Raw genomic sequence first — 55,964 nt, forward strand, 5'->3', positions numbered from 1 at the left:
CTCCCCGCCCCACAAAATCTTGCACATCCCCTGATGCTTGCATACCATCGAATCTCAATTCGATCACACCGCCCTGTATGAGTAACATCAAGACGAGCGCCCGAACAGTTGCCGCAGTCTTGCTCGTCCTGATGATGGGTCCGTTCTGCGCCAATATTGCCCGCGCCCAATCCTCCGCCAGCCCCGACCCCGCCCATCACGTCATCGAGATCAAGCTGGCCGATCTCAACGATGACAACCCCCTCATCGATTACCGCAAGGCTGTCCTCGAACTGGCGATGCGGGCGACCGGCAAGCGCTTCTCCATCAAGGGTTGCCAGGTGGCCGATGTGGCCACCTCCGACCAGCGTTACGTCCAGCTGATCCAGGCCGGCCAGTACTGCAACCTGATGACCACCTCTGCCGGCAGTTCCATGACCCGCGGGCTGGAAGGCATTCCCTTTCCGATCTACCTCGGCGGCGGTGGCTACCGTGTGCTGATGGCCAATGCCGCCAGCCTGCAGCGCGCCCGGGATATCCGTACTCTCGACGACCTGCGCAGGTTCCGCATCGGCTCCGGTATCGGCTGGACCGACACCCACATCATGCAGGCCAATGGCCTGGACGTTGTGCAGGGTAACTATCTCAATCTCTTCGAGATGCTCAAGGCCAGGCGCTTCGACTTCTATAACCGCTCGGTCTTCGAAGCAAGCGGCGAGCTGGAGACCTACGACCGCGACCACCAGCTGGCCATCGTGCCGGACCTGGTGCTGTACTACCCGGTGGACCTGTTCTTCTACACCACGCCGGGGCGCGACGATATCCGCGATGCCCTGCTCGACGGCCTGCGCAAGATCCATCGCAGCGGGGAGTTGGCTGAGCTGATCCGGCAGCATCGCTCCACGCGCCAGGCGCGGCAGTTACTGAAGTCGACGCATCCACGCGTCATCGTCCTCAACAATGATCGCCTCACGCCCCTGGAGCGCAAGGCCATCGAGACCTATCGCCTGGACTGGTTCAAATAAGCGGGCTTCGCCCTCGTCACGTTCTCTGCAAGACCATGAATACGAAACTCAATAGCCTCGGCGTCTATATCGCCATTGCCATGCTGGTGGCGCTGTGCCTGCCGGTGGTGCTGGCGCTGACCGTGCTCAACGGCGTGCGCGAAAAGCAGATCGGTATCGAGATGCAGGCACTGGTCAACGAAAAGGCGCAGACCATGCAGCACAGCCTGGTGCTGCCGGTGTGGAGCCTGGACAAGTCCGACATCAACGCCGTGCTGCAAGGGGCCATGCTCGATCCGCAGGTGGTGTCGGCCGAGATCACCGATCCCGATGAAAAGATCATCGCCCGCGTGGAAGACGGCCAGCGGCGCCTGGGCAACATCATCTCGCGCAGCGTACCGCTGGTGATGCAGCAGAACCATCAAAACGTGAGCCTGGGCAGCCTGCAGCTGATCGTGTCGGACTACCAGCTGCAACGCAAGCTGGCCGCTGACAAGAGCTTCCACACCCTGGTGCTGCTGGCGCAGGCGGTGGCTTCGCTGATCATCATCGGGCTGCTGGTCTATCGTCGCATCCTCCGGCCCATCGGCATGTTGACCGCAGCGACCGAGCGCATCGAGCGCGGCAGCTTCGATGAACGCATCGCCATCCCGCAGCAGGATGAAATCGGTCAGCTGGCGCGCCATATGGAATCGATGCAAAGCAGCCTGAAGGCGCTCTTCGATGAACAGGCGGCCATTCTCGGCAACATCCCGGCGGGGGTGCTGTTCGTGCGCGACGGCAGCATCGTCTTCGTCAACGAGGCCGCGCAGGCGTTGCTCGGCAGTGCGGACAGGAATCTCGTCGGCCAGCCCGCCGAAGAGGTCTTCGTCGAACCGGCCCAGCAGGCGGCCTACGTGGCGCAGGCGGTGGCCCGTTCCAGCGGGGCGGCCGGCGAGATCGTGCTGTTGCGCCGGGGTGATGGCGGCAGCTTCCCGGCCGAATTGCATACCTCGCTGATCGATCCGGCGCGGCCGGCGGACCAGATCTGGGTCGTCATCGATGTCAGTGCACGGCTGGATGCAGAGAACCGTATCGACCGCCTGGCCTTCTATGACCCGGTCACCCAGCTGCCCAACAAGACGCTCTTCATGGACCGCCTGCGACGCGGTCTGGCGCGGCGTCGCAGCAACGGTACGGCCGGGGCGGTCTTTGTGATGGAGATCAGTCGTGCCGATCTCTCCTATGGCGGCGCCAGTTCGGAGGAGATCGAGCAGCTGCTGGTCGAATGCGCGCGCCGCTTCTCCGGGTGTGTCACGCCCGAGCAGACCGTGGCACGCCTGGAGGGCGCGAAGTTCGCGCTGGGCAGCGAGATCCGGACCCAGGACCTGGACGAATGCCTCCGCTTCTGCGAGGCGCTGGCCCATCGCATCATCGCCACCTTCACCGATCCCCATGCCCTCGCCGCTGCGCGCTTCCCTTGCGCGGTCAACCTGGGTATCAATATCGTCCATGACGATCACCACGGCGCGGCCGAACTGCTGATGCAGGCCGAGCTGGCGATGGTGCAATCGCGCCTGGCCGGCCGCAATACCTTCCGCTTCTTCGACCCCGCGATGCAGGCGCTGGCCAACCAGCGCAGCCTGCTGGAAGCCGAACTGCGCCAGGCGGTCGCGCAGCGCCAGTTCATCGTGTATTACCAGCCGCAGGTGACCTATGAGGGTGAAGTGGTGGGCGCCGAGGCCTTGCTGCGCTGGAAGCATCCGGAAAAGGGCATCGTCGCGCCGGGTGGCTTCATCTCGGTGGCCGAAGACATGGGCCTGATGGAGCAGATCGGTCAGCAGGCATTGCACGCCATCTGTGGCGATCTGCAGGCCTGGCAGCGCCAGGGGCTGGCGCATGAGCTGGTGGTGGCGGTGAACGTGTCGGCGCAGGAATTCAAGGTGGACAATTTCGTGGGTCGCTTCCGCGAGATCATCGGCAAGTATCGCCTCCATAGCCATGCGCTGAAGGTGGAGTTGACCGAAAGCATGATGGTGGACCACGTCGAAGACGTGATCGCCAAGATGCAGATGCTGAGGTCCAGCGATATCTCGATCTCGCTGGATGATTTCGGGACCGGTTACTCGTCGTTGGCGTACCTCGGGCGCTTCCCCATCGACCAGATCAAGATCGACCAGAGCTTCGTACGTGAAATGGAGAAGGATGCGGCCATGGCCAGCATCGTGCGCAGCATCATCATGCTGGGCCAGAGCCTGAACCTGTCCATCATCGCCGAAGGGGTGGAGACGCAGCAGCAGCGCGACCTGCTGCATGCGCAAGGCTGTTCGCTGTACCAGGGCTACTGGTACGGCAAGCCCATGCCGGGCGAGCAATTCGTCGAACTGCTGACGACGCCGGATCGTTTCCGCTGATCCGCCTGGCAGGGCTGCCGCTGGACATCAGCGCCGGGCAGTCCGATAGCCAGGCAACCACTTCATCCAGCGCGGGCGGCGCGTCGTTGCGCCCGGGCGCTCAGCTTCGCCCTCCTCGTCCCTCCTATGCGCCATCCGATACAGCAGCGGCAGCACCAGCAGCGTCAATGCGGTGGAGGACAGGATGCCGCCGATCACCACCGTGGCCAGCGGACGCTGTACCTCGGCGCCGGTGCCGGTGGCCAGTGCCATCGGCACGAAGCCCAGTGACGCCACCAGGGCCGTCATCAGCACCGGGCGCAGGCGTGTCATGGCACCCTCGTGGATCGCCGCATCCAGGCTACGACCTTCCTCGCGCAGGCTGCGGATGAAGGAGATCATCACCAGCCCGTTGAGCACCGCCACGCCCGACAGCGCGATGAAGCCCACCGCTGCCGAGATCGACATCGGAATGCCGCGCGCGGCCAGCGCCAGGATGCCGCCGGTCAGCGCGAAGGGAATGCCGGTGAAGACCAGCAAGCCATCCTTGACGTTGTTGAACATCGCAAACAGCAGCACGAACACCATCAGCAACGCCACCGGGATGACGATCTGCAGACGTTGCGTGGCCGATTGCAGGTTCTCGAACTGGCCGCCCCAGGTGGTCCAGTAACCGGTGGGGATGCGCACCTCTGCCTGCAGCGCCTGTTCCGCATCGGCCACGAAGGAGCCCAGATCGCGGCCCCGCACGTTGGCGCTGACCACGATGCGGCGCTTGCCGTCTTCGCGGCTGACCTGGTTGGGGCCGGGGGCGATGTTGAGCGTCGCCACCTCGGCCAGCGGGACATAGCTGATGCGGTTGGCGCCCTCCTGCAGCGGCAGCGCGATGGGCAGGCGGCGCAGGGCGTCCAGATCGGCGCGGGCGGCCTCGGGCAGGCGCACCACGATGGCGAAGCGGCGGTCGCCCTGGAACAGCGTACCGGCCTGGCTGCCGCCGATGGCGGTGGCAATCGTGTCCTGCAGGTCGGACACGTTCAGGCCATAGCGCGCCAGTTTCTGGCGGTCGATGTCCACGCTCAGCATCGGCAGGCCGGTGGTCTGCTCCACCTTCACTTCGGTGGCGCCGCGGGTCCTCTGCAGCACGGCGGCGACCTTGGCGGCGGTGTCGTTGAGCACGCCCATGTCGTCGCCGAAGATCTTGACCGCGACATCGCTGCGCACGCCCGAGATCAGTTCGTTGAAGCGCAGCTGGATGGGCTGCGAGAACTCGTAGCTGTTGCCGGGGATGCGGGCCACGGCTTGCTGGATCGCCTCGCGCAGTTGTTCATGCGTCTTGCGTGGCTGCGGCCATTGCGACTCGGGCTTCAACATGATGTAGCCGTCGGAGATATTGGGCGGCATCGGGTCCGAAGCCACCTCGGCGGTGCCGGTACGGGCGAAGACGCGTTCGATCTCGGGGAATTGCCGCATCAGCGTCTTCTCGATCTGCTGCTGCATCTCCAGCGATTGCGACAGGCTGGTGCCGGGGATGCGCAAGGCCTGGATCGCCATGTCGCCCTCGTTCAGGCTGGGGACGAATTCAGTGCCCAGGCGCGTGGCCAACACCGCGCACACCACGATCAGCGCACCGGCAAAACTGAGCACCACCGGCTTGTTGTCCATGACGCGTACCAGCAGCGGCGCATAGAGCCGCTTGGCCCATTGCATCAGGATGTTCTCCTTCTCCGAGACGCGTTCGCCGATGAACAGGGCAATGGCCGCCGGGATGAAGGTCACCGACAGGATCATCGCGCCCAGCAGTGCCGCTACCACGGTGAAGGCCATGGGCGTGAACATCTTGCCTTCCACCCCGGTCAGCGCAAACATGGGCAGGTACACGATCATGATGATCAGTTGGCCGAACAGCAGCGGCCGGCGCGCCTCGCGGGCGGCGGCGAAGACCTCATGGAAGCGCTCGCTGCGCGTGAGCGGGCGGCCGTGGTGCTGCTGCGCATGGGCCAGGCGGCGTACGCAGTTTTCCACGATCACCACCGCGCCATCGATGATGATGCCGAAGTCCAGCGCGCCCAGGCTCAGCAGGTTGGCGCTGACCTTGTTGGAGACCATGCCGGTGAAGGTGAACAGCATGGCCAGTGGAATCACCATGGCCGTGATGATGGCGGCGCGGATGTTGCCGAGGAAGACGAACAGCACCGCAATCACCAGCAGCGCGCCTTCGATCAGGTTTTTCTTGACCGTGGCGATGGCCTTGTCCACCAGCACGGTGCGGTCATAGACGGTGATGGCCTCGACCCCGGCCGGCAGGTTGCGGTTGATTTCGCGCAGTTTCTTGTCCACCGCCTGCGAGACCGTGCGGCTGTTCTCGCCTATCAGCATGAAGACCGTGCCCAGGACCACTTCGCGCCCGTTCTCGGTGGCCGCACCGGTGCGCAATTCACGTCCCATGCCGACCTCGGCCACATCACGGATGCGAATGGGCACGCCGCGCACATTGGCCAGGATGATATTGCCGATGTCTTCCAGCGAGGCCACCTGGCCCGGTGCACGGATCAGGTATTGCTCGCCGCGCCGTTCGATGTAGCCGGCGCCGACATTGCTGTTGTTCTTTTCCAGGGCCTTGATGATGCTGTCCATGGTCATGCCATAGGAGGCCAGGCGTTCGGCCGAGGGGGCGACGTGGTATTCGCGGGCGTAGCCGCCGATGGTGTTGATCTCGGTCACCCCCGGCACCAGCCGCAGCTGCGGCTTGATGACCCAGTCCTGGATCTCGCGCAGGTCGGCTGCGCCATAGGGCGTGCCATCGGGTTTGCGGGCGTCCTCGCGGGCTTCCACGGTCCACAGGTAGATTTCACCGAGGCCGGTGGAGATCGGCCCCATGGCCGGATCGATGCCAGCGGGTAGCTGGCTCCTGGCCTGCTGGATGCGCTCGTTGACCAGTTGCCGCGCAAAGTAGATGTCGGTGCCGTCCTTGAAGATGACCGTTACCTGCGACAATCCGTAGCGCGACAGCGAGCGCACCTGTTCCAGTTGCGGCAGGCCCGACATGGCGGTTTCGATGGGGTAGCTGATGCGCTGCTCGGTTTCCAGTGGTGAGTAGCCGGGGGCGGCGGTGTTGATCTGCACCTGCACGTTGGTAATGTCGGGCACGGCGTCGATGGGCAGCTTCTGGTAGTTGTAGACCCCATAGGCCGCCATGCCCAGCACCGCCAGCAGGACCAGCCATCGATGCTCGATGGCGAAGCGAATGATGCGTTCAAACATGATCGTCGTCTTTCAGAATGGTGGGAGTGGCGTGGCGCGATGGTCGCGATCCACGTCAGTGGCTATGCTCGGCCGCGCCCTTGCCCAGCTCGGCCTTGATGGCGAAGCTGCCGCTGGCGGCGTACTGCTGCCCGGCTTGCAGGCCGGAGAGGATTTCCACCGACTTGCCGTCGCTGCGCCCGGTGCGCACTTCCTGCGCCTTGAAGCCATCGTCCACCCGCACGAAGACCACGCTCTTGTTGTCCACCGTCTGTATCGCTTCCGCATCCACGGCCAGTGCTACCTCGCTGGCCTCGGTCATCACATCGACGGTGACGAACAGGCCCGGACGCCAGCTCTCTTGCGGATTGGGCAAGACCACATGGGCCTTGGCGGTGCGGGTCTGCTCGCCGATCAGGGCGCCGACATAGGAAATGCGACCGGTAGCGTTGGCCTCGAAGGCGGTGGCGCGCACCACGGCGGCGCTGCCGACGCGGACCTGCTGCAAGTCCTTGGGCGAGACGATGATCTCGGCCCATACGCTGGAGAGGTCGGCGATGATGAAGGCGTTGGCATCCTCGCGTACGGCCTCGCCCAGGCCCAGGTGCTTCTCGACCACGGTGCCGTCGAAGGGGGCGCGGATCTCGTGCCGGTTGAGGGCGCCGCTACCGGTTCCGGTGACGCCGATGGCGCGCAGCTTCTGGCGTGCATTGCGCACGGCGACCTCGGCTTCCTGCAGCGACAGTTGCGCCTGCTGGTAGTCCTGTTCGGCCGAGATCTTCTGTTCCCACAGCTGTTTCTCGCGTTGCCAGGTGCTGCGTGCCAGACTCAGGCGCTGTTCGGCGTTGAGCAGTTCGGAACGCTGCTCGGAGACGGCGCTGCTGCTGATGACGGCCAGTAGCTGGCCCTTGCGCACCTTCTGGCCCAGCGTGGCGGAGACCGATTCGACCACGCCGGCGACCTGCGGCACCACATGCGCGGTGCGGTCTTCGTTGAAGCGAATCTCGCCCGGCAGTTGCAGCCCGCTTTCGATGTGCGCTGCGCCGACCTGCTTCAGGGCGATGCCGGCGGCAGTGATCTGTTCCTGGCTGAGGGCGACCTTTCCTTCTTCCTCGCCATGTCCTTCCTTGTCCTCGTCGTGGTCTTGATGGGCTCCGTGGTCGTCATGGGCTGGCTTGCCGTCGGACCCGGGTTTTTCCTGATGGTCATCCTCCTTGTGAGCGCCCTCTTCCTGATGCGTAGAGGCGGCTTCGGCGCCGCCCTGGCCCTTCATCAGGGTCCATCCGCACAGCAGCGCGGCGATGGCGATGATCGCGGCGATGGCGAGTTTCTGTTTGCTGGTCATGGTGGTTCTCATTGCAGGTTGAGGGTGGCGTCGCCGGCCAGGCGATCGAGTTCGGCGGCGGCCTGGAAGGCGGTCGACAGCGCCTTCCAGTACTGCGCCCTGGCCTGGAAGTAGGTGCGCTGGGCATCAAGCACATCGAGGAAGCCGAACTTGCCCAGCGTGAAGCCGGTGCGGGCGGCCAGATAGGCGCTCTGTGCGCCGGGGACGATGTCCTGGCGCAATGCCAGTGCTTCGGCCCGTGCATTGCGCAGGCGCTCGTAGGATTGCGCGGCGTCGTTCTGCATCTGCAGTTCGACCAGGGCCAGTTCGTCACGGGCCTTGTCGGTGCGCTTGATGGCTTCCAGTTCATTGCCGCGATTGCTGTCCAATACCGGGATGGGTAGCGAGAAGCCGACCACCCACATGTTGCGTGCGGCCTCTTCGTCGCGCTTGTTGCCCAGCGAGAGCGTCAGGTCGGGAACGCGCTTGCTGCTTTCGATGCGTGCCAGCGCGGCGCGCCGTTCCACCTCCAGCCGCGCCAGCTGCACCGCCGGCCCGTTGCCCACGCGTGCGGTCAGGTCGGCGATGGCCGGCAGCGGTGGCAGGGTATCGAGCGCGGTATCGGCCAGCACGAAGTCGGCCTGCCGGGCGTTCCACAGGCTGGCCAGCTGGCCGCGGGCGAGGGTGGCGTCACTCTCTGCCTGCTGGCGTTCCAGTTGGGCCGTGGAGAGTGCCAGTTGTGCCTTGGTCTGTTCTACCGGCGAGACCTTGCCGGCCTGTACGCGGCGTGCCGTCATGTCGGCAGCGGTCTGCGCCAGCTGCACCAGTTCGGCCGCCAGACGCTGGCGTTCACCGGCCAGCAAGGCGTCGTGATAGGCGCTGGTGACGCGGCTGCGCATCTGCTGGCGCAGGCTGGCGTATTCCAGCCTGGCCATGTCCAGCTGGCGCTGTGCAGCTTCGATGCGGGCGCTGCGCTTGCCACCCAGTTCAATGGGTTGGTTGATCTGGTAGGTGGTGGTGCGGCTGGCCTTGCGAGTGTCTTCCATGAGCGCAGAAAACTCCGGATTGGGGCGCGCGCCGGCTTGCATCAGGCTGCCTTCGACCGCTTCGATTTCCAGGCGGGCGGCCGACAAGGCCTTGTTGTGGGAGGCCGCCAGGTCCAGTGCGGCGGTCAGGGTCAGGACGGGCGCCGCGTCGGTGGATGGTGCCGAAAACGGGGCAGCAACTGGCGGCGTGGCTTGGGCCACGGCCAGGGCCGGCGCGAGCAGGGCAAGCGCCAGCATGGGGATATGCCGGTACATCGAATTCTCCAGTGGTGAAAAGGGGAATCCGGCGAGTGCAGAAAGAAGGGAAGCGTGCTCGCCGGGCTAGGCGGCGAGCGGCCAGTTGGGCTTGTCCGGCCCGTCGGCGATGTGGGAGTTGGGATGGGGCGCGATGGTGCTGAAAACGTCAAGCGTGCTGCCGGTCTGTTCAGCCATCGGCGCGCCCTGCCACTGCATCGATTTCATGCAGGACAGCTGGCAGACCGCGCAGGCCGCATCGGCGTCGCCCCCCTGCCCCGCGTTGCCGCGGCCGTCGGGGGAGGCTTCGTCGCCTGCTGGTGCAGCGGCATGTTCATGGTGACCGGGGTGGCCGGTGGGCGCGGCAGCGTGGTTTTCCTTTTCCGGCTGGCAATAGCTGGCCACTGCAGCCCACGAGAGCTGCAACGGCAACAACAAGGCCAGGAAAAGAATCAATGCACGCATGAAGGAGACGTGGGTTTGGCTACCGGCCCGGGACAGGCAGGTAGCCACGATGTGTCGCTGTCACCGTAGCCATAGTCACGGCTACAGCTACAGTTGCCGTTACCGCTGCGGTAACGACCGGCGCCGATTATGCCCCGTTGTAGAGGGACGAGTCAAAGGCCTGGTTCTGGGTGCTGCTGTCCTGCATGGAGGGCTTGGCGCCGGCGGTCTGCATCGGCTGGCCGAGTTCGGCCGCCTTCAGTTCGGCAACCACGTCGGCGCGGGTCTTGGTGCCCTGGTATTGCACCACCGGATAGTTGTTGCGGGCCGACAGGTTGGCCTGGTCGCGGGCTGCTTCGGTGGGGACGGTGGACTGGGCGAAGGCCGACAGGGAGAAAGCGCTGACCAGGGTACCGATGACGAGATGCGAGATTTTCATGATGAAGCTCCTTTGAAATGTGGTTCCACAAGGCCCTGTTCGATGCCCGCCCGGATGGGTGGCGTGCACCGGCCAGGGCCGACGCGATGACCAGTGGTGTGTCTGGCGTATCGTTGGAATGGATTCTAAGGAGCCGGTCCGCTCAGAAAGATTGCCCAGTCATTACAGATTTGTAATGAATGCCCGACGGGCCTGGTTCACAATATCGGCTTATCCGTCAGGAATCCGATCATGCATATCTTGTTGGTGGAAGACGAGCCCAAATCCGGCGACTATCTGCAGCGCGGGCTGACCGAGTCCGGCTTTGTCGTGGACTGGGTGCAGACCGGCGTGGATGGCCTGCACCATGCGCGCACGCTGGACTACAAGCTGATCATCCTGGATGTGATGCTGCCCGGCATGAACGGCTGGGACATCCTGCGCGAACTGCGGCGCAGCCACGATACACCGGTCCTGTTCCTGACCGCGCGCGACGAGGTGGAAGACCGCGTCAAGGGGCTGGAACTGGGCGCCGACGATTATCTGGTCAAGCCCTTTGCCTTCACCGAACTGCTGGCGCGGGTGCGCACCCTGCTGCGCCGTGGCCCCAGCCGCGAGGCCGATGTCATTGATTACGACGATGTCGTGGTCGATGTGGTCAGGCGCAAGGTGACGCGGGCCGGCCAGCGCATCGACCTCACCGCCAAGGAATTTGCGCTGCTGCACATGCTGATCCGGCGGCCGGGCGAAGTGCTGTCGCGCCCGCAGATCGCCTCCCAGGTGTGGGACATGAATTTCGACAGCGATACCAATGTGGTCGACGTTGCCGTGCGCCGCCTGCGTGCCAAGCTCGATGACGGTTTCGACAAGAAGCTGCTGCATACCGTCTGGGGCATGGGCTACGTCTTCGAGGCGCGCCAGTGAGCCAGCGCGCACCGGCCTCGATGAGCCTGCGGCTGGTGGTGCTGTTCGGGCTGCTGGCCTTGCTCATTTTCACGGCGGTGGGCAGCTATCTCTCGCATTCGCTGCATGTGCAGCTGGAGCGGCGCGACGATGAGGAACTGGCCGGCAAGTGCCGCTCCATCAATCATCTGGTCGAACATGCGGCGTCGCTGGACGACATCCTGGCGCGCCGTCATCTGGTACTCGATACCCTCTCCGGTCACGATCAACTGCTGGTGCGCATCGCCCGCGCCGACGGCAGTACGCTCATGGAAAGCCACGCCCCGTCCAGCGGCACGCCGGGTCTGGACCTCTCGCGCATCGACCTGCGCACCTGGGACAGTATCCAGTCGCTGCACATCGGCGATCTGCGCGCCCGCTATATCGCCAGCAAGCCCGTCACCCTCTCGGGGGAACAGGCGGTGGTGCTGGTGGTGCGCACCGCTTCGGACCGCATGCAGTTGCTGGCCGACTATCGCTCCGACGTATGGTGGGCGGCCAGCATCGGGACGGTCCTGGCGACCTTGCTTGGATTTTTCCTGGTGCGCAGCGGCTTGCGGCCCTTGCGCATGATGGCCCTGCAGACGCGCGCCATTTCCGCCAATCGTCTTGATACCCGGCTCGATCTGCAGGCCGCGCCGCGTGAACTGCACGAGATCGTGCAATCCTTCAATGAGATGCTGGACCGGCTGCATCGCAGCTTCCAGCAACTGAGCCAGTTTTCGGCCGATCTGGCGCACGACCTGCGTACGCCATTGAACAACCTGATGGTGCAGACCCAGGTGGCGTTGGGCAAGCCGCGCGGAATCGATGAATACCAGGCCCTGCTCAGTTCCAATATTGAGGAGTACGAGCGTCTGTCGCGGATGATGGAGAGCATGCTGTTTCTGGCCCGTGCCGAGAACGCCCATGTGGTGCTGCAGATTCAGGACCTCGATGTGGCCCAGGAATTGAATCGCATCGCCGAGTATTTCGAGGGCATCGCCGAAGACGCCCAGGTGGGCATCGCGGTCATCGGTCGCGGGCGCATCCAGGCCGACGTGATGTTGCTGCGGCGCGCCGTCGGCAATCTGGTGGCCAATGCCATCCGCTTTACGCCGGCGCAGGGCAGCATCACGATCGAAGCCAGCACCGTCGATGGTGCCACCGTCATTGCGGTGTCCAACCCCGGCCCGGGCATCCAGGCCGACCTGCTGGAGCGCATCTTTGATCGCTTCTATCGGGCCGATCCCTCACGCAGCAGCGCCAGCGGCTCCAGCGGACTGGGACTGGCGATCGTGCGGTCGATCATGGTGTTGCATGGTGGCCAGGCGGGTGCGAGCAGCATGCCGGGCCGTCAGACGGTGTTCACCCTGCGCTTTCCCATGGCGCAGGCAGGTTCGTCAGGTAAGGCCTGAAGGCCAGGGGCATCGGCCGGACCGGGGTCTCAGCGGGAATCCTCGCTGGGCAGTGCCAGCAGGGTATGCCGCATGAGATCGGGCAATTCCATCTCCAGGGCGATGGCGAGGGCTTCCATGTTGTCCACGGAGATATTGCGATCTCCGCGTTCAACCTCGCTCAGGTAGGTGCGACTGATGTCAGCCCGGAATGCCAGTTCTTCTTGTGACATCTCTTTAAGCCGGCGAACTCTGCGAACGTTTTGTCCGAAGATGATGCGGGCGCTTGGTGGAGTCTCTGTATTTTTCATGTGCGCAAGGATCGGGCGGCTAGGGGTGACGGTCGATTAGCTACAATTACAAACGCACAAACTATCCGTGACAAATACTTATACCTGCGAATCTCTCGCGGAATAATCGAAAAATAACGAGATTGTTATCGTAGTTTGGTTGAGTATTTCTTCGAAAAAGCTCTAGTTTTTCTTCGAAATATTCAGAACTTTCGCTGTTGATTGTTGCTCTTTGTCTCATCCTGCGAGCAAAAGGACCTTCATCACACGCACTGCATCGACATGGACAAACCACAAGCCTTGCGTCGCGCCAAACGATTGGCCCTGATCTGCCTGCTGGCGGCGGTGGCGCTGTTCGTCGGCGCGTCGCTGGCGCCGCCTTCGCCGTGGAGCGGCCTGCTGCGGGCCATGGCCGAAGCGGCGATGGTGGGCGCGCTGGCCGACTGGTTCGCGGTGAGCGCCTTGTTCCGCCACCTGCCCCTACCCTGGCTGTCGCGGCACACCGCTATCATCCCGCGCAACAAGGATCGCATCGCCGACAACCTGGCGGTGTTCGTCGAAGAGAAATTCCTGAGTCCGCAATCGCTCGCTGCGCTGGTACGCCGGCACGACCCGGCGCAGCGCCTGTCGGCCTGGATGGCCGCGCCCGGGAATGCAGCCCGCCTGGGCAGCTACATGGCGCAGGCGGTCGGTGCCGTGCTCACGCTCACCGACGACCGTCGCATCCAGGCCTTTGTGCGCGACGCCTTGCATGCGGCATTGGGCAAGCCGGACCTGTCGCGCTCGCTGGCCACCATCCTCGATACCCTCACCCTGGACGGCCGCCACCAGCAGTTGCTGGACCGCGCCATCGTGGCGCTGGCCGAACTGCTCAATCGCGAGGAGACCCGCGCCTTCATCGCCGAACGCATGGTGGAATGGTTGCAGCGCGAATATCCCAAGATCGAAAAGCTGCTGCCGTCCAGCTGGATCGGCGAGAAATCCGCCACCACCCTGGCCGATATTCTGGACAAACTGCTGAGCGGCATCGCCGAGGATCCGCAACACTCGCTGCGCCAGGCCTTCGACCGCCAATTGGCAGGCTTCATTGAGCGTCTGAAGCAGGACCCCGCCCTGCGCGAGCGTGCCGAGCAGATCAAGCGCGAGGTCCTGCAAGGCGAGGCCGTGAACGCCTATGTCGGCAGTCTCTGGGAGAGCTTGCGCACCTGGCTACGGCAAGACCTGGAACGACCCGATTCGGCCCTGCACGCGCAGGCTGCTGCCGCCACGCAGTGGATAGGTCGCGCCCTGCAGGAGGACGCGGCTTTGCGCGCCTCTCTCAACGATCACCTGGAGCAGGCCATGGCCAGCCTCAGCCCGGAGGTAGCGCAACTGCTCACGCGCCACATCAGCGACACCATCAAGCAATGGGACAGCGCCGAGCTGTCGCGCCAGATCGAACTGAACATCGGGCGCGACCTGCAGTACATCCGCATCAACGGCACGCTGGTCGGGGGCTTGATCGGCGCCCTGCTGTTCGGCCTGTCATGGCTGATGCAATGGGCCGCACACGGGCCATGACACCATGACGCCGTGGCGGAATGGACCGGACTACTGATCCATCTCCTTGAGGGTCTTGCGCATGATCTTGCCGGTGGCCGTGGTGGGCAGCGCATCGACGAAGGCGATCACGCGCGGATATTCATGGGCTGCCAATTGTGCCCGCACATGCTGCTGCAGTTCGGCCACCAGTGCCTGGCCCGGTGCGTGGCCCTCCTTGAGCACCACGAAGGCTTTCACCACCTCGGTCCGCAATGCATCCTTGATGCCCACCACCGCCGCGATGCGCACCGCCGGGTGACGCATGATGCACTCCTCGATCGGCGCCGGCCCGATGCGATAACCGGCGCTGGTGATGACATCGTCATTGCGGCCCAGGTAGCGGATATAGCCCTGCTCATCCATGTTGCCCAGATCCCCCGTGAGGAGAAAGTCGCCGGCGAATTTCTCCTGTGTGGCCTCCTCGTTGCGCCAGTAGCGCAGGAACATCACCGGGTCCGGCGCGCGGATAGCGATGTTGCCGACGGCACCACGCGCCACGATCCGACCATCCTCGTCGACGATCTGCACGTCGTGCCCCGGCACGGCACGGCCCATGCTGCCCGAAGCACTGGGATAGAGCTTCGACGAGGAGGAGACCACCAGATTGCATTCGGTCTGGCCATAGAATTCGTTGATGGTAACGCCCAGTGCTTCGCGTCCCCAGGCGATCAGGTCATCGCCCAGTGTCTCGCCGCCGCTGGCCACGCTGCGCAGCGAGAAAGGCCATTGCTCCCGGGGCGAGGGTGTCCCGCGCAGCATCTTCAGGGCGGTCGGCGGGAAGAACACATTGCGGATGTCATGCCGCGCCAGCAGGCCGAACACGGCCTCGGCGTCGAACTTCTCCAGGCGCCGCGCCACCACCGCCACGCCGTGGTACAGCGACGGCAGCAGCACGTCCAGCAGCCCCCCGATCCAGGCCCAGTCGGCTGGCGTCCAGAAGCGGTCGCCTGGCTGCGGGAAACTGTCGTGCGAGACCTCCACGCCCGGCAGATGCCCCAGCAGCACGCGATGTGCATGCAGCGCTCCCTTGGCCTTGCCGGTGGTGCCGGAGGTATAGATGATCATGGCCGGATCGTCGGCCCGTGTTGCCACCGCCTGCGGCAGCGGTGCCGCCGCGCGCAGGCGATCCCAGAAGTCGGTGGTCTGCGGCAGCACGATATCGGACTGCTCCACACAGAACACCACCTTCAACGCCGGCAGTTCGCCGGCCAGGTGGACCTTGTCCATGCCGCTGCTGTCGGTCACCAGCGCTGCCGCTTCGCTGTTCTGCAACCGATAGGCGATGGCCTCCGGCCCGAACAGGTAGAACAGCGGCACCGTGATCGCCCCCAGCTTGTAGGCGGCGATATGGGTGATCACCGTCTCGATGCGTTGCGACAGGTAGATACCGATGCGGTCCCCGCGCCCGATGCCGGCCTCCGCCAGCACCTGGGCAAACTGGTCGCTCAGGGTCTTGAGCTTGTCGTAGCTCCAGGTGGTGACGCTGCCGTCGGCCTCCTCGCTGATGATGGCGGGACGGCCACTGCCATCGGCCCAGCGGTCGCAGGTGGCGATGCCTATGTTGAAGAATTCGGGGATCTGCCATTGGTACGGCGCCGCTTCGTCGTGGCGGTAGTGCGTGCCATTGATCACGGTGCGTGGCGGGATGGTGGGATTCACTTCTGGTCTCCTTCGGGTGTCGGGGCCGTGCGGTCCCGGTTGGTCCGGCGGGCGCTGCCTACGCGGGCGCGCCTCTGATTCGTGGGTCAGGCCGGTATGAGCCTGTCTTTCACCGCCTTGGCCTTGTCGCAGCACGCGGGACTGCGTGCAGGCCATCCATTGCTGCATGCAGGTGCGGCAATGAGAGTTATCGAATTCTAACGAAAATACCCGTCAACAGTCTTCCTCGCCGCGAAGCTTGCGTATGCCGCCGCTAGCATAACCGCCTCAATCGCAGTGCGTTCTACCCCATTCCAACTATAGCTCTGCCGTCCTGCATGCCCCCGGCACCCAGGCGGATTCGCATCGAGGACCCTGGCATGGTTTTCCGCTCTCTGAAGGAGTCGCTTACGGGCTACTCCGACATCGCACGCAGTATCCATTTGCGGCTGATGCAGCCGCCACCCGCCGAACCCGGACCGGCTTCCGCGCCGCCCCTGGACGAGCTCCTGCTGGTGACCCACGTCTCAGGCCATGAGGCCGTCTGCGGTGCATTCGAATACCGTCTGCACTGCATCTCCGCCCAGGCCGATCTGCCGCTCAAGGACTTTATCGCGCTGCCCGCCGAGATCCGCTTCGTGACCGATCGTGGCCAATTGCGCCGGGTGTCCGGCCTGATTGCCGAGGCCAGTGCCGGGGAAGTCGAGGACGGCCTCGCCAGCTATCGGCTGATCCTGCGCGATGCCCTGGCGCTGATGGGCCAGCGCAGCAATACGCGGGTCTTCCTGCATGCCAATGAGCTCGATGTCACGCAGGTGTTGCTCTCCGAGTGGCGCAGGATCAATCCCGTGCTCACGTCCTGCTTCGACGTCGACTGGAGCCTGCTGGCCGGAGGCTATCCCTTGCGCGAATTCACCATGCAGCACAACGAGTCCGATGGCGACTTCCTGCGCCGGCTCTGGAAGCGGCGCGGCATAGGCTGGTTCATCCGCCCGGGCGAGCCGGCACCGGAGGACCGCACAGGCCGGCCGACCCACACCCTGGTGTTATTCAACGATGCCTTCCATTTGCCGGCCAACGCCGCCGGTACGGTGCGCTATCACCGCGATCATGCGCCCGGCGAACAGGACAGCATCACGCACTGGAGCGCGGTGAGGACCTTGCAGCCCGGCAGCGTCAATCGCTACGGCTGGGACCACGCCAAGGGCGGCCCCATGCGCAGCCGGGAAACCACCCGGGCAGACCAGGGCATCCTCGGCAGCCGCTTCGCCGCCAGTGTGGATGACTACCGGATCGACGCCCCGCGTACCGGCAACGAATCGGAGGACTATCGCCAGCTTGGCAAATTGCGCATGCAGCGCCACGCGTACGAATCCAAATCCTTCCAGGCCCGCTCCACTGTGCGCGCACTGCGCGTGGGCGAGTGGATCACCATCGAAGATCATCCGGAGCTGGACCGGCATCCCACCCACGAGCGGGAATTCATCATCACCAGCCTCGACGTCGAGGCCGAGAACAACCTGCCGCATAGCCTGGCGACCAAAGTGAAGGCCTTGTCGCTTCGAAACCGATGGGAAATAGGCGACGAGGATGGACACCAGGGCGTTGAAAGCCCGAATCAAGGTGCGCCCACGCGGACGTTCCGCTACCGCAACCATTTTTCCTGTGTACGGCGCGGCACCCCGGTGGTACCGGCCTTCGATCCGCGACAGGATGTGCCGACGCCCCGCCTGCAGAACGCGCACGTGGTCGGTCCCCCCAACGAGGCGGTGTTCTGCGACGCGCTTGGCCGGGTCAAGATCCGGTTTCCCGGTACCCGCATCGAGGATCATCACCACGCCAATGGCGCCGGTGCCAGCGACAGCGGGCGCGACTCGGCCTGGGTGCGCGTAGCCAGTACCTGGGCCGGCAACCAGTGGGGCGCGATCAGTCTGCCGCGGGTGGGCGAGGAAGTCATCGTTGACTTTCTCGGCGGTGATCCCGACAAGCCCATCATCATCGGTCGCGTGCACGGCGCCACCTCCCTGCCGCCCAGCTTCAGCGACATCGGCGCCCTACCGGCCAACCGCTTCCTGGCCGGCATCAAGAGCAAGGAAGTCCGGGGCCACCGCTACAACCAGCTACGACTGGACGACACGCCGCGCGAAATCAGCGCGCAGCTCGCCTCCCAGCATGGCTACAGCGAACTGAACCTGGGTTGGCTTACTCACCCCCGCGACCAGGGTTTCGGCACCGCGCGGGGTGAAGGTGCGGAGTTGCGCACCGACCAGTCACTGGCCCTGCGCGGTGGACAAGGCGTACTGATCAGCGCCGCCGCCCGCCCGGCCGTCAGTGGAGGGCAACTCGACAGGCAGGAGTTGCTCGGGCTCATGACGGCGCTGCAGGACGTCCAGCAGCAACTGGCCACCCTGGCACAGACCCACCGCGCCGGCGACACCGAGGCCCGCGCCCTGAGCACATTGCGTGAACGCCTCGGACGCTGGGAAGCCGGCAGCAACACCGACAAGGAAGGCAGCGGCGGCGGGCATCCCCTGGTCGCCATGACCGCGCCCGCCGGTGTCGCCATCAGCAGCGAAGACAGTATCGCCATCGGCGCACAGACCCAGATCGACATGATCAGCGTGGGCAACACCCAGCTTTCGGTGGGCAAGAAGCTGCTGGCCCGCGTGGCCGAAAGCATCAGCCTGTTCGCCCATCGGTTGGGGATCAAACTGGTTGCCGCCAGCGGCAAGCTGGAACTGCAGACGGACGCCGACAACATCGAAGCCACCTCTGCCAAACGCATCGTTCTCACCGCCGCAGAAGAAATCGTGCTGCAGGCACCGCGCCTGCGCTTCGTTGCACAGGGCGCGCAGATTGATCTCGGCGGCGGCGCCATCACCCAGCAGAGCAGTGGCGACCATGTCATCCGCTCGGCCGATTTCCGTCACCTGGGCGGTGCAGACGCGCACGTTCCCGAGATCACCCTGCCGGTCAGCAATGTGCCGACTGACGAGCGCTTCATATTGGCCCGGCGCGGCAGCGGGCGACCCCATGCGCACCAGCGCTACCGCATCGAACTTGATGATGGCAGCGCCATGGAAGGCATCACCGACGAGCAGGGCCGCACCGAACTGAGCCAGGACATGGCTTTGCGCATCGCCCGGCTGCATCTACTGAAGGAGTAGGCAATGAATCAGACAGTGAAGCAAGCAAACAACCCTGAACCCACCCGCCTGGTCGGCACCAGCTGGGACGACCAGGGCAATGATGTGGCGCAGTCGGTCCTGACCGGCAAGAGCATGAAGGTACGCGCCCTGTGCCTCACCTCGCCGGATGCGGTGCTGCCCATCGTCTTCGTGCCGGGGATCATGGGGACGCGGCTCAAGGTCAAGGGCCGTGATAAGGGGGCGGCATGGTTTCCGCCTGAAGGTAAATGGGATGCTGTCATTCTCCTGCTCAGGTCGCTCGTTCGAACTGCAGCGGACAGGCAGCGGCTGCTTAATCCCGACAAAACAGAGGTCGATGATGAGGGGCCAGCCTATCCCGACGACGCCTGCAAGAGCCTGCTGGCGATTGCACCTGGCAAGACCGATGCCGAACGCGCACGATGGCGTGGCTGGGGCCAACTACACGGCGACAGCTACGAAAAGATCCTGGCATTTCTGGAGAAGAGCATGGCGACGATCTTCGATCCGATCAGCCAGGGGCAGACACTCACTCCACATTGGCAGGAACTGGTGATGAACCGCCAGGACGCCACCAAGCTAGGTGCTCAAAAGCCCTTCGTTCCCTTGCAGGAGCAACAGCTGCGCGACGCTGCCGAACTGCTCTACCCGGTACATGCGGTGGGGTACAACTGGCTGCAGAGCAACAAGGTCTCCGCCGAGCGACTGGCCGCCGAGATCGAACGCATCACCGCCTATTACCGCAGCAAGGGCAAAGCCTGCGAGCAGGTGATTCTGATCACGCACAGCATGGGCGGCCTGGTGGCCCGTGCCTGTGCGCAATTGCCTGGAATGGACCAGCGCATCCTGGGGGTGCTGCACGGTGTCATGCCCGCCCTGGGGGCACCTGCCACCTACAAGCGCATACGCGCGGGGTTTGAGGGGGCAGCACAGGTGATTCTGGGGCGTAACGGCGCCGACTGCACCGCAGTGATGGCCAACGCAGCAGGTCCGCTGGAGCTGCTGCCCACAGATCAATACCGGACCTGGACCAACCGTGGTGAGCGGCATTGGCTGCGCGTCAGTTACGTGGGGATGGGGCAACGCGGGGTGCAGGAGGAGATGGAGAGCTTTCTGGGCGAGGGGGATCCCTACGCGAACATCTATCTCAACAATACGGCGGACTGGTGGAAGTTGGTGCGGGAGGATTTGATTGATCCGGCGGGGCGGGAGGATCGGGCGAAAGCGATGAGGGAGGGCAAGCTGGCGCCTTCGTCTGTTCCTGATAAGGGCGACTTCGATAAATACGTCGACAACATGCTGATAGCGATGGAATTGCATCAAACGATCTTGAATAAGTACCACGCTACGACGTATGCCTATTACGCCGCCGATCCAGAAAAGCCTTCATGGAACGAAGTGCTATGGAAAAGCACCCGGTCTACGCCAAGTAAGCCGGAATCGGCGGTGTTGGAGCTAGATGACCTGAATGGAACGGTGGAGCTTTCCTTCGCCCACAAATACCGGGTGAGTTTCAGTATCCAGGATGGTACTGGCCCTGGTGATGGTACGGTTCCTGCCGAATCGGGTGCGGCACCTAAGACGCATTCGATACAGATTTTCAAGCACGAGGGAAAATCGAAAATGCACGATAGCTACGAGCACCAGTTTTCTTATAACGCCGCGATCTCGCAAGCGGTCTCTTTGTATTCCATCATCAGCATGGTGACCAACTCCCCTTCTGTGAAGAGCCTAATGGAGAAGACATGAAACGGTCAGCTCTTTTCCGTCTGATATTTTCTTTCGTGTTGTTTGTCGCGGCGAATTGTGCTGCTGACAGCGGCGGCCAGCGAACAAACCTTATGAACATACAACCCAATAACTCCTCAGCTCCTTCCATATCTACCTTCTGTGTTGGGCGATTTCTCATTGATGTGCCTGAGGGATCTAAGCTTAGCGGAGCAGACTACAAGTACGATTACCTTCAGATTGAGCGCCTAGTGCAGATGTCGTTCGAGGACTTTCAGCGCGAACTCAGTCAAAAGGAAAAGAAACTCGTAGCTCAAAAGCATGATCAGGATCCGAGCTTGTTGCGAACATCGCGGACACCGGATGCAGCATCGCGTGTGCTTTCATTCTGGAAATTTGGAAGGGCTAGAGGTCTCATCGAAGTCGAAGGATACCGATGGATCGATGGCACGCAGTATTTTTTGAAGGCACAAGCCGGAACCAGCCCGCCAGTAGAAGGAACCATGAGCAGGGAGGAGCTTGTTCTCGGCAAAATGGAAAGGGCTCTCACACATCTTCGGCCGCGTCTCGATACCGAAATTCCGACAGAACCCGGCTACTGTTTTGAAGGTGGCTTCATCGCCAGTCCCGAGTGGGAGAGTGAAGAGGCAGGTATCGATATCGACATAGCGGGTCATCCCGACGCGTTTGTTTCCGTCTGGTTCTACCCTCTGCCCATGCGCAAGCACGACCGTCCATTGCTGGAGCGCATGGGCGGGGTGCTGCAATTTCTGGGTCGCCTGGCCACATCAGTACGGGTCTTGCGCAGTGGCGATCGCCAAGTCGGCCCCTACCGTGGCCAGGAACATCTGGCAACGGCACCCAACAGCGGCGGCATGCGCGGTCACAGCTTTATCTGGGAAACCGAAGGCGAAGGGACGCTTGATACGCCAGCACTCAAGATCGAACTCACTACCGGTCATCGAGACAAAGATGGCAACCCGCAAAAGACAAAATTGACGGATGAGCAAGCCATGAAGCTCTGGGACGAAGTTCTCAACAGCTTCCGCGTGCGTCCGACCACGGACCCGCAGAAAACCAGCCAGAACAATCCTCCATCCTCCCCCTTGCGTCCTCTCGGCGAGCTCGCCGGGACCGGCAGCATCTGCCCGCAGAATGGCTGGTGGAGATGTGTTGACACGGGCAATGTGGCGGGCGGTCGTCGGCGCTTCTTCAAGGCTGGAGAGACGATGCCCTCCGTTGTCCTGCTGGGTCCGCCGAACCTGTGGCAGGCCTTGCGCAAGAAACCACCGACATATGAAACCAAGACCGTATGGACTCTGGTCGATTACGAAGAAGGGGCCGACGTCCCCAGTTCGGAAAGCGACTCGGCCAGTGAAAGTGTCGATACGCAAGGCGGGAGCAAGTCGTGATGCGCCGCGCACTCTCTTGGTTGATCTTCTCACTAGCGGTGCAGGTCGCGACCGCCTGCGCTGCTGATAGTGGTGACCAGCGATCAGAACTGATGAACGACCGTCCAGCTACTTCTGTGTCCACTTTCTGCGTAGGGCGATTTCTTATCGACGTTCCCTTGGGATCTAAGCTTAGCGGTGGAAACTACAAGTACGATTACCTCCGTATAAAGCGTCCGACCGCAAAGTCGTTCGAGGACTTCCAACGTGAACTCAATCAAAAGGAAGCAAGGCTAAAAGCAGAAAAGCATGAAAGGGATCCCAGCCTATTGCGCGTATCGCGAATCTTGGATGCCGAAACTCGGGTGTTCTCATTCTGGGAATTCGATATAGCAGACGGTCTCATGGAGGTGGAAGGGTACCGATGGATCAATGGCACGCAGTACTTTTTAAAGTCGCATGCCGGAACCAGCCCACCGGTAGAGGGAACCATGAGCCGGGAAGAACTTGTTCTCGGCAAAATGGAAAGGGCGTTAATACATCTTCGGCCGCGCCTCGATAGCGAAATCCCGACAGAGCCTGGCTACTGTTTTGAGGGGGGCTTCATCGCCAGTCCCGAGTGGGAGAGTGAAGAGGCAGGTATCGATATCGACATAGCGGGTCATCCCGACGCGTTCGTCTCTGTCTGGTTCTACCCTCTGCCTATGCGCAAGCATGACCGTCCATTGCTGGAGCGCATGGGTGGCGTGCTGCAATTTTTGGGTCGCCTGGCCACGTCGGTACGGGTCTTGCGCAGCGGCGATCGCCAAGTCGGCCCCTACCGTGGCCAGGAACATTTGGCAACGGCGCCGAACAGCGGCGGCATGCGCGGCCACAGCTTCATCTGGGAGACCGAAGGCGAAGGTACCCTGGATACGCCAGCACTCAAGATCGTACTCACCACCGGTCACCGCGACAAAGACCGCAACCCGCAAAAGACAAAACTAACGGATGAGCAAGCCATGAAGCTCTGGGACGAAGTCCTCAACAGCTTCCGCGTACGCCCCACCGCAAGCCCCGAAAATCTGCTTCACCGCCATCCCCCTGCGGTGATGCCCCAGCCTGCCAAGACTCCACAATCCGGCGTTGCCCACCCCGCCGAGTCCGCCTCCTGATCACTATCCCCAATCCCTGCACGAAAGGAAATCCCCATGCCCAAGATCATTCGTCTCGGTGACGCCACCTCCCACGGCGGCAAGGTCACCAGCGTCAGCGCCTCACACTTCAAGGTCAATGGCATTGCCGTGGCCCGTGTAGGCGACCCCTGCAGTTGCCCGCAGAAGGGTCACGAGAATTGCACCATCGTCGAAGGCCATGCCCATCACAAGATCAATGGCGTCGCCGTCGCCTACGAGGGCCACAAGACGAGTTGCGGCGCGACCCTGATTGCCAGTGCCAACAACTTCAGCGCTCAATAGCGGATCGACCTACGCATAGGCCAGCCGACCCCTCGTCGGCAACTCCAGCACCGCCAACCCCGGCGTCCCTCCTTCCAGCCTGAACACCGACACCAGCCGCGCCAGTTGCGCGGCCTGGTCCTGCAGCGACTGCGCTGCCGCGGCGGCTTGCTCTACCAGCGCTGCGTTCTGCTGGGTCACCTGGTCCATCTGCACGATGGCCAGGTTCACCTGTTCGATGCCGGCGCTCTGCTCCTGGCCAGCAGCGCTGATCTCATTGACCACGGCACCCACCCGCTGCACGCTTTGCACCACCTCCTGCATGGTCAGTCCGGCCTGCTCCACCAGCTTGCTGCCATCGCTGACTCGCTGTACCGAGTCGGCGATGAGGCCCTTGATCTCGTGGGCCGCCGTGGCCGAGCGTTGCGCCAGCGCACGCACCTCCGAGGCCACCACCGCAAAGCCGCGGCCCTGCTCGCCGGCGCGGGCCGCTTCCACCGCTGCGTTCAGGGCGAGGATGTTGGTCTGGAAGGCGATGCCATCGATGACACCGATGATGTCCACGATCTTCCTGGAAGAATCGTCGATGGCTCCCATGGTCTTTACCACCTGGCTGACCACGTCCCCTCCCTGGCGCGCGATGTCCGAGGCCGAGCCCGCAAGCTGGTCGGCCTGGCCGGCGTGGCTGGCGTTTTGCCGGACGGTGGCGGTGAGCTGCTCCATCGAGGAGGCGGTCTCCTCCAGCGAAGCCGCCTGCTCCTCGGTGCGGGAAGACAAGTCCAGGTTGCCTCGCGCAATCTCGCTGCTGGCCGTGGCGATGGTATCGGTGGAGACGCGCACCTGGCTCACGATCTCCAGCAGCCGGTCATTCATCTTCTTCAAGGCACGCAGGAGCATGCTGGTCTCATCGCGCCCATGGGCGTCGATGGCCGAGGTCAGGTCGCCGGCCGCCACCGTCTCGGCCACGCGCACAGCGCGGTCCAGGGGCCGGGTGATGCTGCGCGTGATCATCCAGGCGATGGCGGTGGCGGCCGCCAGACCGACGACGGCCAGCGTCAGCAGCAGCGCGCGCGCTTGCTGGTAGTTGTCCTCGACTTCGTCGCCCGCGCTTTTCATCATGTCGTGCTGCAGCTTGATGAGGGCGTCGGCGGCGCTCATGGTGGCGCTCTGTACCGGGCGCACTTCGTCGATGAGTACATCGATGGCGCCCTCCTTGCCACCCTGCTGCACCATGGTCAGGACCTTGTCGCGTTTTTCCATGTAGGCCGTCTGGGCGCTGATCAGCTTGCCCAGGGCGGCACGGCTGTCGGCGTCGGTAAGCAGGCGGTCCAGTTGCGCCAGGTCCTCGCGCACCGCCTTGTCGGCCCCGGTGATGCGCTCGTACTCGCTCTTGATCTGCGCTTCCTTCTTGAGCAGCACGATGTTGCGCACCGAGCGTGCCACCAGATTGAGCTGGTCGACAATGTCGCCGGCTACTACGGTCTTGGGATACTTGTCGTGGATCACATCCTTCATCTGGCCGTTCAGCTGCGCCAGACGCGCGATGCCGCTGGCGGCCATGGCCAGCATCAGTACCATCAGCAGGCCGAAGCCCAACCACAGACGTACACGGATGGTGACGTTGGAAAGTTGCATGGAATTCCCCCTGTTATCGTTTCATTGTCGGTAGGCAAGCAGGCCGGGTGACGTAACCGGAAAGCAAGGCACGGCCAGCAGTCCGGTTGTGCCCTGCCTTTTCCAGCATAGGAGACGATGCAGTTGAAACCAAGCACGGCCTTGTCGCGGGCGAGCGCCGACAGGCCCAAGACTCAGGCGTCCCGACGTAACTCGGCGGGGAGAGAATGTGAAGGTAGAACGGGGACCGGGCGTGGGATCGCTCAGTCGCCCAGGTCGATGCTCCCGGCCAGGCGGATGGCCGTCGGGGTTTCGTACATCGCCACCACCCAGGCCTGCTGGGCATCATCGGCATGCGCATCGAGCGTGGCGGCGACGAAGTTGATCGAGGCCCGGTCGAGGCTGGCGTAGGGGTCGTCCAGCAGCGTGAGCCTGGCGTGGGCGGCAAAGGCGGCCGCCAGGTAGACCTTGCGCTTGCTGCCGGTGGAGAGCATGAAGAGCTTCTTTTCCAGATGGGGCGTCAGCGACAGGCCCTCGGTCAGGGCCGGCAGCAGGCTGTGGTCGAAGCGCGGAAACCGCGCGGCCATCGCCGCGAATACCTCCGCCGGCAACATCTGGTCGTAGGCCTCGGTACGCGGGTCGATGAAGAAGACCTGACGTCGATAGGCTTCGCCATCGCTGTCCAGGCGCACGCCGTCCAGTTCCAGTACCCCATCGCGGGCCGGCATGAAGCCGCCCAACAGGTTCAGCAGCGTGGTCTTGCCGCGCCCATCGCCGCCACGCACCAGCGTCACGCCGGAGGTGATGCGGGCCGAGAAATCCTGGAACAGATCCAGACCGGGATAGGAAAAATTGAGGCGGGAAGCCAGCAGCAGGGCAGCACGATCAGCAGCTTGGGTCATCGGATGGATTGGGTGAGGCCGTTTCAACGGCGTGGGCGACGGGCGTCTTGTCGTTCTGCTTCCTGGGCGGCGCGTTTCTCCTTGCGGGCATCGGCCAGCATCGCCAGTGCCAGCGCCAGTGGCGGATACAGGAGGATCAGACCACTCCAGTCGTGATCGGACAGAAACATCAGGGCCGCAATGCAGAGGTCGACGGCCATCAGCAACATCAGTGGCCAGCCCACGGGCGCACCAAGGAAGGTCTTCTGTCGCTTGTTCTTGAAATACAGGGCCATGCCGTTCACCGTGCCGTGTTGTTCGCCGCGTGGCCGCCGCGCCGCGCCGGATGGGCGCTATCACTGGCCGGGATCATGCTGGCGATGGGTTGTCTCCTGCCCGCGATTATAGAAGATGTGAAGGATCAGGGGGCATGCGGCGGCAGATGTTCCCCGCAAGAAAACCTGCTTACATCGGCTTGTTGACCATCAACCAATACACCACGAGCAGTCCGCCGAAAGCGGGAAAGCCGAGCACAGTCCAGATTTTTTCGAAGCGCCAAAAGCGCGCCGGTAACTCAGTGCCCTGCCTAGCGGCGATCTGCGCCATGTCGCGCATCCGCAATTGCATCCAGACGACCGGTAGCCAGCACGCGCCAGCCAGGGCGTAGAGCGCAAGTGACCAGATGATCCAGGGCGAATGCAAGGGATAACCCGCCAGGTGCATCATCCAGAAGCCCGACAGGGGCTGCACGATCACCGACGGCGTCGTGAACCACCAGTCGGCGCGTGCGACCCAGCGCGTGACCACGGCAATGGCCTGCACGTTGTGGCTGCGATTGACGAAGAACATGTAGAAGGCGGTGCCGAAGCCGGTCCCAAACATGAACGTGGCCGAGATGATGTGTACCCACTTGATGGTGAGGTAGGTCATGGAAATTCCTTTCAACGTAGGCGCCACATGACGCAAAAGAGAAGCAGCAAAGGCAGGTTCTTCGAGAGCGGCCCGAATGGGTGAGCCCAGAATTGCGGAAGAAAGACCGTCATCAACAGCGTGTAACCCGCGACCAGGCCTATCTGCACCGGCCACAGCACGCCATGCCAGCGACGCGCACGGACCAGTCCTGTCAACAGGGCCGTACCGAGCGCGGCATCGGTGATGCTGGCGGTGGCCAGCACGAACTCATGCAGGCCGGGCGGGATGGCGCATGCTGATAGCCAGGCATGGCTTTGTTCGTGTGGCCAGGCGAACCATGAGACATACGCGGTATATAGCCATAGCCAGGCGATGATCACAGTCAAGGCCGGATAGGCCCAGCCAGCGATGGCCGCTGGCCGGAGGGAGGGGGTGGCGAAACCGGCGGGATCACGTGGCGAACGACCCAGAATCTGGCACATCATGCTGTTATCCGGACAGAGGCGACCGTCCTGGCTGGCCGCCAGCATGGTCAGCGGCTCCGGGGCGAGCATCGGCAGCCGCAGCCAGGCGCTGACGCGCGCGATCGGCTGCGCCAGGGCAAACGGCAAGTGGCCCAGCCAGGCAGGCGGCGCTCCCATGGCCTGACGCAGAAGGCTGATGTACTGCGCCAGAGTCATCTTGCGCGGGCCGGCGACGTCGATGCGGCTTGGCCAGGTCTCTCCGGCCAGCCGCATGCGCACGAGGGCCACGATCAGCGCCGCCAGGTCATCCACGGAGACGGGTTGCACCGGCACGTTCGCGCCAGGGAGCAGCACGAGGGGCAGTGTGGCCAGTCCCAGGAACAGCTTGCTGCTGGCGCCCTGGGGACTGAAGACCAGCGAGGGGCGCAGGATGGTACAGGCGATATCTTGCGCGGCCAGCCACTCTTCTCCCCTTCCTTTGCTGGCCCAATATGCAGTAGGCGCGGTGCTGGCACTGCCCAGCGCGGAGAGATGGATCAGTGCGCAATGCCGCTTCGTGCATGCCGCGCTGAGGGCTTGCAGCATGGTGCAATGGAGTATCTCGAAGTCCCCGCGTCGCTTTTCGGCGATGATGCCGACGCAGTTGACGACGAGCTCGACCCCCTCCAGCATGGCCTCCCACTGGGCGGTGGTCGGCAATTGGGTGACGTCCATGCTGATCCATGGCGCGGTGCTTGCGGCGACCTCCTGTTCCGGCTGTCGGCGACTGGCGCCGATGACCTCATGACCCTCTGCCAGCAATGCCTGTAGCGTGCACGCGCCGATGGCGCCCGTGGCGCCCAGAACCAGAATCCTCATCGCCGTTTCTCCGAAAGTTTTGTCACTTATTTCTGTAAATACAGAAATGGTTCTTTAAAAAAATGCGAGATCTTCCGGTAAGAAGATCTCGCTTGATCATTCAGGTCTTGTCGTCGGTGCTCAGCAGTCGCGCCACCTTGCCGCCCATTTTCAGGAAGCGCTTGAGCGTGGCAGGCGGAAGATGCTTGTAGTCGTCGTAGGAAGCCGTCAGCATCTGCAGGAAGTCCAACGCCTCATCCATGCGCCCCTGCGCGGCTTTGCTCAAACTATTGTCATACCTGGCTTCGGAAGCGCAGTCGCGCAATACCGTCAAGGTCGGGTCGATCTCGCGCCGCTTGCGCTCCTCCACAATGGCCCGAAAGATTTCCCAGACGTCTTGCAGCGCCACGAAATGATCACGCCGGTCGCCAGCGAGATGAACAATGCGTACCAGGCCCCAGCTTTGCAGCTCCTTGAGACTGTTACTGACGTTGGACCGTGCAACATTGAGCGTTTCAGTGATTTCTTCCGCGTGCATGGGCTGGTCGGCCAGGAACAGCAAGGCCTGGATTTGCGCGACGGTGCGATTGACGCCCCAGCGTGTCCCCATTTCTCCCCAGTGGAGAACGTATTTCTGTGCGGTTGGGCCAAGATCCATTGTCATTCCACTTCCGTTATTTCTGTCATTACAGAAATTGTAGGCAGGATTGCCGTGGCCGTCAACCTGACTGCGGGTCTGTTAATGACAGACGGGGAGACGTCATGACGGACCAGAAAAATAAAAAACGGCCCCGGCAAAGCCGGGACCGTCGTTCTCTCAGTCAATCTCAGGGCAAACAGATCGTGCTGCAGGCTCAGTGTGCCTTGGCCGCCCCCGGCCACATCCGCACCACCAGGGCCAGCAAGGCCGACAGGGTTGCCAGGGCGACTACCGCGATCCAGCCCCACTGTGCCAGCGCCAGGCTGCCCAGGGCGGCACCGGCGGCCATGCCGATGAACATGCCCACGAACAGCACGGCATTCAGACGGCTGCGGGCGCCCGGTTCGATGCTGTAGACGATGGTCTGGTGTGCCACCAGGGTAGCCTGCACACCGAGGTCGAAGCCGATGGCGGCCAGCGCCAGCAAGACCAGTTGACCCTGGGTCGAGAACCACGGTGCCAGCGCCATCGAGGCGAAGGCCAGGGCAGCCAGTGTCACACCCAGACGGGTCACCAGTTCCGGACCTTTCTTGTCGGAAATGCGGCCAGCCAGGGGAGCGGCCAGCGCACCGGCCGCACCGGCCAGGCCGAAGGCACCGGCAGCGGCGCTACCCAGGTGGAAGGGTGCGCCATGCAGCATTACCGCCAGGGTCGACCAGAAGGCTGAGAAACCGACCGACAGCAGGCCCTGGGCCAGGGCGGCACGACGCAGGGCGCCATGCTTGCTGACCAGCGTACCCAGCGAGCCCAGCAGCGCGCCATACGACAGACGTGAAGTCGGGTGGAAGCGCGGCAGGCCACGCCATGCGGCCAGGCCGACCAGGGCGATGCTGGCCGAGGCGCCCACGAACATGGCGCGCCAGCCGAAGTGTTCAGCCACGAAGCCGCTGACCACCCGCGATAGGAGGATGCCCAGCAGCAAGCCGGTCATGACGGTGCCGACGATGCGGCCGCGATGCTGTTCCGGTGCCAGGGTGGCGGCGGCCGGGACGATGTCCTGGGCCATGGTGGCGGTCAGGCCAATGGCCAGACTGGCCGCCAGCAGCGTGGCTACGCCAGAGGCGGCGCCGGCCAGCAGCAACGCCACCGTCAGGATGGCGGCCTTGATCAGGATGATGCGGCGGCGGTCGTAGCGGTCACCCAGCGGTGCCAGCAGCAGGATGCCCAGGGCATAGCCGAGCTGGGTCGACATCGGCACCATGCCCACCGCGCGCTCGGAAGCGCCGATGTCATCGGCCAGCACGCCCAGCATGGGCTGCGAATAGTAGAGGGACGCCACGGCCAGGCCGGCGCCAGTGGCCAGCAGGCCGATCAAGGCCGGCGACAGGCCATTGGCATGCGCGGCCGGCTGGGCGGAAGCCGGGGCAGCGGTATGCGTCTTTTGAATGCTGTTCATGATGGAACTCCGTAGGGTTTGTCTTGCGGCCGGCCCGGGAAACCCCCTCTTTGCCAGCGTTGGAACGGATTCTCCGCCTCCTGGCTCGCATCCGGTAGTAGCGCACGCGGCAGAATTGTTATACGTTAGCCGTATGAGCAAGCCTATCTTACCCTCCCCTGCCGCCAGCTTTTCGGCCGCCGGACTGACGGATCGCATCGAGCTGATCCAGACCTTCGTGCGCATCGTCGATGCCGGCAGCCTGTCGGCGGCGGCGGCCCAACTGGCCACCACCCAACCCACCATCAGTCGTCGCCTGCAGACCCTGGAGCGCTCGCTGGGCGTACGCCTGCTGCAGCGTTCCACCCATGCGATGAAGATGACCGAGGATGGCGAACGCTGTTATGAACGGGCCAAGGAATTGCTGGCCGGGTGGGATGAGTTCGAGAACGAGTTGCGTGGCGCCCGGCAGCATGCCGAAGGGACCCTGCGGGTGGCCGTGCCGCACGCCTTCGGCCAGGAGCAGTTGATCGGCCCGCTGGCGCAGTTTATGCGCAACCATCCGCGCATCACGGTGGAATGGCTGCTGCACGACCGCGCCGCCGATTTCATCAGCCAGGGGATAGACTGCGCGATCCAGGTCGGTGAGGTGGCTGACCCCTCGGTGGTGGCGATCCATCTGGCCGAGGTGCCGCGCATGACGGTGGTCGCCCCCACCCTTCTGCAGGGACGGGCGCTGCCGCAGTCGCCGGCCGAGCTGGCGGACCTGCCGTGGATCGCCATTCCCGCCTTCTACCGCCGCGAGGTGACGCTGACCCACGCCCACAGTGGTGAGCGCAGCCAGGTGGCGTTCCGGCCCCAGCTGGTCACCGATAGCCTCTACGCCCTGCGCAATGCGGCCATCGCCGGCATGGGTGCGGCCGTAGGTTCATCCTGGGTACTGTCCGAGGATGTGGCCGCTGGCCGGCTGGTGCAACTGCTGCCGGAATGGGAGCCGGCACCGCTGCCGGTCTCGCTGTTGTACCCCTACGCCCGCTTCTACCCGGCGCGCCTGCGCCACTTCATCGATACCATGAAGGAAGCCATGCCCGGGGTGGTCCACAAGGCGGTCGGACGGGCCTGAGCTTAGGCTGCCCGACGGTCGGGCGACGTCAGTCCAGACGCATGGTCTGGTGCGTGGCAAAGTGCTGGTGCCAGGAGAACGCCTCGCCCAGCAGATGCGGTGTATGCCCTCCGGCGCGGCAGGCGCGCTCGAAATAGTCGCGCAGCTGCGGGCGGTAATCCGGATGGCAGCACTGCTCGATCACCTTCACGGCGCGTTCGCGCGGCGCCAGGCCACGCAGGTCGGCCAGGCCCCATTCGGTGACCAGCACATCGACGTCATGCTCGCTGTGGTCCACATGCGAGACCATCGGTACCACGCTGGAAATCGCCCCCTCCTTGGCCACCGATTTGGAAACGAAGATCGAAATCTGCCCGTTGCGCGCAAAGTCGCCCGAGCCGCCGATGCCGTTCATCATGTGCGTGCCACCCACATGGGTGGAATTGACGTTGCCGTAGAGGTCGAACTCCAGCGCCGTGTTCAGCCCGATGATGCCCAAGCGGCGCACCAGCTCCGGATGATTGCTGATCTCCTGCGGGCGCAGCACCAGCTTGTCGCGGTAACGCTCGATATTGGCCAGGAAGTGCGCGTACTTGGCCTGCGACAGGGTGATCGACGAAGCCGAGGCAAAGGCCAGCTGGCCCGAATCGAGCAGGTCGATGGCGCTGTCCTGCAAGACTTCCGAATACATCACCAGGTTGCGGAACGGCGAATCGACCAGGCCGTGCAGCACCGCATTGGCAATCGTGCCGATGCCGGCCTGCAGCGGCGCCAGCGTATGCGGCAGGCGACCGGCCTCGACTTCGCATTCCAGGAAGTGGATCACATGGCCGGCGATGGCCCGGGTCTCGTCATCCGGCGGCAGCACCGAAGACGGACTGTCGGGCGTCTCGGTGAGCACGATGGCCACCACCTTGGCCGGATCGAAGGGAATCGTGGGATGGCCGATGCGGTCGCCGGCGGCGGTCAGCGCAATGGGTTTGCGCTCCGGGCGCGCGGCCGGGAGGTAGATGTCGTGCAGACCTTCCAGTGCCAGCGGCATGCTGGTGTTGAGTTCGATGACGATCTGCGCGGCCTGTTCCACGAAGCTGGCCGAATTGCCTACCGACATGGTCGGCACGATGCCCTCCTCGGTGATGGCTGCCGCCTCGATCACTGCGATATCGATACGCGAAGGCGTGCCGCTGCGCAGCTGCTCGGCCGTTTCGGAGAGGTGCTGGTCGATGAACATCACCTCGCCGGCGTTGATCTTCTTGCGCAGCGTGGGATCGACCTGGAACGGCAGGCGCCGCGCCAGCAGGCCCGCTTCGGCCATGAGGCCGTCGCTGCCATTGCCCAGCGAGGCACCGGTGATGACGGTGAAATGCAGTTCTTCATGCGCGGCCCGGTCGGCCAGCGCACGGGGCATGGCCTTGGCATCGCCGGCACGGGTGAACCCGCTCAGGCCGATGGTCATGCCGTTGTGGAAAAATGTCGCCGCCTCTGCGGCCGACATCACTTTGCCGGCCAATGCGGGCTGGCGGATGCGCTGGCTATCCATGGATGGTGTGCTCCTGCTCGGGTTCTTTAGGGGGTGTGCAGTGCATCCTCGACGGACTTCTTGCATTCTTGTTTGTATCAAGTGTAGGAGCGGGTCCCTATGCACTGTATGATTAAAATTCCCGCATTCCAGTCGTAGAACGCATAGGTGGGCCGGCCCGCCTTCCCGCTGCAGAAAGCCCTCGCCATGGATATCCGCGCCCTGCGCTATTTCACCGAAACGGTGCGTCTGAACAGCTTCAGCCGCGCCGCCGACGCCTTGCACGTGACCCAGTCCACCGTCAGCAAGATGGTGCGGCAGCTGGAGGACGAGATGGAAGCCCCCCTGCTCATTCGCGATGGCCGCCGGCTGCAGCTGACCGACACCGGCCGCGTGGTCTATGAGCAGGGGCAGCAGATCCTGGCTTCGATGCAGCGTCTGGATGCCGAGGTACGCGATACCAAGGCCTTGCGCAGCGGCCGGCTGGAGATCGGTATCCCGCCGATGATCAACATCCTCTGCACTCCGGTGCTGAAGGCCTTCCGCGAGCGCCATCCCGAGATCGCCATCGTGCTCCAGGAAGATACCGGCCCGCAGATCGAGCAGCGCGTCGCCAGCGGTGAGCTGGAGATCGGCATGACGGTCTTGCCGGCCGACCCCGCGCTGGAGTTGCAGACCATGCCGGTAGCGCGCTATCCGATGTGGGCGGTGGCCCAGGCCGGCAGCTTCCAGAAGAACCGCTCTACCCTGCGCTGCGCCCAGCTCGACGGCATGCCGCTGGTGCTGCTCAACAATGAATTCGGTCTGACCCGCAGCCTGCGCGGCGTGTTCCGCGAACAGGGCATCGCGCCCGAGATCGTGGCCCAGAGCGCGCAATGGGACTGGCTGGTGGCCATGGCCCTGGCCGGCATGGGGGCCGCGCTGTTGCCGGAACCCTTCATCCACCGCCTGGCCACCGACCAGTTGCAGGCGGTGCGCCTGGTCGAGCCGGAGGTGCAGTGGCAGGTGGCCTACGTCACCCGGGGCGGCTATCTCTCGCATGCGGCCAGGGCATGGATGGAACTGAGCGGCGAGCTGTTCGCCGGTGGCAAGGGCCGCAAGTAGGGTCTGCAGACTAGGACTGCAGTCAGGCCGCTTCTCTCACCTGCCGGGTGGCACCTCCCCATGCATTCCTGAATATTCTGAAATGGAATGCAAAGCCGGAATTTAAGTCATGCCGTGCATGAGCGCAGCTTCCTATACTGAGCACTGCCGATGCCTGCCGCCCCTCCTCACCCGTGACGGCGGAACCGGAATGACGTCGTTGCGACCGTGAGTGCGCAGGTGTCGGCAATCCTCCTGGCCAGTCTCCAGGCCGCCTGCGCCCCAGCCCTCTACGTCAGCACGTGATCATGCCGCCGCCTTTGTCGTCGCTCCCGCTTTTGCAATCCCTGTCGCTGCTGTCATCGCGGTTTTCGCTCTACCGATTTCTGCTGCTGACCCATTGCCGTCGTTGTCGCACCCGGGTCGAACGCTGGCGCATGCAGTTCCCGCTGCGTCACGCCAATCTCTCCGAAGGCCTGCGTGCCGCCTGCGGTGCGGCGGCCATGCTGTTGCTGGGCGAATGGCTGGGCAATCCGCTCTTCTCCTGGGCCGCCATCGGCGCCTTTCTCACCTCGCTGGCCGACAGTGCCGGCTCCAACCGGGCCAGGCTGGCGTCCATGGGCGGCTTCGCCCTGGCCTCCACCCTGGGCGGCATGGTCGCTGCCAGCGCCGCCGGCCTGAGCGTGGAAGCGGGTTTGCTGGCCATCATGGCCTGCGCCGGTGCAGCTGGTTTTTCGCGTATCTATGGCGCAGCCGTCGGCCTGGTGCTGATGCTGGCGGCCGGGGTCTCGGCCATCATGGCCGATGCGCCGGTGGTGTTGTGGCCGCTCTCGCAAAGCCATGTCCTGATCTATTTCGCCGGCTGCCTGTGGGCGCTGCTGCTGGGTCTGACGGTCTGGCGCATCCACCCCTTCGCCCCGGCACGCCAGGCAGTCGCGCGCGCCTATGGCACCCTGGCCGAACTGGCCGCCATTGCGGCCGCCAATGACCTGGACGACCCGGCCTATGCGGTGCATGCCGCCGAACTGGCCGCCCACACCCGCCGTCACGCCCGCTTCGACCTGGCCAGTGCGCACCGCGCCCTGGAGGCGGTGGCCGTGGAGCGTACCGAATCCCGCCGTCTGTATGAAAACCTGCTGGTCCGGCTGGCCCGTGCCGAGGTGCTGCTCGATGGCATCACCGTACTGGCCGACCTGCAGCTGACGCATTATCAGGCGCCCCGCGCCCGCCAGCGCACCGGCCGCGTGCTGGCCGCCATCGCCCGCCAGTTGCAGGCCATGCAACGCGACATGCAGCGCGGTGATGCCATTGCCGCCGATGACGATGCCCGCATCATGTTGCGCCTGCGGCAACTGGTGGCACGACTGCCCAGCGGCACCGGCCGTCTGTTGCAGCGGGTGGACACGCCACTGGCTCATGGCGGCGATGATCCCGCCCGCCTGAAGCAGGCCGCCCGCGCCGAGCGCGCACAGCGGGTGGGGATATCGGCCTGGTTTCATCTGCTGAGCGCGGCCGCCCGCAAGGCCGCCCTGCACGTGCGCGCCGGTTCGGCCGAATGGCATCACGCCTGGCGCTGCGCCGCCGCCGCCGGGGCCACCTATCTGATCGTGCATCTGCTGGAACTGCCCTTCGGCTACTGGGCCACCATGGCCACCATGCTGGTGATGCAACCCAGCATCTCCGACAGCTGGTCGCGCAGCATGGAGCGCGCCGTCGGCAGCGTGGTCGGTGGCGTGCTGGCGGTGGCGGTCTGTCTGGTGGTGCATTCGCCGCTGGGGCTGGCCTTGCTGGTGTTCCCGCTGACCGTGCTGACCATGGCCCTGCGGCCGGTCAGCTATGGCCTGTATGCCACCTTCCTGACACCGGTATTCGTGCTGGTGGCCGATGTCGGCGGCGATCCGGCCCATGAACTGGCCAATGCCGCGCTGCGCGCCGGCAACAACGTCATTGGCGCGGTGGTGGCGGTCCTGGCCAGCTACCTGTTCTGGCCGCGTCGCCAGCAGGAAGACCCGCAGGCGCAACTGCGCCGCATGGCCCAGCTCAACCTGGACTACCTGGCTGCGGCATTGGTACCGGCCATGCCGGCTGGCGCCGGTGGAACGGACAAGGCCGGTATCGCGCAGTTGCATGCCCACCGCCGCGACGCCTGCGTGGCCAATGTCGAAGCCGGCCTGCTGCTGCAACGGGTGGCGCGCGAACGGGGCTGGCGCGAGCGTGACCATGGGCGTGGCCGCACGGCAGTCGCCCTGTCGCGCCGCCTGGCGGCTGCCGCCAGCCACCTGTGGGCGCATCCCCAGCCTGTCGCACCGGAACTGCTGGAGTGGCTGCACGCGCTGGCCCAGGCTCTGCAGGCACGCGATGCGCCGACCCTGCAGGCCCTTACCCGCCAGCGCCCTGCCCCGGTGCAGCTGGCCCAGGCCGCTGCCGTCGAGACTGCCTGCCTGCTGGTGGCCACCCTGGAGGCCACCGGGCCGGCGCCCGGAAATTAGCGGAAACAAAATCCCCCTTCCCTGTTCGAACTGGAAAAACGCCTGCGGGCGTAGCGATTCGACAACACAACAGATGGAAGGGAACGGATGAGCCTGGACCTCGATTTTCTTTACAACATGAACGAAGGCCCGCTGCGTTCGGGCCTGATCGTGCTCGGCGTCGCCCTGGTGGCCGTGCTGGTGGCGATCTTCCTGCATCGGCTGGGGGTGGCGCTGGTCAGGCGCCTGGCACGCGGCCGGCCCTTTACCACCACCGCCACGCAGGTCACCTTCAACGCCAGCCGTGCCTGTGTGATCCTGTTCATGCTGCGTATCGTGCTGGCCGGCGCGCCCGACAATACGCCGGGCCTGACCCGCATTTCCTATCTCACCTCGATCGCCTTCATCCTGGCGCTGACCTGGTTCCTGATGCGCTGCGTGAAATCGGTGAGCCTGACGGTCGTCAATTTGAATCCCTATGACGTGGCCGACAACCTCAAGGCCCGTCGCATCCTGACCCAGACCCGGGTGCTCTCGCGCAGTGCCTACTTCCTCATCGCCCTGCTGGGCCTGGCCTTCGTGCTGCTGACCCTGCCCGGTGCGCGCCAGTTCGGCGCCAGCCTGCTGGCCTCGGCCGGTGTGGCCGGTATCGTCGCCGGTATCGCCGCCAAGCCGGTGCTGGGGAATTTCTTTGCCGGCCTGCAGATTGCCTTCTCGCAACCGATCCGCATCGACGACGTGCTCATCGTCAAGGGCGAATGGGGGCGCGTGGAGGAAATCACCGGGACCTTCGTCGTGGTCAGGATCTGGGATGAACGACGCATGATCGTGCCGCTGCAGTGGTTCATCGAAAACCCCTTCGAGAACTGGACCCACACCTCCTCCACCATTCTCGGCACGGTATTCCTGTGGCTGGATTTTTCGGTTCCCACGCAGGCAGTGCGTGCCGAATTCGAGCGCATCTGCCAGACCCTGCCGCTCTGGGACAAGCGGGTCTGCGTCATGCACGTCACCGACGCCAGCGAACGCACCATGCAGATTCGCCTGCTGGTGTCGGCCAGGGATTCGGGCAGTGCTTTCGACCTGCGCTGCCAGATTCGCGAGCACATGATCAACTTCATCGCCAGCCATTACCCGGATGCCCTGCCCCGCATGCGTGCAGAACTGAGCTCGCGCAATCAGCCGGATGCTTTGGATACCCTCATCGACGGTGCGCCCGGAGAGCCGCTGAAGGGACAACCATGAGTTCACCGGAGGTCGCATTTTTACAACACCGGTGTGGCATGAAAAACTTAGAAAGTCGGATGGTTGAAACTAAGTAATCACAGGGGCTAAAACTTAGAAAAACTGTCACCGTGATTGTTCTGATGCGTGTTGTCGATGCCTGATGAGGCCAGACGCAAAAAAGATCAGGCGGATCTCACGACTGGCGACCGATGGGAGAGAGTGTCGCTGTCATGGATCCGCCTGCAGGGGGGAGACTGGTGTGCCGGACAACCCGGCTTGTTGCCCGCCAAGGCTTATTGATCGGTGACATGCATTTCGCCATTGGCGCGGGCCTGGGCCAGCTCGGCGCGCACCTCGTCACGGGTCTTGGCAGAGGCGATCTGCTTGTCGTCGCGGTTGCGATCGCTCACCAGCAGTTCGCCGTCGGTGCGGGCTTGTTGCAGTTCGGCGACCACTTCGGCACGGCTCTTGGTGGAGACGAAGCGGGTTTCGGCAGGATACGGTGCTTCAGCCATGGCGGTACCGATGGCGGAGGTCAACAGCAGGCCGGCAAACAGGTTCTTGGCAATGTTCTTGGTGTTCATGATCGTTCCTTTGTGTGAGAGAAGGGATGTGCACTTCAACCCGGCCCAAGGTCTTGGTTCAGTCGTTGTGTGCTGTCATCGTGAAACCAAGTTTAGAGATCAACGGACGACGGATAAAGACGCGAAATCGGAATTCATCGTTCCGGATTTCAGAACAAGCACATCCATTGTTACCAGGCGCAGGCATCGCGCCATGCCGTGATCGGGTGATCCGGTCGCTTGTCGAAAAGTTAGAAACACGGATTATGAAAACTTAGAAGTCAAAAACAAGAAAACTTAGAAAATTAAAAAAGAAATGCTCCGTTGAATTGGTCGAAAACTGAGCAGATTGCAGAGCGAAATTCGTACTTTCGGAGGGGGAAATTCCGGATAGGAACCGCTGGAAAAACTTAGAAAAATGTCGAAATTTTTCTAATCCTGCCAGCAGCGTGGCTGCATCAGGGCGGCGGCGGGAATTGTCCGGAATCGAGATGGCGAGATGGGCGCAGAAAGCAGGCAGGCGGACCTCACTACCGGCGACCGAGGGGAGAGAACGTCGCTTTCATGAGGCCCGCCTGGGGAGAGACTGACGCACCGGGATCGCCGGTGCGGATGATGCGCAGCCAGGGGCGCGGATGGCGCCAGCCTGGCATCAGGGCATGCGGATTACAGCGGAGCGTTGCTGTTGCTTACAGCAGTGCCCTGGTTGCGGGCCTGCTGCAGTTCTTCTTGCACTTGCTGACGGGTCAGGGTCGAGTGGAAGGGCTTTTCCACCGGATATTGTTCGGTCACCAGCAGGTCGCCGTTGGCGCGGGCCTGGATCAGTTCGGCGCGTACGTCAGCGCGGGTCTTGGTCGAGACGAAAGGCTTGTCGACCGGATATTGGTCGGTCACCAGCAGGTCGCCATTGGCACGGGCTTGCTTCAACTCGGCGACCACTTCGGCGCGGCTCTTGGTCGAGACGATCTGGGTCTCGGCGGGATACGGGGCTTCAGCCATGGCGGCACCGACAGCGGTAGTCAACAGCAGGCCTGCAAACAGGTTCTTGGCAATATTCTTGGTGTTCATGATCATTCCTTTGTGAGTGAGGGGATGAGCACTGCAACCTGGGCCGACACTTGTGGTTCAGTCGTTGTGTGCTGTCATCGTGGAACCAAGTTTAGAGATCCAAGCGCGGCAGAAAAAGCAGACAAACCGGAATACATCATTCCAGAAACGCGAACAATCAGTTTTTTCGAGCCTGTACTGCTCTTTTTACACCGCATCTGCACATGGAAAATGTTGCATAAATTTCTACTTATGAAGTAGTTGAAGTTAATTAAGTTATTGATTTATTTGGAGAAAAATGGAATTGATCATCTGCTGGCAATAATCGCTGGTTGATCCATTTTGCGGTGCGATAAAAAAATTCCTATCGATCCAATACAAAATCGCAATAACTTATTCAATGGATTTGACAGAGTTTTTCAGGCCTTCGTTATATTTCGACAAACATAGTGAATTGGCGCCTTTGAGCAGGCGCCTTTCTCCGCCTGACATTTGCGCATTCCCCATATAGCTCGATTTGTAGAAGCCGGGTGCTGGCGAACATTCATTGCTTGCAGCGTTGTTGTTTCGTTTGGTTTCGTTGCATAGCATCTCCTTGCATCTCCTTGCATCGCCATCTGCTGACGGCAATGAGTGACGGTTCCCCCTTGTTACGATTGCTTGCAAGCCTCACCAACGCTTGCACTTCTCCTCGAACCTTCCTGTCGAAAAAGGCTTCAGAGATTCACGTGTTACGCAGAACAGGCAGGCCAACAGGCCCCACATTTTGCGTAATCGGGGAAGCGGAGAATCAGTCCTTGTCCGACATAGCGCGACCGCAAGCTTGCCTATAGTGATGACACGGATCTGCGATCCCGCATCCTGTAATTTTCTTGAGTATCCAAGCCTCGGGCTTTTCCGAAAAACATAACGCAAGGAGGTACACATGAAGACTCGTCACATTCTGATCTCGTCCCTGTTCATGGCCCTGGCCGGTAGCGCCATGGCGCAGAATGCACCGACCAATGGCAACGCCGTGGGCGCTGCACCGACCGCGCCGATGTCGTCGGCTTCGACCGCATCGCCTTCGGCCGTGCCTTCCAATGACCCGTTCGTCCAGAAGCGTCAGGCCGATTCCGATGCCAAGGCCGAATACAAGGCACAGAAGAAGGCCGCCAAGCAGGAATACAAGTCCGACAAGAAGGCTGCCAGGGCGCAGCTGAAGCAAGAGAAGAAGGAGTCCACCGCCGAGCGTAATGCAGCCCTGGCGGCCACTCCTGACAAGTCCGACAAGACTCCGTAATCTGCGGCGTTCATGTCGTGATGAAGATCCCCGGCTGCGGCCGGGGATTTTTTTTGCCTGCGTCTGCTCAGCGCTTGCGGGTCTTGGTCACGGCTTTTTGAGTCGCCATATGCGCGGCGGCGATGCGCGCCGGCAGGCACTCCAGCAGCCAGTCGATGAAGACCCGCAGGCGCTGGCTGACATGGCGGTTCTGCGGATAGACCACGTGGAAGGGATAGGCCGCCGGTCGCCAGGGCTGCAATATTTCCACCAGCGCCCCGCTCTCCAGTGCGTCGCGCGCGGCATAGCTGAAGGTCTGCACGATGCCCAGGCCCGCCATTGCCGCCGCCAGATGGGCGTTGCTCTCGTTGACGCCGATGCGATGGTCGATCTTGATGTCCTGCTTTTCTCCCTTGCGTTCGAAACGGAAGGGAAAGGCCCGGCCATTCTGCGGCGACAGGTAACTCACCAGCCGGTGACCGTTCTTCAGTTCTTCCGGATAGGCCGGTGTGCCGAACTGCTTCAGGTAGGCCGGCGCCGCGCAGGTGATCAGCGTCGCATTGCCGATGTGCCGCGCGACCAGCGATGAACTGTCCAGCGGGCCGCCACGGAGGACGCAATCGATGTTGTCGCTGATCAGGTCGGCCGAACGGTCGGAGACACCGAGGTCGATGCGGATGTCGGGATAGCGCGCCATGAACTCCGGCAGCGCCGGGACCAGCACGTCACGCGCGGTCGAACCACCGACATCCACCCGCAGCTGGCCCTTGGGCTTGACGCGGGCCGCGTCGAAGGAGGTATCGATATCCTCCAGGTCGCGCAGGATGCGGGTGGTCTTCTCGTAGTAGTCGCGCCCTTCGGCCGTGACGGTGACGCGGCGCGTGGTCCGCTGCAGCAGTCGCACGCCCAGGTGCGACTCCAGTTCCTGTATCTGCTTGCTCAGCGTGGCGTTGGGCATGTCCAGCGAATCGGCGGCCCGCGTGAAACTGCCTGCTTCCACCACCCGCGCAAAGCCGCGGATGGCCATCAATTGATCCATGTCGAGTGTCCTTGGTTGATCGACGCCTGCCGGAAAAGTTTGCGGGATCGTCCAGATTATCCACGTATGTGAATAGTAATTTTGATTTTACACGGTTTATCTGGGAATCGAGCGCCGCTAAAGTGCAGCCATGCCTGATCGATACACAGCGCAACGCAAGGCGGGGCGCCACGACATGCAGACGTCCATTTCATCCAAATCGCAGCACCCTATATAAGGAGCAATACCATGAACAAGCAACTCGACGGCAAGATCGCACTCGTCACCGGCGGCACCAGCGGCATCGGCCTGGCCACCGCCCAGGAACTGGCAGCACAGGGCGCCCGTGTCTTCATCACCGGTCGCCGCCAGGCTGAACTGGATGCCGCAGTGGCCAGCATCGGCGCGGCCGCCACCGGTATCCGGGCCGACGCCTCGGTCCTCTCCGATCTGGACCAGGTCTATGCCCAGATCGCCAAGAGCGCCGGCAAGCTGGACATCCTCTTCGCCAACGCCGGTGGTGGCGACATGATGCCGCTGGGCGCGATCACCGAAGAACACTTCGACCGCATCTTCGGCACCAATGTGCGTGGCGTGCTCTTCACCGTGCAAAAGGCATTACCGCTGCTGGTCGATGGCGCCTCGGTGGTGCTTACCGCCTCCACCGTCTCCATCCAGGGCACGGCCAACTTCAGTGTCTACAGTGCCAGCAAGGCCGCGGTGCGCAACTTCGCCCGCTCCTGGGCACTGGACCTGAAGGACCGCGGCATCCGCGTCAACGTGGTGAGCCCCGGCCCGGTCCGTACGCCTGGCCTGGGCGGCCTGGTGCCCGATGAAGCGCGTCACGGGCTGTTCGACTTCCTCGCCGCACAAGTGCCGCTGGGCCGCCTGGGCGAACCGCAGGAAATCGGCAAGGTGGTAGCTTTCCTGGCGTCGGATGCCTCCAGCTTCGTCAATGGCATCGAACTGTTTGTCGATGGTGGCATGGCACAAGTGTGATGTCGGGGGCGCTGGCACGGCATGTCCGCCAGCGCCGTCTTACATCGCCAGACCGACCATGAAAAATCTCGTCGCCACCCTTTCCCTCTTTGGCGCGCTGGCCCTGCTTGCAGCGCCGGCAGCCTTCACCCAGGAGTCTTCCATGCATCTCACCAGTGACGCCACCGTTGACGTGGCACAGGCGCAGGCCTTGATCGACCTGCATTTCACGATCTGGAACGAGCCCGATGCGCAGCGCCGCAACCTGCGTTTCGGCCAGGTCTATACCGATAATTTCTTTGTCGCCGACTACCAGGCCAAGGCGGTCGGACACGCCGCCGTGGGCCAGTTGCTGCAACGGGTCCAGGACCAGCATCCCGGTTTTTCCTTCAAGGCCGATCCGGTGAGCTGGAACCACGGTCTGGGTCGCGTCACCTGGAATTACGGTCCGCCGGACCAGCCGGCCCTGATCCACGGCGAGGACATCTTCACCATTCGCGAGGGCAAGCTGGCCAGTGTCTTCGTCTTCCTCGACGTAGCTCCTTCCCACTGATCACCTTTCACTTTTCACCTTTACCGTTGCACGGAGTATTCCATGAAATTCATTGCTTCCCTTCTGGCCGCAGTCGCCCTGCTGATGGCTGTACCGGGTCATGCCGCCGGCGTTCCGATTGCCGGGATCGATCACGTCGGCATCAATGTGCCTGACCTGAAGCAGGCCGAGGCTTTCTTCATCGATACCTTCGGTTGCGTACCGGTGACGCAGATCGGCCCCTTCCCCCTGGATGCCGCCGCTGCCGAGAAATCAGAGGCCTTCGCGCCGCGCGCCGACAGCGTGACCCTGGCCATGATCCGCTGCGGGACCGGCGCCAACATCGAGTTGTTCGAGTACGTCAATCCGCGTGGCAGCAAGTCAATGCCGCAACTGGCCGAGGCCGGCGCCTCGCACATCGCCTTCTACACGGAGGACATCATCGCTGGCGTGGCCTACCTGAAGTCGCACGGCATCACCGTGCTGGGTGAGCCGATTACCATGACGGCTGGCGACACCGGTGGCGAGACCTGGGTCCACTTCCGCGCACCGTGGGGCGCCGAGATGGAACTGGTCAGCTATCCCAAGGGCAAGGCCTATGAGGGCCATACCGCGCAGCGCCTGTGGAATCCGAGCCGGCCGGCGCAGTGAACTGGACGGTCGAAAACGACAAGGCCGGCATTGTGCCGGCCTTGTCGTTTCTGCTCTCAAAGAGGTGTCAGTTGCGACCCTGCCGCCCTAGGCAGCGGGCCAGCCATACGGCCGTCAGGACCTGCAGCAGCATGAAGGCGGCTACGGCGTTCCAGCCTGCGTGTTCCCAGAACCAGCCCCCGGCCGAGCCCAGCACGCTGCCGCCGAGGTAATACGCCAGCAGGTACAGCGAAGCGGCATGCCCCTTGCCCTGCCCCGCCAGCCGACCGACCCAGCTGCTGGCGGCCGAATGGGTGGTGAAAAAGCCGATGGTCAACAGCACGATGCCGGCGATGACCACCGTCAGCCAGGGCGTGCAGGTCAGGAACAGTCCCACGCAGGAAGTGCCGATACCGGCAGCGACCAGCGGTGCACGGCCATAGCGGTCAGCCAGCGCACCGGCCCAGGAAGAGGACACGATGCCGAAGATGTAGGCGCTGAAGATGAGCCCGGTCAGCGTGGCTGACAACGAGAACGGCGGGCTCATCAGGCGAAAGCCGGCGTAGTTGTACGAGGTGGCGAAGATGCCCATGTTCAGCGCCGCGATGCCGAAGGTCAGCGGCAGGCGGGCGTGGCCGAGGTGGCGGCGCCACAGGCCGACGTGGTCGCGCAGGCGCAGCGTGCCGTTGCGTACGAAGTTGCGCGAGGCTGGCAACATCATCACGAAGGCCACTGCCAGCACCAGGTCCAGCGCGCCGATGGCGAGCATGGCGTGGCGCCAGCCGAAGGATTCGGCCAGGGTGCTCATGGCGACCCGGCCGACCATGCCGCCGAAGGCGTTGCCGCCCACATACAGCCCCATGGCGTAGCCCAGGCCACTGGCGTCGATTTCCTCGGCCAGATAGGCCATGGCCACGGCCGGTACACCGCCCAGGGCGATGCCTTCCAGCGCACGGGCGACCAGGATCAGGTGCCAGCTCGGGGCGATGCCGGCCAGCAGGTTGCAGCAGGCGGCGGTGGCCAGGGAGGCGAACATCAGTTCCTTGCGGCCGAAGCGCTCCGACACCATGCCCGCCAACAGGATGGAGACCGCGAGGAAGCCCGTCGACAGCGACAAGGCCAGCGAGGCACTGGCCGCGCCGATGTGGAATTCCTGCGCGAAGGCCGGCAGCAACGGTTGCACGCAGTACAGCAGCGAGAACGTGGCGAAGCCCGAGCAGAACAGCGCCAGCACGATGTGGCGGTAGGCGGCGGAGCCGCGGACCGCGCCACCGGTGGCATGGCTGGCCGGGGTGGCAGAGGTGGCAGAGGTGGCATGGTGCGCGGCGGGTGCCGCTTCCGGGCGCGGGACGGTGGAAGACGGTGAATCGGAGAGCGACTGCATGGCAAGGGGACGGCAGACGCGCCGGAGGAAGGCGTACCGCCATGTGTTGTGGAGAGGGGTAGTCTGGGATAAATGCGCTATATTGTCCAATATATGGAAGGTGGCCTGGCCATCTATGAAACAGATATCAGGTGAGCAAAATGGAACTGCGACATCTCCGCTATTTCCTGGCCGTGGCCGAACAGCGCAGCTTTACCCGGGCCGCCGAGAAGGTGGGCATCGGCCAGCCCCCGCTGTCGATGCAGATCAAGGACCTGGAGCAGGAAGTGGGCGGCGCGCTGTTCATCCGTACCTCGCATGGCGTGGAGTTGTCGGAGGTGGGACGGGTGTTGCTGCCACACGCCCAGACGGCGGTGGACAATGCCGAGCAGGCACTGCGCGCTGCGCAACAGGCCGCCAGCGGCGAGGTGGGATTGCTGCGCATGGGTTTTACCTCGTCGGCGGTATTCCATCCGCTGGTGTCGCATGCGCTCCAGCAATTCCGCGAGCGTCATCGCAAGCTGGAAATCTCCCTCAGCGAAGGGATCACCGAGCAGTTGCTGGCCGATATCGCCGCCTCGCAACTGGATGCGGCCTTTGTGCGCATCGTGACGACGCCGTCGGCCGAGCTGGGGGTGGTGGAACTGCCGGCCGAGAAGCTGAAGGTGGCCTTGCCGCGTTCGCATCCACTGGCACGACGCAAATCGCTGCGCCTGCAGGACCTGGCCGGGGAAAACTTCATCATGGTGCCGCGTGGCAAGGGATCGGCACTGTACGACAACATCTTCAGCGCGTGCCAGGCGGCCGGCTTCGATCCGCAGGTGATCCAGCTGGCGCCGCAGCTGACCTCGGCCATCAATCTGGTGGCCGCCGGGCTGGGGATTTCCATCGTCCCGGAAGCCATCGAACAGGTACAACTGGCACAGGTGCGCTACATCGAGATCCGCGAACCGGCGCCGCGGGCGCAGCTGTCGCTGGCCTACCACCGGCAATCGATTGCCGCGGCACGCTTTGCGGCGCACCTGCAGCGTTCGCTCAGGCGCGTCGGGGGCGAACGGGATGTATCGTGAAGCGTCGTCGTGAGGCTGTATGGGCGACGGGCAGCAGGCCAGGTCTGCTCAGTTGCTTTTGAAGCGTCCCAGCAGCTTGTTGGCCTGTTGCAGGAAGGCCTGAGGATAGGCCTCCACCAGTTGTTCGAGCGCCGGCAGCATGCGTTCGAGGGCAATGGTCAGGGCGATATCGCTGATTTCCTCGCCCCACAGGACCTTCTGTACGAAGGCCGCTGGTCCGATCTCGGCGATCAGGCTCATGCTCATCTGGCGTTCCAGGGTGTCGATACGTGGGCCGAAGACCTCATCGAAGATGCGCATGATGGCTTCTTCCAGCTGTACCCGCTCGCTGCGTTGCAGGCGATCGTCCCGTCGTAGTGGCTCGGGATCGACCGGCGCCGGCATCTGACTGTTCTCGATGAGTGCGCTGGCCTCCCCCGCCATGCGACTCAGTTGCTGCACATGCAGCGTCAAGGCACTGATTTCAGCGAGCAACGAGCGCAGCGGCATTTGCTGCGGCATGTCGGATTCGGCTGGACCTGCTGGATGTGGATTCATATTGTTGTTGTTGCTCAGCCTGCCAGGGCAGAGACCGGGCAAGCTGCTTGAATCGATCGTGCCGGCGATGCCGCCCCCATGCGGTTGTATCGCCGGTGCCTATACGCTGAACTTGCGAAGTTCGGCGCAAATTTCCCTGAGGAAACTAAATAAAGTATAGTGCGCTGCAAAAATTTACGCATGAAAAAATCCGTCATTTGGACGCAGAAGCGACACTTTCAGCGACTTTGTTGTTCGAATAATAAAAGAAAATCACAGAGTTGCGTTTTTTAGTTGTCTGTAATCCAATACTTTCGTGTGGATTGCACCCCGTGATTGCGACATATCGTCGCAGCTGGGACCCTCAAGCAGGGTTTTCCCGCCCCATGATGCCCGTCGGAAATCCCCCGGATCGCCTCGAATTTCGCCAGCTGGCGGGCTTGGGCGTCTCTTGCTGGTTGTCAGTACCCTCCTCCGCTGCGGTTGGGCTTCTGTCAGGCAAGCGTCAAAGTGAACGAATATAATGAGAATCGTTCCTGATTCCACCGACCGAAACACACCATCATGCGTCTCACCGAACTTGCCAAGGGCGTTGCCGCCATCGTCGATCATGTTGCCGACCTGCATGCCGCCGATGCCGTCGCCGCCCGTCTGCGCGACCTCGGTTTCGTCACCGGTGAGCCGGTACGGGTGGTGGCGACGGCGCCCTTTGGCGGCGATCCCATCGTGGTCCAGATCGGTTCCACCCGTTTTGCCTTGCGGCGGGCCGAAGCGCAGCGGGTGTCGCTGCAGGCCGGTTCGGAGATGGCAGCATGAGTGCGGGCGTACTCAACATTGCCCTGGTCGGCAACCCTAACTGCGGCAAGACCGCACTGTTCAACCAGATGACCGGGGCGCGCCAGAAGGTGGCCAACTATGCCGGCGTGACCGTGGAGCGCAAATCGGGCAGCTTTACCGCCCCTTCCGGACGTCAGGTACGGGTGGTGGACCTGCCCGGCGCCTACAGCCTGCAGTCGGTCAGCCCCGACGAACGGGTGACGCAGGCGGTGCTGCAGGGACGCTACCCGGGCGAAGCGGTGCCGGATCTGATCGTCTGCGTGGCCGATGCCACCAACCTGCGCCTGCACCTGCGCTTCGTGCTGGAAGTGCGGCGTCTGGGGCGGCCCATGGTATTGGCCCTGAACATGATGGACGCCGCGGCCAGGCGCGGTATCCGGGTCGATGTGGCGGCCCTGTCGCAGCGGCTGGGCATGCCAGTCATCGAAACCATCGCCGTCAGGCGCGGCGGTGCCGATGCCTTGCAGGCGGCCATCGACGACGCCCGATCGCTGGCGGCACCCACGGCGCCGGCAGTGGCCGACCTGCACGTGGAGGTGCGCGCCCTGCTGGCAGACACCGTCGTGATGCCGGCACCGACCGACCGGCGTGATGACGCGATCGACCGCATCGCCCTGCACCCGGTGCTGGGCGTGCTGCTGCTGGCGCTGACCATGTTCCTGGTGTTCCAGGCCGTATATGCCATCGGCAAGCCGATGACGGACGCCATTGCCGATGGCTTCGGCACGCTCGGTGGCGTGGTCGGTGAATGGTTGCCCGAGGGGCCGCTGCGCGGCCTGGTGACCGATGGCCTGGTGGCCGGGCTGGGGACGGTACTGGGGTTCCTGCCGCAGATCCTGGTGCTGTTCTTCTTCATCCTGCTGCTGGAGGAATCCGGTTACCTGCCGCGCGCGGCTTTCGTGCTGGACCGGGTGATGGTGTCGGTGGGCCTGTCCGGGCGCTCGTTCATTCCGCTCTTGTCCAGTTTCGCCTGCGCCATCCCCGGCATCATGGGGGCACGCAGCATCACCGATCCCCGTGACCGGCTGGCCACCATCCTGGTGGCGCCACTGATGACCTGCTCGGCGCGCCTGCCGGTGTATGCCTTGCTGATCGGCGCCTTCATCCCGCATCGTCCGGTGCTGGGTTTCTTCAATCTGCAGGGGCTGGCGCTGTTCTGCCTGTATGTGGCAGGCATCGCCGCCGCCATGTTGGTGGCCTGGGTGGCCAAGCGCATCGGCCGTGCGCGCCAGGAGCGTGCGCTGTTGATGGAACTGCCCTCCTATCGCCTGCCGCACTGGCGCGATATCGCGCTGGGTTTGTGGGAGCGCGGCGCCATCTTCCTCAAGCGCCTGACCGGCGTGATGCTGGCGCTGACGGTCTTGATGTGGGCCATCTGCACCTTCCCTGCCCCACCGGCCGGCGCCACCGAGGCGGCCATCGACTATTCCATCGCCGGCCATATCGGCCATAGCCTGCAGTACCTGTTTGCACCGCTGGGATTCAACTGGCAGATCAGCCTGTCGCTGATCCCCGCCTTCGCCGCCCGCGAAACGGCGGTGGCGACGCTGGCCACCGTCTACGCCGTCGGTGGCGACGAGGGGGCCGCCTTGCAGACGGCGCTGGCTGCGCATATCTCGCTGGCCAGCGCACTGTCGCTGATGGTGTGGTTCGCCTTCGCGCCGCAGTGCATGTCCACGCTGGCCATCATCCGGCGCGAGACGCAGTCCTGGCGCATGGTGGCGCTGTCCTTCGGCTACATGTTCGTGCTGGCCTATGCAGCGTCTTTCCTTACCTATCGGATCGCGGGGTGGCTGGCATGAACAGCTTGTGGTGGCAATACCTGATCATCGGCCTGCTGGTCGCGGCCAGCCTGCTCTACATGGCACGCAAGCTGGCGCCTGCGGTGAGCTGGCGCTGGCAGGCACGGCTGGGGAGCTGGCTGGTGCGGCGTCGTGGCGCGCCCTGGCAGGCGCTGGGCCAGCGCATCCTGCCACCGGCCAGGGCTGGCGGTTGCGGCGGCGGCGCCTGTGATGGTTGTGGCGACAGTGGCGACGCCTTGCCGCCACTGGAACAGAAGATCAGCTTTCACCGCCGCAGATAAGGACCGGCTCCCGCGGCGGGCTGGCAGTCAGTGCAGTTCCTCGGCCTCGAAGCCGGCTGCCCGCAGCGCCTGCAGCACCTGGGCCAGATGCGGCCGGCCACGGGTCTGCAATACCAGTTCGATATCCACGTTCTGCGCGGCCAGCAGCGTAAAGGCGCGCTGGTGGTGCACTTCGTCGATGTTGGCACCGGCTTCGGCGACGATGCCGGTGATGCGCGCCAGGGTGCCGGGGACATCCCTCGAACTGACCTTCACCCGTGCCAGGCGGCCGGCGCGGACCATGCCACGCTCGATGATGGCCGTCAGTAGCAACGGATCGATGTTGCCGCCCGACAGCACCAGTCCCACGCGCTTGCCGCGGAAGCGGTCCGGATAGCGCACCAGTGCCGCCAGTCCGGCCGCACCCGCGCCTTCGACCAGGGTCTTTTCGATTTCCAGCAGCATCAGTACGGCCTGTTCGATATCGCCCTCATCGACCAGCAACAGATCGTTGGCTTCGCGGGCGATGATGGCGCGGGTCAGGGTGCCGGGTGTGCCGACGGCGATCCCTTCGGCGATGGTGCTGGAGCCGACCGGATGCTCGGTCCCCTTGACCGCATTGACCATGGTCGGAAAACGCCGTGTCTGCACACCCACGATCTCGATCTCCGGCTTGATGGCCCGTGCTGCGACAGCCATGCCGGCCAGCAGGCCGCCACCGCCGATGGCCACCACCAGGCAATCCAGGTCCGGCACCGCCTTCATCATTTCCAGCGCGACCGTACCCTGGCCGGCGATGATGGCTTCGTCGTCATAGGGATGGACGAAGGTCAGGCCTTCCTTCTCGGCCAGCTCGTAGGCATGGGCGCGTGCCGCTTCCAGGGTGTCGCCATGCAGTACCACGTTGGCGCCGAAGCCGCGGGTACGCTCGATCTTCACGCCAGGCGTAAAGCGCGGCATGACGATGGTGGCCGGCAGGCCCAGCCGTTGCGCGTGATAGGCCACGCCCTGCGCATGGTTGCCGGCCGACATGGCCACCACGCCGCGTGCACCGTCCTGGCTTGCGGCGACGTCGACCATCTTGTTGCAGGCGCCGCGCTCCTTGAAGGACGCAGTGAATTGCAGGTTCTCGAACTTGAGGAAGACCTGGGCGCCGACGATCTGGGACAGCGTACGCGATTCCACGCAGGGGGTCTCCAGGATCTGGCCTTGCAGCCGGCGGGCGGCTGCTTCGATATCGTTGAGCGTTGTCATCCTGCGATTGTAGAGCCAATGCGCCGGTTTGTAGCACCTCGTGCGGCACGCCACCGAGGATGGCGATAAATCGAAGCCGTGGCCAGGGCAACTTGGCAATTGGAAAAATCCTGGCGTAGCGATGTCGATTTTGCGTTGGGCTGGGGCGAGGCGGATTGTCGCTTCGCCAATACCAAATTTCTTTCACCGTCACCATTGAAGTCGCTGGTTCGGGCGACTAGAGTAAAGACTCGTCGCGCCACCGCCTGGATCTCTTGCCCCAGTGGAAGCGACACCTGGAAGTGCCGTCCGGCCTTCCTCCTCTCGCAGGTCCGATCAGACTCAGCCGTTCTCACCAAGGAGACACCATGAGCATCGCCACCCGGCATCCGGATGTCCGGCCCCCCTCGTTGCCGCCCTTCGGCACTGCCCTGCCCGACCGCCCGCGCCATGTACAGCGGACTTCCCCACTGTTGTTGAAACTGGTCGAGCTGGACCCGCGCGAGGTCATCGAGGGCGTGATGACGCCGGCCGGCTTCGTCACCGCCGACGTGGTCCCGGTGGGACCCATGCGCGAGGCCTGCCCGCACTGCGATGGAGTGGCCCTGCAACTGGTGCTGCGGCACCGGCATGTCAAGCGCAGCCACCTGTTCTGCAGGAGCTGCACCCGGGTCTATGATGCCCTCAATGAAAACGGGTATTCGGTGCTGACGGTGTGAATCACCTGCATATCGGGACGCCTAGAGCTTGTAGGGAACTCGTACTCCGGGCTCATTGGCGGGAAAGTCCTTGGTGTTGCGCGAGACCAGCAGCAGGGAATGTTCCTGCGCGGATGCCCACACGATGGCGTCCGGCAGTCGGATTCTCCGTTGCTGGCGGATCATCACGGCGCGCTGGGCCACGGTGCTGTCCAGATTGATCAGATGGAACGAGGATAGCCACGAACGCAGGGCATCTTCATTGTCTTCCGAGGCGCCTACCATCACCTCCATCCAGGTAATGATGCTGATGGCACGGTATTCATAGCGTGCCATCTCCTTTTTGGCCGCGACAATGCCGTTGAGATAGTCCACCAGGATATTGGTGTCGAAGAGCGCCTTTACCATTCCGAGCGCAGCTCCTTCTGATAGGCCAGCCCATCCACCTTCTTCTTTTTCCAGAGGCCGAAGACCTCGGCGTCGTGCTCCGGCCTGTGTTGGGCGATGTAGGCGGCGATGGCTTCCCGGATGACGACAGCACGCGGACGCTGCTGGCTATCGACGATCTGGGTCAGCTCTGCCAATTGCGAATCGGGAATGTCGACCAGAATGCGGCTCATCGTGGGCTCCGTGGCGATGAATGATATACATATCATATATCATCCATGGCGACGGGATGCGCGAAGTTTATTAGAGCGCCTGGCAATCTTGTCTTTGGACACAGTAGAATCACCCCCTCGATGCAACAGAAGAGATGCGAATGGAATATGCCTACAAGCTGATGGCCTCTCCGGCCGGATTGCTCAAGCTGGTGGCCAGGGGCGATCACCTGGCGGCTATCCTGTGGGAGGACGATGACGCCCTGCGCGTGCGTCTGGGCGAGATGGTGGAGGACGAGGATCGCCCGGTCTTGCAGGAGACCGAACAGCAGCTGCGCGAATATTTCGCCGGCGAGCGTGACAGCTTCGAGCTGCCCTTGCACTTCGAGGGGACCGAATTCCAGCGCCAGGTCTGGTCGGCACTGCTGGACATCCCCTACGGGCAGACCCGCACCTACCTGGACATCGCGCGCCAACTCGGCAATGAAAAGGCGGTGCGCGCCGTGGGGGCGGCCAATGGCCGCAATCCCATTTCCATCATCGCACCCTGCCATCGCGTCATCGGTGTGGGCGGTGCGCTGACCGGCTTTGCCGGCGGCCTGCATGTCAAGAAGCTGTTGCTGGCCATCGAAGGCATCGCCACCGAAGGACAGGATGCCGGCCAGGTGATCGATCCGCGCCGCAAGGCGCAGTCACGTCGTCGCGAAGACCCCAACCAGCTTTCCCTGCTGTAAACGATATAAATAATTACGGGGAATGTGGCGCTTCAGCGCTGCATGCCCCATTTCTTCACGGTCGCCCGCTCCAGGGTATTGAAGACCAGGTTTTCCACCAGCAAGCCGATCAGGATCACCATGGCCAGTCCGGCGAAGACCTTGTCGGTGTAGAGCTCGTTGCGGTTCTGGAAGATGTACCAGCCCAGGCCGCCCTTGCCGCTGGTGGCGCCGAATACCAGTTCGGCCGCGATCAGCGTGCGCCAGGCGAAGGCCCAGCCGATGCGCAGGCCCGCCAGGATGGAGGGCAGGGCCGCCGGCACCAGTACCTGCAGCACGAAGCCCAGTCCGCGCAGGCCGTAGTTGCGGCCGGCCATGCGCAGGGTGTCCGATACCCCCAGGAAGCCCGCATAGGTATTCACTGCCAGCGCCCACAGCACCGAATGCACCAGCACGAAGATCAGGCTGCCTTCCCCCAGGCCGAACCACAGCAGGGCAATGGGGAGCAGGGCGATGGCCGGGAGCGGATTGAACATCGAGGTCAGGCTGCCCAGCAGATCACGTCCGAACTGGGTGGACACGGCCAGCGTGGTCAGCACGAAGGCGGCGACGATCCCCAGCACATAGGCCTTGAGCAAGACCTGCAGCGACAGCCAGGTCTTGCCGAACAGCTCACCGCTGCGGATGCCCTCGGCAAAGGCTTGCGCCGTCTGCAGGAAGGTCGGCAGCAGCAGGTCGTTGTTCTGCCAGCGGGCAACGGCTTCCCAGACCAGCGCCAACAGCAGCAGGATGGCGCCCTTGCGCACCCAGCCTTGTTGCCAGATGCGTTGCGGCAGCGTGAAATGGCGCTCCAGTACCAGGCCTGGCAAGGGCGTCAGCGGAACTTCGTATTCGTCGCGAATGGGGGGAGTCTGGGGCATGGCGCTATTCAGTAGGAGAAACGGACGTCGCTGAAGTTGATGCGGGGCTCGGGCGCGGCAGCGGCGCCACCTTCGTCGAACAGCAGGCGGTGGATGCGCTGCGCAGTCTGCTGGAAGCCGACCCCACCCAAACTGGAGAGGTCGTACTGGTGGCTGTTGATCTCGGCGCGTACGCGGCCCGGGTGTGGCGAGAGCAACAGGATGCGGTTGCCGACCACCAGCGCCTCCTCGATGGAGTGGGTCACGAACAGCAGCGTGAAACGCACTTCGTCCCATAGCGCCAGCAGTTCTTCCTGCATCTTGCGGCGGGTCAGGGCGTCGAGGGCGGCGAAGGGTTCATCCATCAGCAGCATCTTGGGCTGCATCGCCAGGGCGCGGGCGATGGCCACGCGCGCCTTCATGCCGCCGGACAACGTATGCGGATAGGCATCCGCAAAGCGTGTCAGACCGACCTTGTCGAGGTAGTGGCGGGCGCGTTCGGCGGCTTCCCGCTTGCCCAGGGTGCGCGAGGCCAGCAACGGAAACATCACGTTGTGCAGCACCGTCTTCCAGGGTGGCAGCTGGTCGAATTCCTGGAACACCACGATGCGGTCAGGTCCCGGCTGGCGCACGGTGCGGCCCTCCAGGCGGATCTCGCCGGCGGCCGGCGGCAGGAAGCCCGCCACCGATTTCAGCAGGCTGGACTTGCCGCAGCCAGACGGCCCCAGCAGCACGAAGCGGTCAGCCGGATGTACGTCGAAGCTGACTTCGTGCGTGGCCTGTACCACCGCCGTGGCGCTGCGATACTGCAGGCTCACGCGGTCCACCTGCAGCAGGGGTTGCAGGCTTGCCGTGGCGCTCACGCTGGCGGTCTCAGCTGCCGGGTTGTGCATACGCTTCCTCGAAGAAGTAGTCTTTCCAGGAGCTGGCGCGGTTCTTCAGGACGCCCAGTTCATGCAGCTTTTCGGCATAGACGAAGGTGCGCTCGGGAGAGACGGTGAAACGGATTTCCGGATCTTCGACGATCTTGCGCACGAACTCCGGTGCCAGCTTGGACTTCTGCACGCGGATGAAGGTATCGGCCGCCTTGGCCTTGTTTTTGCGCACGAAGTCTGCCGCCTCCACCAGTGCCTGGTAGAAGGCGCGATAGGTCTTGGGATTGTCGTCGTGGAATTTCTGGGTGGTGTAGAGCACGTTGAAGGTCGCCGGGCCGCCCATGATGTCGTAGGAGCTGATCACCTTGTGCACGTTCTTGTTTTCCAGGGCCTGGTACTGGAAGGGCGGGCTGGAGAAGTGGGCGTTGATTTCCGAACCTCCGGCGATCAGGGCGGCCGTGGCGTCCGGGTGCGGCAGGCTCACGCTGATGCTGTCGAAGCGCTTGAAGTCTTCCTTCCCGAAGACCTTGGCAGTTTCGATCTGCAGCGTGCGCGACTGGAAGCCGACCCCGGCGGCCGGCACGGCGATACGGTCCTTGTCGCTGAAGTCCTTGATGCTCTTGACGTTGGGATTGTTCGACAGCAGGTAGTTGGGCATGGAGCCCAGGGAAGCGATGGCCTTGACGTTCTGGCGGCCGCGTGTGCGGTCCCACAGCACCAGCGCCGGTGGCGCGCCGGCCGAGACCACGTCCAGGGCGCCGGCCAGCAGCGCCTCGTTCATGCCGGTGGCGCCGGACAGGCTGGTCCATTCGACCTTGATGTCCAGGCCGGCCTGCTTGCCGTATTTCTCGATGAGCTTCTGGTCCTGTACCACGTCCAGGATCAGGTAGCCGATGCCGAATTGCTGGGCGATGCGGATGCTGCCTTCGGCCATGGCCTGGGTCGATATCCCAGCGGCCAATACACCGGCGGTGAGGACCGCCAGCCATCTGGGCGAGATGGAGGACAAGGGGGGGCGGCGCATCTCAGCTACCTCCCTGGATGTGGGCGTCGTCGAAGAAGTAATCCTTCACCGAGGCCGGCTTGTTCTTGATGGCGCCCACGCGGTGCATGAACTCGGCCAGGCCGTAGGTATTCTGCGGCGCGATCTTGAATTGCACTTCGGGGTTGGTGATGATCTGCAGCAGCAGCTTGCGATCAGTATTGCCCTTGTTGACCTTGAGGTAGATATCGGCCGCCTTCTCGGGGTTGGCGGTGATGAACCTGGCGGCCTCCTCC

General features: G+C 63.5%; 51 protein-coding genes (1 of these 51 running past the window's edge). 24 read left to right on the forward strand and 27 right to left on the reverse strand.

Features of this window, described 5'->3' with window-relative positions; translation table 11 throughout:
- The first annotated feature begins 131 nt into the window (after positions 1-131).
- Entirely contained in the window at positions 132-1,004 is an 873-nt protein-coding gene (locus HBH1_RS21735; protein ID WP_233207671.1) for a type 2 periplasmic-binding domain-containing protein, read from the forward strand.
- 35 nt (positions 1,005-1,039) lie between these two features.
- On the forward strand, positions 1,040-3,376 hold the full coding sequence (locus tag HBH1_RS21740) for a putative bifunctional diguanylate cyclase/phosphodiesterase (protein ID WP_102664334.1): 2,337 nt from the start codon (positions 1,040-1,042) through the stop codon (positions 3,374-3,376).
- Between the two features lie 27 nt (positions 3,377-3,403).
- On the opposite strand, the gene HBH1_RS21745 is transcribed toward HBH1_RS21740, so the two are convergent.
- The 5 genes from HBH1_RS21745 to HBH1_RS21765 form a co-directional block, all read right to left on the reverse strand.
- A complete protein-coding gene (locus HBH1_RS21745; RefSeq protein ID WP_102664335.1) occupies positions 3,404-6,616 on the reverse strand; it encodes a CusA/CzcA family heavy metal efflux RND transporter in 3,213 nt (1,070 codons plus the stop codon).
- A 55-nt stretch (positions 6,617-6,671) separates the two neighbouring features.
- Complete coding sequence (locus HBH1_RS21750) at positions 6,672-7,940, reverse strand: efflux RND transporter periplasmic adaptor subunit (RefSeq protein ID WP_102664336.1); 1,269 nt, start codon at positions 7,938-7,940, stop codon at positions 6,672-6,674.
- A gap of 8 nt (positions 7,941-7,948) precedes the next feature.
- The gene (locus HBH1_RS21755) at positions 7,949-9,220 is read right to left on the reverse strand and encodes a TolC family protein (RefSeq protein WP_102664337.1); all 1,272 of its coding nucleotides are present in this window, start codon (positions 9,218-9,220) and stop codon (positions 7,949-7,951) included.
- A 66-nt stretch (positions 9,221-9,286) separates the two neighbouring features.
- On the reverse strand, positions 9,287-9,664 hold the full coding sequence (locus HBH1_RS21760; protein WP_102664338.1) for a cobalt transporter: 378 nt from the start codon (positions 9,662-9,664) through the stop codon (positions 9,287-9,289).
- 127 nt (positions 9,665-9,791) lie between these two features.
- Complete coding sequence (locus HBH1_RS21765) at positions 9,792-10,082, reverse strand: DUF4148 domain-containing protein (RefSeq protein WP_102664339.1); 291 nt, start codon at positions 10,080-10,082, stop codon at positions 9,792-9,794.
- A 231-nt stretch (positions 10,083-10,313) separates the two neighbouring features.
- On the opposite strand from HBH1_RS21765, the gene HBH1_RS21770 reads away from it, so the two are divergent.
- Both HBH1_RS21770 and HBH1_RS21775 read left to right on the forward strand, forming a co-directional pair.
- Positions 10,314-10,985, forward strand: a complete 672-nt coding sequence (locus HBH1_RS21770) for a heavy metal response regulator transcription factor (RefSeq protein ID WP_006463462.1) — start codon at positions 10,314-10,316, stop codon at positions 10,983-10,985.
- Positions 10,982-12,400, forward strand: coding sequence for a heavy metal sensor histidine kinase (locus tag HBH1_RS21775; protein WP_199181637.1), 1,419 nt, complete (start codon positions 10,982-10,984; stop codon positions 12,398-12,400). The genes HBH1_RS21770 and HBH1_RS21775 overlap by 4 nt, the downstream gene beginning before the upstream one ends.
- A gap of 29 nt (positions 12,401-12,429) precedes the next feature.
- Here HBH1_RS21775 and HBH1_RS21780 read toward each other — a convergent pair whose 3' ends face one another.
- Positions 12,430-12,690 carry a helix-turn-helix domain-containing protein gene (locus HBH1_RS21780; protein WP_077236492.1) on the reverse strand — a complete coding sequence of 87 codons (261 nt, stop codon included), beginning with the start codon at positions 12,688-12,690 and terminating at the stop codon, positions 12,430-12,432.
- 261 nt (positions 12,691-12,951) lie between these two features.
- On the opposite strand from HBH1_RS21780, the gene HBH1_RS21785 reads away from it, so the two are divergent.
- Complete coding sequence (locus HBH1_RS21785) at positions 12,952-14,229, forward strand: DUF445 domain-containing protein (RefSeq protein ID WP_102664340.1); 1,278 nt, start codon at positions 12,952-12,954, stop codon at positions 14,227-14,229.
- A gap of 30 nt (positions 14,230-14,259) precedes the next feature.
- On the opposite strand, the gene HBH1_RS21790 is transcribed toward HBH1_RS21785, so the two are convergent.
- Positions 14,260-15,882: an acyl-CoA synthetase gene (locus HBH1_RS21790; protein ID WP_102664381.1), complete on the reverse strand. Its 1,623-nt coding sequence runs from the start codon at positions 15,880-15,882 to the stop codon at positions 14,260-14,262.
- Positions 15,883-16,268: 386 nt separating this feature from the next.
- Here HBH1_RS21790 and HBH1_RS21795 point away from each other — a divergent pair, with 386 nt between their 5' ends.
- The 5 genes from HBH1_RS21795 to HBH1_RS21815 are packed head-to-tail and all read left to right on the forward strand — an operon-like array spanning position 16,269 to position 23,631.
- Positions 16,269-19,055: a type VI secretion system Vgr family protein gene (locus HBH1_RS21795; RefSeq protein ID WP_102664341.1), complete on the forward strand. Its 2,787-nt coding sequence runs from the start codon at positions 16,269-16,271 to the stop codon at positions 19,053-19,055.
- A gap of 3 nt (positions 19,056-19,058) precedes the next feature.
- The gene (locus HBH1_RS21800; RefSeq protein ID WP_102664342.1) at positions 19,059-20,804 is read left to right on the forward strand and encodes an esterase/lipase family protein; all 1,746 of its coding nucleotides are present in this window, start codon (positions 19,059-19,061) and stop codon (positions 20,802-20,804) included.
- Positions 20,801-22,195 carry a T6SS immunity protein Tli4 family protein gene (locus tag HBH1_RS21805; RefSeq protein WP_233207672.1) on the forward strand — a complete coding sequence of 465 codons (1,395 nt, stop codon included), beginning with the start codon at positions 20,801-20,803 and terminating at the stop codon, positions 22,193-22,195. The genes HBH1_RS21800 and HBH1_RS21805 overlap by 4 nt, the downstream gene beginning before the upstream one ends.
- Positions 22,195-23,328 carry a T6SS immunity protein Tli4 family protein gene (locus HBH1_RS21810; RefSeq protein ID WP_102664343.1) on the forward strand — a complete coding sequence of 378 codons (1,134 nt, stop codon included), beginning with the start codon at positions 22,195-22,197 and terminating at the stop codon, positions 23,326-23,328. Before HBH1_RS21805 ends, HBH1_RS21810 begins: the two co-directional genes overlap by 1 nt.
- A 36-nt stretch (positions 23,329-23,364) precedes the next feature.
- Positions 23,365-23,631, forward strand: coding sequence for a PAAR domain-containing protein (locus HBH1_RS21815; protein WP_006463471.1), 267 nt, complete (start codon positions 23,365-23,367; stop codon positions 23,629-23,631).
- 9 nt (positions 23,632-23,640) lie between these two features.
- Here the strand turns inward: HBH1_RS21815 and HBH1_RS21820 are convergent, their stop codons facing one another.
- From HBH1_RS21820 to HBH1_RS21850, 7 genes are all read right to left on the reverse strand, one after another.
- A complete protein-coding gene (locus tag HBH1_RS21820; RefSeq protein ID WP_102664344.1) occupies positions 23,641-25,245 on the reverse strand; it encodes a methyl-accepting chemotaxis protein in 1,605 nt (534 codons plus the stop codon).
- Positions 25,246-25,487: 242 nt separating this feature from the next.
- Entirely contained in the window at positions 25,488-26,126 is a 639-nt protein-coding gene (locus HBH1_RS21825; RefSeq protein WP_102664345.1) for an ABC transporter ATP-binding protein, read from the reverse strand.
- A gap of 23 nt (positions 26,127-26,149) precedes the next feature.
- Positions 26,150-26,401, reverse strand: coding sequence for a hypothetical protein (locus HBH1_RS21830; protein ID WP_102664346.1), 252 nt, complete (start codon positions 26,399-26,401; stop codon positions 26,150-26,152).
- A gap of 169 nt (positions 26,402-26,570) precedes the next feature.
- Positions 26,571-27,035, reverse strand: coding sequence for a DUF2269 family protein (locus HBH1_RS21835; protein WP_102664347.1), 465 nt, complete (start codon positions 27,033-27,035; stop codon positions 26,571-26,573).
- 11 nt (positions 27,036-27,046) lie between these two features.
- Positions 27,047-28,339, reverse strand: coding sequence for an SDR family oxidoreductase (locus tag HBH1_RS21840; RefSeq protein WP_102664348.1), 1,293 nt, complete (start codon positions 28,337-28,339; stop codon positions 27,047-27,049).
- 100 nt (positions 28,340-28,439) lie between these two features.
- On the reverse strand, positions 28,440-28,976 hold the full coding sequence (locus tag HBH1_RS21845) for a GbsR/MarR family transcriptional regulator (protein ID WP_102664349.1): 537 nt from the start codon (positions 28,974-28,976) through the stop codon (positions 28,440-28,442).
- A 196-nt stretch (positions 28,977-29,172) separates the two neighbouring features.
- Positions 29,173-30,414 carry an MFS transporter gene (locus HBH1_RS21850; RefSeq protein ID WP_077236500.1) on the reverse strand — a complete coding sequence of 414 codons (1,242 nt, stop codon included), beginning with the start codon at positions 30,412-30,414 and terminating at the stop codon, positions 29,173-29,175.
- 133 nt (positions 30,415-30,547) lie between these two features.
- Here HBH1_RS21850 and HBH1_RS21855 point away from each other — a divergent pair, with 133 nt between their 5' ends.
- Positions 30,548-31,516, forward strand: a complete 969-nt coding sequence (locus tag HBH1_RS21855) for a LysR family transcriptional regulator (RefSeq protein WP_102664350.1) — start codon at positions 30,548-30,550, stop codon at positions 31,514-31,516.
- Between the two features lie 28 nt (positions 31,517-31,544).
- On the opposite strand, the gene HBH1_RS21860 is transcribed toward HBH1_RS21855, so the two are convergent.
- The gene (locus HBH1_RS21860) at positions 31,545-33,035 is read right to left on the reverse strand and encodes an acetyl-CoA hydrolase/transferase family protein (protein WP_102664351.1); all 1,491 of its coding nucleotides are present in this window, start codon (positions 33,033-33,035) and stop codon (positions 31,545-31,547) included.
- Between the two features lie 186 nt (positions 33,036-33,221).
- Here HBH1_RS21860 and HBH1_RS21865 point away from each other — a divergent pair, with 186 nt between their 5' ends.
- The 3 genes from HBH1_RS21865 (at position 33,222) to HBH1_RS21875 (ending at position 37,810) form a co-directional block, all read left to right on the forward strand.
- Positions 33,222-34,118 (forward strand): LysR substrate-binding domain-containing protein, encoded by an 897-nt coding sequence (locus tag HBH1_RS21865; RefSeq protein WP_102664383.1) that lies wholly within the window; start codon positions 33,222-33,224, stop codon positions 34,116-34,118.
- 416 nt (positions 34,119-34,534) lie between these two features.
- Positions 34,535-36,586, forward strand: a complete 2,052-nt coding sequence (locus tag HBH1_RS21870; protein ID WP_233207673.1) for an FUSC family protein — start codon at positions 34,535-34,537, stop codon at positions 36,584-36,586.
- An 87-nt stretch (positions 36,587-36,673) separates the two neighbouring features.
- Positions 36,674-37,810 carry a mechanosensitive ion channel family protein gene (locus HBH1_RS21875; RefSeq protein WP_077236505.1) on the forward strand — a complete coding sequence of 379 codons (1,137 nt, stop codon included), beginning with the start codon at positions 36,674-36,676 and terminating at the stop codon, positions 37,808-37,810.
- 275 nt (positions 37,811-38,085) lie between these two features.
- Here HBH1_RS21875 and HBH1_RS21880 read toward each other — a convergent pair whose 3' ends face one another.
- On the reverse strand, positions 38,086-38,376 hold the full coding sequence (locus HBH1_RS21880; protein WP_102664353.1) for a DUF4148 domain-containing protein: 291 nt from the start codon (positions 38,374-38,376) through the stop codon (positions 38,086-38,088).
- Between the two features lie 645 nt (positions 38,377-39,021).
- Entirely contained in the window at positions 39,022-39,423 is a 402-nt protein-coding gene (locus tag HBH1_RS21885) for a DUF4148 domain-containing protein (protein WP_077236506.1), read from the reverse strand.
- Between the two features lie 904 nt (positions 39,424-40,327).
- Between HBH1_RS21885 and HBH1_RS21890 the strand changes: the two genes are divergently transcribed.
- Complete coding sequence (locus HBH1_RS21890) at positions 40,328-40,684, forward strand: hypothetical protein (protein WP_006465677.1); 357 nt, start codon at positions 40,328-40,330, stop codon at positions 40,682-40,684.
- A 67-nt stretch (positions 40,685-40,751) separates the two neighbouring features.
- Here the strand turns inward: HBH1_RS21890 and HBH1_RS21895 are convergent, their stop codons facing one another.
- Positions 40,752-41,702, reverse strand: a complete 951-nt coding sequence (locus tag HBH1_RS21895; protein ID WP_102664354.1) for a LysR family transcriptional regulator — start codon at positions 41,700-41,702, stop codon at positions 40,752-40,754.
- A 228-nt stretch (positions 41,703-41,930) separates the two neighbouring features.
- Between HBH1_RS21895 and HBH1_RS21900 the strand changes: the two genes are divergently transcribed.
- From HBH1_RS21900 to HBH1_RS21910, 3 genes are read left to right on the forward strand one after another with little or no spacing between them, the layout of a single operon-like run.
- Positions 41,931-42,680 carry an SDR family NAD(P)-dependent oxidoreductase gene (locus HBH1_RS21900; RefSeq protein WP_102664355.1) on the forward strand — a complete coding sequence of 250 codons (750 nt, stop codon included), beginning with the start codon at positions 41,931-41,933 and terminating at the stop codon, positions 42,678-42,680.
- A 58-nt stretch (positions 42,681-42,738) separates the two neighbouring features.
- On the forward strand, positions 42,739-43,212 hold the full coding sequence (locus HBH1_RS21905) for a nuclear transport factor 2 family protein (protein ID WP_233207674.1): 474 nt from the start codon (positions 42,739-42,741) through the stop codon (positions 43,210-43,212).
- Positions 43,213-43,254: 42 nt separating this feature from the next.
- Positions 43,255-43,842, forward strand: coding sequence for a VOC family protein (locus HBH1_RS21910; RefSeq protein WP_102664357.1), 588 nt, complete (start codon positions 43,255-43,257; stop codon positions 43,840-43,842).
- Positions 43,843-43,909: 67 nt separating this feature from the next.
- Here HBH1_RS21910 and HBH1_RS21915 read toward each other — a convergent pair whose 3' ends face one another.
- The gene (locus HBH1_RS21915; protein ID WP_102664358.1) at positions 43,910-45,205 is read right to left on the reverse strand and encodes an MFS transporter; all 1,296 of its coding nucleotides are present in this window, start codon (positions 45,203-45,205) and stop codon (positions 43,910-43,912) included.
- Positions 45,206-45,345: 140 nt separating this feature from the next.
- On the opposite strand from HBH1_RS21915, the gene HBH1_RS21920 reads away from it, so the two are divergent.
- The gene (locus HBH1_RS21920) at positions 45,346-46,254 is read left to right on the forward strand and encodes a LysR family transcriptional regulator (RefSeq protein WP_077236509.1); all 909 of its coding nucleotides are present in this window, start codon (positions 45,346-45,348) and stop codon (positions 46,252-46,254) included.
- 48 nt (positions 46,255-46,302) lie between these two features.
- Here the strand turns inward: HBH1_RS21920 and HBH1_RS21925 are convergent, their stop codons facing one another.
- Entirely contained in the window at positions 46,303-46,755 is a 453-nt protein-coding gene (locus HBH1_RS21925; protein ID WP_102664359.1) for a hypothetical protein, read from the reverse strand.
- Between the two features lie 579 nt (positions 46,756-47,334).
- Here HBH1_RS21925 and HBH1_RS21930 point away from each other — a divergent pair.
- Genes HBH1_RS21930 through HBH1_RS21940 form a run of 3 tightly spaced genes read left to right on the forward strand, consistent with a single transcriptional unit; the run spans position 47,335 to position 49,690 of the window.
- Positions 47,335-47,586, forward strand: a complete 252-nt coding sequence (locus tag HBH1_RS21930) for a FeoA family protein (RefSeq protein ID WP_102664360.1) — start codon at positions 47,335-47,337, stop codon at positions 47,584-47,586.
- On the forward strand, positions 47,583-49,409 hold the full coding sequence (locus HBH1_RS21935) for a ferrous iron transporter B (protein ID WP_102664361.1): 1,827 nt from the start codon (positions 47,583-47,585) through the stop codon (positions 49,407-49,409). Before HBH1_RS21930 ends, HBH1_RS21935 begins: the two co-directional genes overlap by 4 nt.
- Positions 49,406-49,690, forward strand: coding sequence for a DUF6587 family protein (locus tag HBH1_RS21940; protein ID WP_102664362.1), 285 nt, complete (start codon positions 49,406-49,408; stop codon positions 49,688-49,690). Before HBH1_RS21935 ends, HBH1_RS21940 begins: the two co-directional genes overlap by 4 nt.
- Positions 49,691-49,717: 27 nt before the next feature.
- Here HBH1_RS21940 and HBH1_RS21945 read toward each other — a convergent pair whose 3' ends face one another.
- Positions 49,718-50,923, reverse strand: coding sequence for a threonine ammonia-lyase (locus tag HBH1_RS21945; protein ID WP_006465340.1), 1,206 nt, complete (start codon positions 50,921-50,923; stop codon positions 49,718-49,720).
- Between the two features lie 347 nt (positions 50,924-51,270).
- Between HBH1_RS21945 and HBH1_RS21950 the strand changes: the two genes are divergently transcribed.
- The gene (locus HBH1_RS21950; protein ID WP_102664363.1) at positions 51,271-51,621 is read left to right on the forward strand and encodes a hypothetical protein; all 351 of its coding nucleotides are present in this window, start codon (positions 51,271-51,273) and stop codon (positions 51,619-51,621) included.
- 21 nt (positions 51,622-51,642) lie between these two features.
- Here HBH1_RS21950 and HBH1_RS21955 read toward each other — a convergent pair whose 3' ends face one another.
- Both HBH1_RS21955 and HBH1_RS21960 read right to left on the reverse strand, forming a co-directional pair.
- Positions 51,643-52,008 carry a type II toxin-antitoxin system VapC family toxin gene (locus HBH1_RS21955; RefSeq protein ID WP_102664364.1) on the reverse strand — a complete coding sequence of 122 codons (366 nt, stop codon included), beginning with the start codon at positions 52,006-52,008 and terminating at the stop codon, positions 51,643-51,645.
- Positions 52,002-52,220: a ribbon-helix-helix protein, CopG family gene (locus HBH1_RS21960; protein ID WP_102664365.1), complete on the reverse strand. Its 219-nt coding sequence runs from the start codon at positions 52,218-52,220 to the stop codon at positions 52,002-52,004. Before HBH1_RS21960 ends, HBH1_RS21955 begins: the two co-directional genes overlap by 7 nt.
- A 140-nt stretch (positions 52,221-52,360) precedes the next feature.
- Here HBH1_RS21960 and HBH1_RS21965 point away from each other — a divergent pair, with 140 nt between their 5' ends.
- On the forward strand, positions 52,361-52,933 hold the full coding sequence (locus tag HBH1_RS21965; RefSeq protein WP_102664366.1) for a methylated-DNA--[protein]-cysteine S-methyltransferase: 573 nt from the start codon (positions 52,361-52,363) through the stop codon (positions 52,931-52,933).
- Between the two features lie 32 nt (positions 52,934-52,965).
- On the opposite strand, the gene HBH1_RS21970 is transcribed toward HBH1_RS21965, so the two are convergent.
- The 4 genes from HBH1_RS21970 to HBH1_RS21985 form a co-directional block, all read right to left on the reverse strand.
- Positions 52,966-53,832: an ABC transporter permease gene (locus HBH1_RS21970; RefSeq protein WP_102664367.1), complete on the reverse strand. Its 867-nt coding sequence runs from the start codon at positions 53,830-53,832 to the stop codon at positions 52,966-52,968.
- A gap of 8 nt (positions 53,833-53,840) precedes the next feature.
- Complete coding sequence (locus tag HBH1_RS21975) at positions 53,841-54,704, reverse strand: ABC transporter ATP-binding protein (RefSeq protein WP_077236514.1); 864 nt, start codon at positions 54,702-54,704, stop codon at positions 53,841-53,843.
- Positions 54,685-55,620 (reverse strand): ABC transporter substrate-binding protein, encoded by a 936-nt coding sequence (locus HBH1_RS21980; RefSeq protein WP_102664384.1) that lies wholly within the window; start codon positions 55,618-55,620, stop codon positions 54,685-54,687. Before HBH1_RS21980 ends, HBH1_RS21975 begins: the two co-directional genes overlap by 20 nt.
- Positions 55,621-55,711: 91 nt before the next feature.
- Positions 55,712-55,964, reverse strand: partial view of an ABC transporter substrate-binding protein gene (locus HBH1_RS21985; RefSeq protein ID WP_102664368.1) — the 3' portion only. Its footprint extends 788 nt past the window's final position; only the last 253 of its 1,041 coding nucleotides appear in the window; its start codon lies beyond the right edge, outside the window; the stop codon is at positions 55,712-55,714.

The sequence above is a fragment of the Herbaspirillum sp. BH-1 genome (assembly GCF_002870055.1).
Classification (GTDB): Bacteria; Pseudomonadota; Gammaproteobacteria; order Burkholderiales; family Burkholderiaceae_D; genus Herbaspirillum; species Herbaspirillum frisingense.

What these genes read in the sequence shown, in the direction of transcription:
- HBH1_RS21735 (WP_233207671.1), top strand. Translation starts at nt 132, where the DNA reads ATGATGGGTCCGTTCTGCGCCAATATTGCCCGCGCCCAATCCTCCGCC.
- HBH1_RS21740 (WP_102664334.1), top strand. Translation starts at nt 1,040, where the DNA reads ATGAATACGAAACTCAATAGCCTCGGCGTCTATATCGCCATTGCCATG.
- HBH1_RS21745 (WP_102664335.1), bottom strand. Translation starts at nt 6,616, where the DNA reads ATGTTTGAACGCATCATTCGCTTCGCCATCGAGCATCGATGGCTGGTC.
- HBH1_RS21750 (WP_102664336.1), bottom strand. Translation starts at nt 7,940, where the DNA reads ATGACCAGCAAACAGAAACTCGCCATCGCCGCGATCATCGCCATCGCC.
- HBH1_RS21755 (WP_102664337.1), bottom strand. Translation starts at nt 9,220, where the DNA reads ATGTACCGGCATATCCCCATGCTGGCGCTTGCCCTGCTCGCGCCGGCC.
- HBH1_RS21760 (WP_102664338.1), bottom strand. Translation starts at nt 9,664, where the DNA reads ATGCGTGCATTGATTCTTTTCCTGGCCTTGTTGTTGCCGTTGCAGCTC.
- HBH1_RS21765 (WP_102664339.1), bottom strand. Translation starts at nt 10,082, where the DNA reads ATGAAAATCTCGCATCTCGTCATCGGTACCCTGGTCAGCGCTTTCTCC.
- HBH1_RS21770 (WP_006463462.1), top strand. Translation starts at nt 10,314, where the DNA reads ATGCATATCTTGTTGGTGGAAGACGAGCCCAAATCCGGCGACTATCTG.
- HBH1_RS21780 (WP_077236492.1), bottom strand. Translation starts at nt 12,690, where the DNA reads ATGAAAAATACAGAGACTCCACCAAGCGCCCGCATCATCTTCGGACAA.
- HBH1_RS21785 (WP_102664340.1), top strand. Translation starts at nt 12,952, where the DNA reads ATGGACAAACCACAAGCCTTGCGTCGCGCCAAACGATTGGCCCTGATC.
- HBH1_RS21795 (WP_102664341.1), top strand. Translation starts at nt 16,269, where the DNA reads ATGGTTTTCCGCTCTCTGAAGGAGTCGCTTACGGGCTACTCCGACATC.
- HBH1_RS21800 (WP_102664342.1), top strand. Translation starts at nt 19,059, where the DNA reads ATGAATCAGACAGTGAAGCAAGCAAACAACCCTGAACCCACCCGCCTG.
- HBH1_RS21805 (WP_233207672.1), top strand. Translation starts at nt 20,801, where the DNA reads ATGAAACGGTCAGCTCTTTTCCGTCTGATATTTTCTTTCGTGTTGTTT.
- HBH1_RS21810 (WP_102664343.1), top strand. Translation starts at nt 22,195, where the DNA reads ATGCGCCGCGCACTCTCTTGGTTGATCTTCTCACTAGCGGTGCAGGTC.
- HBH1_RS21815 (WP_006463471.1), top strand. Translation starts at nt 23,365, where the DNA reads ATGCCCAAGATCATTCGTCTCGGTGACGCCACCTCCCACGGCGGCAAG.
- HBH1_RS21820 (WP_102664344.1), bottom strand. Translation starts at nt 25,245, where the DNA reads ATGCAACTTTCCAACGTCACCATCCGTGTACGTCTGTGGTTGGGCTTC.
- HBH1_RS21825 (WP_102664345.1), bottom strand. Translation starts at nt 26,126, where the DNA reads ATGACCCAAGCTGCTGATCGTGCTGCCCTGCTGCTGGCTTCCCGCCTC.
- HBH1_RS21830 (WP_102664346.1), bottom strand. Translation starts at nt 26,401, where the DNA reads ATGGCCCTGTATTTCAAGAACAAGCGACAGAAGACCTTCCTTGGTGCG.
- HBH1_RS21835 (WP_102664347.1), bottom strand. Translation starts at nt 27,035, where the DNA reads ATGACCTACCTCACCATCAAGTGGGTACACATCATCTCGGCCACGTTC.
- HBH1_RS21840 (WP_102664348.1), bottom strand. Translation starts at nt 28,339, where the DNA reads ATGAGGATTCTGGTTCTGGGCGCCACGGGCGCCATCGGCGCGTGCACG.
- HBH1_RS21845 (WP_102664349.1), bottom strand. Translation starts at nt 28,976, where the DNA reads ATGGATCTTGGCCCAACCGCACAGAAATACGTTCTCCACTGGGGAGAA.
- HBH1_RS21850 (WP_077236500.1), bottom strand. Translation starts at nt 30,414, where the DNA reads ATGAACAGCATTCAAAAGACGCATACCGCTGCCCCGGCTTCCGCCCAG.
- HBH1_RS21855 (WP_102664350.1), top strand. Translation starts at nt 30,548, where the DNA reads ATGAGCAAGCCTATCTTACCCTCCCCTGCCGCCAGCTTTTCGGCCGCC.
- HBH1_RS21860 (WP_102664351.1), bottom strand. Translation starts at nt 33,035, where the DNA reads ATGGATAGCCAGCGCATCCGCCAGCCCGCATTGGCCGGCAAAGTGATG.
- HBH1_RS21865 (WP_102664383.1), top strand. Translation starts at nt 33,222, where the DNA reads ATGGATATCCGCGCCCTGCGCTATTTCACCGAAACGGTGCGTCTGAAC.
- HBH1_RS21870 (WP_233207673.1), top strand. Translation starts at nt 34,535, where the DNA reads ATGCAGTTCCCGCTGCGTCACGCCAATCTCTCCGAAGGCCTGCGTGCC.
- HBH1_RS21875 (WP_077236505.1), top strand. Translation starts at nt 36,674, where the DNA reads ATGAGCCTGGACCTCGATTTTCTTTACAACATGAACGAAGGCCCGCTG.
- HBH1_RS21880 (WP_102664353.1), bottom strand. Translation starts at nt 38,376, where the DNA reads ATGAACACCAAGAACATTGCCAAGAACCTGTTTGCCGGCCTGCTGTTG.
- HBH1_RS21885 (WP_077236506.1), bottom strand. Translation starts at nt 39,423, where the DNA reads ATGAACACCAAGAATATTGCCAAGAACCTGTTTGCAGGCCTGCTGTTG.
- HBH1_RS21890 (WP_006465677.1), top strand. Translation starts at nt 40,328, where the DNA reads ATGAAGACTCGTCACATTCTGATCTCGTCCCTGTTCATGGCCCTGGCC.
- HBH1_RS21895 (WP_102664354.1), bottom strand. Translation starts at nt 41,702, where the DNA reads ATGGATCAATTGATGGCCATCCGCGGCTTTGCGCGGGTGGTGGAAGCA.
- HBH1_RS21900 (WP_102664355.1), top strand. Translation starts at nt 41,931, where the DNA reads ATGAACAAGCAACTCGACGGCAAGATCGCACTCGTCACCGGCGGCACC.
- HBH1_RS21905 (WP_233207674.1), top strand. Translation starts at nt 42,739, where the DNA reads ATGAAAAATCTCGTCGCCACCCTTTCCCTCTTTGGCGCGCTGGCCCTG.
- HBH1_RS21910 (WP_102664357.1), top strand. Translation starts at nt 43,255, where the DNA reads ATGAAATTCATTGCTTCCCTTCTGGCCGCAGTCGCCCTGCTGATGGCT.
- HBH1_RS21915 (WP_102664358.1), bottom strand. Translation starts at nt 45,205, where the DNA reads ATGCAGTCGCTCTCCGATTCACCGTCTTCCACCGTCCCGCGCCCGGAA.
- HBH1_RS21920 (WP_077236509.1), top strand. Translation starts at nt 45,346, where the DNA reads ATGGAACTGCGACATCTCCGCTATTTCCTGGCCGTGGCCGAACAGCGC.
- HBH1_RS21925 (WP_102664359.1), bottom strand. Translation starts at nt 46,755, where the DNA reads ATGCCGCAGCAAATGCCGCTGCGCTCGTTGCTCGCTGAAATCAGTGCC.
- HBH1_RS21930 (WP_102664360.1), top strand. Translation starts at nt 47,335, where the DNA reads ATGCGTCTCACCGAACTTGCCAAGGGCGTTGCCGCCATCGTCGATCAT.
- HBH1_RS21935 (WP_102664361.1), top strand. Translation starts at nt 47,583, where the DNA reads ATGAGTGCGGGCGTACTCAACATTGCCCTGGTCGGCAACCCTAACTGC.
- HBH1_RS21940 (WP_102664362.1), top strand. Translation starts at nt 49,406, where the DNA reads ATGAACAGCTTGTGGTGGCAATACCTGATCATCGGCCTGCTGGTCGCG.
- HBH1_RS21945 (WP_006465340.1), bottom strand. Translation starts at nt 50,923, where the DNA reads ATGACAACGCTCAACGATATCGAAGCAGCCGCCCGCCGGCTGCAAGGC.
- HBH1_RS21950 (WP_102664363.1), top strand. Translation starts at nt 51,271, where the DNA reads ATGAGCATCGCCACCCGGCATCCGGATGTCCGGCCCCCCTCGTTGCCG.
- HBH1_RS21955 (WP_102664364.1), bottom strand. Translation starts at nt 52,008, where the DNA reads ATGGTAAAGGCGCTCTTCGACACCAATATCCTGGTGGACTATCTCAAC.
- HBH1_RS21960 (WP_102664365.1), bottom strand. Translation starts at nt 52,220, where the DNA reads ATGAGCCGCATTCTGGTCGACATTCCCGATTCGCAATTGGCAGAGCTG.
- HBH1_RS21965 (WP_102664366.1), top strand. Translation starts at nt 52,361, where the DNA reads ATGGAATATGCCTACAAGCTGATGGCCTCTCCGGCCGGATTGCTCAAG.
- HBH1_RS21970 (WP_102664367.1), bottom strand. Translation starts at nt 53,832, where the DNA reads ATGCCCCAGACTCCCCCCATTCGCGACGAATACGAAGTTCCGCTGACG.
- HBH1_RS21975 (WP_077236514.1), bottom strand. Translation starts at nt 54,704, where the DNA reads ATGCACAACCCGGCAGCTGAGACCGCCAGCGTGAGCGCCACGGCAAGC.
- HBH1_RS21980 (WP_102664384.1), bottom strand. Translation starts at nt 55,620, where the DNA reads ATGGCCGAAGGCAGCATCCGCATCGCCCAGCAATTCGGCATCGGCTAC.